Here is a 57,671-nt window from a genome sequence, read left to right on the forward strand (position 1 = left end):
CTCAAATTTTTGCCACATTTGTGGGTTTTCCAATGGATCATAGCTAGCGTAACGTCCACGGGCATGCTCACCTGGTACCCAGTAGTAAGGGCAATGCCAATCTGCTTTAGAATAGTAGGCACCTGTTGCAATCCCTGCTTTTTGAAAGCTTTTCATAATAGCCTGAAATACATCAGCTTTTTCATTTAAATGAAACGGACACCGGTCAGATGTCATTTTAAACGTACTTTCTTTCGTATCATACATAGAAAATCCATCATGATGCTTGGTTGTAAAAAGCATGTAGCGAAATCCGGCTTTTTTACATTTTTCCGCCCATTCATCTGGACAAAAGAGTGTAGGGTTAAATTGCTCATTCAGCGCCCAATACTCTTTTCTTAGCGTAGCTAAATCTTCTCTCCATGGTTTTTTTCTGGCCCACTCATCCTCTTCTGACAACTGCCAACTTTCAACAATACCAGCTTGACTATATAGACCCCAATGAAAAATCACGCCGATTTTTTGATCTTCAAACCATGAGAGTTTTTCTTTAATCGTTTCTGATAGCCCTTCATAAGGCTCTTGTTCCGTCTGTTTATTTTCTTCAATATCTTGTCTCATCGTCATCCTCAACACCCATTATTTTCTATTAATTGCTTGTACCAAGCCCCACTTTTTTTCAACGTCCGTTTGCAGTCATTCTCAATATCTACTCGGTAAAAACCATAGCGATTGCGATAGCCATTGAGCCAACTCCAACAATCAACGAACGTCCACATATGATAGCCAAAGCATTGACTTCCTGCTTCGATTCCTTTGTGTAACTGCTCTAAGTGTTCTTTGACAAAGTCAATACGATAGTCATCTTTTATTTGTCCTTTTGCATCCGTAAAACGTTCTTCTTCCGCTACACCCATGCCATTTTCAGAAACATACCAAGGAATATTATGGTATTTTTCTTTCATCAGCATTGCCACATCATATAATGCTTCTGGATAAATTTCCCAGCCGCGATAGTCATTCATTCTGCGTTCTGGCCAAATATAGCCATTATAAAAATCACTACGATCTTTTGCTGGAAAACGGGGATCAACCGCTGCTTTAACGCGAAGGGGCTGGTAATAATTCATTCCAACAAAATCAACTGTATTCTCTGCGATCAATTCTCTATCATAACTTTCAACCATTGGCAGTAACTCATTTCTTTCAAATAAATCAATCAGTTTATCAGGAATAACCCCTAAAACTGCTGGATCTAAAAAACTATAAATATTAACATGATCTGCTCGTTCTTTTGCTTCTAGATCCTCAGGTGAATCACTTTTTGGATATGCTGGGGATATGTTTAAAATAATCCCAATTTTGCCATCTGGAATTCCCGCTTTTCGAAATTCTTTTACTGCATAAACATGGGCCATCAACGTATGGTAGCCTACCTGAACAGCCAATTTAAAATCATGTTTACAGGGATAATGGAAATTCGACAGATAGCCGCACTCGATATGGACAATTGGTTCATTGAACGTTGTCCATTTTTTTACTAAATCCCCAAATTGCTCAAAGGCTGTTTTGGCATAGAAGGCAAAATGATCCACCGATTCTCTGACTTCCCACCCACCTTTTTCCATCAACCACCAAGGCATATCAAAATGAAACAAGTTAATAATTGGTTCTACGCCGTTTTCAATCATTGCCGTAAAATACTTCCGGTAAAAAGTGACAGCCTCTTGATTAAGCGTTTTTCCATCTGGCAGTAGACGCGTCCACGCAATAGATGTGCGATAGGAATTCATTCCTATGTCTTTCATCAACAAAATATCTTCTTTATAACGGTGATAAACATCACTCGTTATGCTTGGGCCTTGTTCTGCATTAAATCGCTCTGGCTCTAATTCAAACCATTTGTCCCAAGTAGAGGCACTTTTTCCTCCCTCAAAAGCTCCCCCTTCTGTCTGAGGTGCGCTAGCTGCTGCGCCCCATAAAAAATTTTCAGGAAATGTCTTCACTACTCATCCTTCTTTCTAGTCTGTTTTCTCAACCTATCGTTTTAATTTCTCTTGTAGGACTTGCATAACTGGCTGTAATTTTGCTAATAGTTCATCACAGCTTAATTCTTGTGGCCGATCCGCCCAGACGGATAGATACGTACCGATCATTTGTTCTTTTAAAGCAGGGTTTACGATTTGGTCAGAAGCAAACAAGTTGGTTTCCCATTTGGCGACTTTCTCAGCTGTCGGATAGGTGTACCCAGCTGCCTCACCTAAAACAAAATAAAAATAGTTATCATTGAAATTCAAAACGTTATAGCCTTTTTCCAGCCATGTTTCAATCGACGCCATTTGTTTGTCCCAACGGGTCCAATAAGAAACCTCAACTTCAGTCGTTAAATCAACCAATGACGTTCGATCCAAGCGGTAAAAGCCATCGTTCCAAATCCGCGAGATTTTTCCTTTTTGCTTCATAAATGCCACCAAACGATTCACATAATCCACATAAACTTCTAAACCGCTTGCCTCTTCACCAAAGCGTTGTTTGGCGTTTTCCAATAATTGAGGATAATCTTCCACTCGACTAAAATCAATGAATTCATCCGCCCCAATATGAAAATAACGACTTTCTGAAAACAGTGCCGCATATTCATCATAGAGATCAAAGAGAAAGTTTATAGCCTGTTCATTCGTAATGTCCAATGCCCAAATATCTGGTTTCAGCTCTTGTTGTTCTGTCCGTTTCTTTAGGGCAAACTCTGGATAATGTTTCAGCACTTGATTCAAATGTCCCGGTGTATCTAAATCAGGGATTACGCTGATCTGCTTTTTTTTCGCAAGCTCGATTATTTCTCGTACCTCATCTTGCGTCAGATGTTTTTGCGAAACAATTTCTGGATATTTTCGGCTTTCAATTCTAAAGCCCATATCTTCGGAAAAATGCAATTGCAGCGTGTTGAATCCATACATGTCCATCAATTGAATAAGCGTAGCTATTTTTTCTTTCGGCCAGAACTTACGACCAATATCCAATAAGATACCTCGTTCATTTTGTTTATATTCGATCATTTTTCCACTTCTTTCTAAAAAAATCCACGAGTTTAAGGCTGGAACTCAATCGTTCACCTGAAAGTCTCGTGGATTTTTTTTAAGATCAATTCTGTTATCGATATTAATACGCGTTACTTACTGTTTACTCCAACGATCATACGCTTTTTGATGCACGTCAACATATTTTTTCACCCCAATTGAATCTAGTGTATCCAAATAGGTTTTCCAACTGGCATCTGTTAATTTTTCCTGACCCGTAATAAATTTTGCTTCCATTTGTTGCACATAAGAAAGTAAATCTGCTTGTAATGAAGAACCTAGTTCATCTTGCTCTTCTTTAGAAACATACAGTGTCGGCCAACCAATTTTTTCGTATGGCGCAATTTTCTCAGCTGTTTCTTTATTGACAAACTGCTGGAATGCGTCTGCTTCAACAGAATCATTTTTATCGCTTAAAATAATGACTGGCTCAGAAGATACTTTCGGTGTGACTGTTCCATAATCCGGCGTTATCTTAGAACGTTCTTCTTCAGCATTATCAGCTGTGATTCCTTCGTTACGTACACGAACCTCTTCACCTTTATTGTTTTTTGCCCAATGCCAATAGCCACCTTTTTCTTCATCTGGACCTGCATTAAAGTATCGACTTCCTTCATTACTGTAGAAATAATCTACCCAACGAATTGCTGCTTCAGGATGAGCAGTTTTTTTAGTAATAGCAAATGCACCTGTCGCAACACCATCTGTTGCTGAAACCACTGTTTCTGGTGATTCTGGTGAGCTTAATGGATAAAACATTGGATCATTGATTGCTTCTTCTTGTGTACGATTTGTTGTAAAGAAGCTGAACCAGTCTGTAAAGGCACCTAAACGGTCGTTGTTTCCTTTTGATTTCTTCTGATCATCTGATTGAGAGAATACTTCTTGATCCAATAATTTTTCAGAATACAATTTATTCATATACGCTAAGTAGGCACGATAATTCTCTGTGGCAGCGCCATAGCTGACCTTACCGTCCATCACTTGCTGTTCTTGTTGCAGCACGCCAAATGACCACATCATCCAAGGACGCAATGAATCAATTTTTGCTGAAGATAATGGAATTTCATCTTTCTTTCCATTACCGTTTGGATCTTCATCACGGAAACGAATGAGTAAATCATAAAATTCATCTGTTGTTTTAGGTAATTCTTTTACACCTAATTTGTCTAACCATTTTCCGTTATACCAAATTGGTCCGCTTGGAAAGACGGTTTGTTTCGCAAATTTTTCATCTTCCAGATTATATTTTCCAGATAACATAGGCAACGAGTAAATATGACCATCTGGCGTGGTAAGTGAATTTCTTAATTCTGGAAATTCATCTAAAATTTTCTTGATATTTGGTGCATATCCTTCATCGATATAGTTATCCAGTGGTAATAAGGTATTGTCGCCATACTGAATTTCCTGAACCTTGGATAAGCGAGAAGCAAATAGCACTTCCTGAATATCTCCAGAAGCAAATGCCAAGTTCAATTTTGTGGCTAAATCAGAATCTGGCGGCGTTGTATATTTCCAGAAAACGTTGGTCTTGTCTGAGTAATCATTCATCATCGCCATTTTTTCATAGGAAGTCGACCCGACATTCGGAGCAAACATACTTAGTTCTACTTTTTCTTCTACAATTGGAAATCCTTCCTTAGCAACTTTCACTTGAGCTCCTTTGGCCTCTTCACCTTTGTTGCCACAGGCTGCAATCGTCACTACAGATAAAATCAATCCACACACTAAAGCTACTTTTTTCATTAGACACATTCCCTCTTTTCTTATTTTTTAACCCTTCAATGAGCCAACCATAACACCCTTAACAAAATAGCGCTGTAAAAATGGATAGACAATAATAACCGGTAATGTTGAAACAATCATCACACCATATTTAATGATCGCTACTAATTGCTGTTTACGATAGAGAGCTTCCAGCGTACTCTGCTGTGCTTCTCCACTCGCCGCCTGATTGGACGACAAATCTTGTAAAATCAGCAGCTCTCTTAAGATCATTTGCAATGGATACTTACTTCGATCTGACAAATAAATCAATGCATCATAAAAACCATTCCAACGAGCTACCCCAACAAATAAAGCCATTACAGCAATAATTGGTGCAGACAGTGGTAATACGATCTGGAAAAAGATTCGGAAATCATTACAGCCGTCAACAATCGCCGCTTCCTCTAATTCGCGCGGGATATTCGATTGAAAAAATGAACGTGTCACAACGATATTATAAACCGAAGCCGCTGACGGAATAATCAACGCCCACATTGTATTGATCATTCCCAATGATTTTACCAATAAATAGGTAGGAATCATCCCTCCTGAAACAAACATTGTAATCATAATAAATTTAACAAAGAAATTTTTACCAAATAACTCCGGCCGACTCAATGCATAGGCACATGGCAACGTCACAATCAGATTAACTGCTACGCTAAGTAGCGTATAGATAATTGTATTTTTATACCCCATCCAAATATCCTGATTATTAAAAATCTTTTGGTAGCCTTCCAGAGTAAATCCTTTCGGCAACAGCCACATCTCTCCAGCATTTACCGCCGCAGGATCACTGATAGATACGCTTATGATGTAGATGAGTGGATACAAAACAATCAATGTCGCAATAATAACAAATGTATAGTTAAAAATAACAAAAATTCGATCTCCCATCCCCATTTTAATCGTTTTTGTATTCATTTATGCCCTCTCCTTTCTCACTTCATGAAAATGATCACTTACCACAATGAATGCTCAGTCAATCGTTTCGTGATACTATTGACCGTAACTAAAATCGTGGCATTGATCACTGAATTAAACACCCCGACGGCTGTCGCAAAACTGTATTGTCCGTTTAATAAACCTGCTCGATAAACGAACGTTGAAATCACGTCACTTGATGTCATATTCAAAGGATTTTGCATCAAAATAATTTTCTCAAATCCAACACTCAATAGATTTCCCATACTCATGATCAATAAAATGATAATTGTTGGTAGGATCGTTGGCAGATTGATATGCCACGCACGTTGGATGCGTGAAGCACCATCAATCGTTGCTGCCTCATGCAACTGTGTGTCCACTCCAGCTAATGCCGCCATATAAATAACTGAACTCCACCCTGTCGTTTGCCAAACATTACTTAATACATACATCGTTTTAAACCACTTGGGATCTTCCATAAAATGAACTCCTTTAATCCCAAAAAACTCCAGAAAATGAGTCAATATCCCTGTTGAAGGTGATAAAAAAGCAAACATCATCCCGACAATCACCACGACAGAAATAAAATTTGGTGCGTATGTTACTGTTTGGGCAAACTTTTTACCAAAACCATCTTTCATCTCATTTAACGATAAAGCTAGGAGAATCGGTAAAGGGAATCCCACAATTAAACTATAAATACTAATTCCCAACGTATTTTTAATTAAATCCCAAAAGAAATACGATTGAAAAAACTGTTCAAAATACTTCCAGCCAACCCAAGGACTTCCTAAAATCCCCAGCGACGGTTGAAAATCTTTCCAGGCAATAATAATACCGTACATAGGTCCGTAACAAAAAATAAGAAAAAATAAAAATGCTGGTAGTAAAAAAACATATAACTGCCAACTATTTTTTATATGCATCCATGATATTTTTTTCTTATTATTCTTCCCACCAGAACGTTTAACAGCCTCCATAAAACCTCCCCCTTATAAAATAATTTTCAACAAACATGACTGGAATAGAGCGAAATAACTTTTCACAAACCACTTAAATTAGTAGTCAAAGCTTTCAAACTTAAAAATTGATTTACAACAATTTTATAGCGCTTACAATTTGTTTTATTTTGAATTTCCCTCTAAAAAATAAAACAGTCCTAATTTGAAATGCTAGCTTTTTTACCAATCAATATTTATCTGTGACCACAGTGTAAAACATTTTTTGATTCTCGAAAATATGTAACTTTTTTCCTTTCTACTATCGAAAGAAGCTGTAATGATAGCGTTTTCCATTAGTTTAAAAATGAGTATGTACTTTTCTCTATCTCTCTTCAAAAAAAATTCTAGTCACAATCCAAGAAATATTCTCGTTCATCTGGATTGCACTAGAACAATTTTCTATTTTAATGAATAAAATCTGTTTTGATCATTACCGTTTGTTCAATCAACCATTGGCCATCTTGATAAACAAATGTTTGATTTGCAGTGGCCACATGATCTCGATATTGTTTCTTATCAGATCCTTTATTTATTGTTTTAATTTTCGTTTCTACCAGCATATGGTCTTCCTTCAATTTAAGCATTTCAAAGGATTGCAGTGTATTTTCTACATCAAATTCTTCAAAAAAAACGTTCATTTCCTTTGCTGTATCTTCTCTCGCTTGTGGTATCAACGTCTGAACATATCCCGTAACATCTTTTTCGTTGGCAAAACGCAAGTTTTCCTCCAGCACCTGTTGAGCTTCTTTGGCTTCGTCACTAGTTTGAACAGGTACTTGATCTTCACTTTTTGCTTTTACAATGTCGTCCGACTGATTGCTAAAGATAATGATCATCGACAATAGTGCTATAAACGACGTTAAAAATAAGACATATTTTCTTTTCAATTGGATACCTCCCAACGATTATTTTTTTTTTCAAAAATCTTTCTAAATTGACCTGGTGGAACCCCTACTTCTTCTCTAAATTTTCGAGTAAAATTCGCAATATCATGATAACCGACATCTACAATAATATCCTTAACAGGTTTTGAGGTTTCCAGCAACTCTTGTTTTACCCGCTCAATCCTTAAAGCTTGCACATACTTACTAAAGGATACATTTGCTTCATTTTTTACCATAATACTCATTTTTGATAAGGACACGCCAAACTTGATGGCCATCTCTTCTAAAGAAAAACTTGGTCGGGTAAAGTTATCATGAATCATTTGAACAATTTCCTGATCTATTTCTTTCTCATGCGCTTTTAACTCTTCAGCGAAGGTACGGCTTAATTCTAAAGCTAAATACTTCATTTCTACTTCAATTTTTGATAAATCAATCGCTGCATTTCGATAAGAAAACGAATTGAGGATCGTTGGTTCCTCCCGCATCAACAATAATTGCTGCAGTACATAATGATAATAGGATTGTCTCAAAAAAATAGAAATAGGCATCCCCTGCTCATTGGCGACAATATCTCGAATAATTTGCTCAATGGCATGAGAATTGCCAACTTTAATTGCTTGCTTCAGGGTCATGATCATTTGTTCAGGATAGGCAAACACTGCTGTTTTCAAATCACTCGTCTTTTGTGCCTGATTGCTTCTTTCTTTTTGAGCCATAACAGATATATAAGAAAAATGAAGCTTATCAATCGTAGAGACTGTCTCACTAAACGTTAGCATCAGTTCGCTATTCAGCTCTTTCGTTAAATAATGCGAAAATTCATTTTTCATCTTAGCTAGCGTTTCATTCGAAATAGCTTGGTCTTCCAGTTGGAAAATAAATAAAAACTGATTCAAATAGGTCATCTCAATACATTCGACCTGATAGTTTTTTTTCACAAGAGGAAATAAATTGATCAACAATGACTTCATTTGAATATCCGTTTCTGCTTCTTTAGAAAAATCTGCGCAAACAAGCCCCAATAAATAAGATTCATCAAAAGTAAATTGTTTCCCAATCATCTTAACTTCTCTTTCAATAGAATATAAATCTGTAAAATCACCTTTTAAAATATGTTTCCAAAATGTTTCATCTCGTATATGCTGGATTTCTTTTTTTGTCGAGTCAACCATCATTGACTGCTGAAAGAGAAAATCTCCCACCTCATCAAAATGAACATCATGAATATCTGCGTTACTATATTCTGCAACGTATTGATACAATCTATTCAAACGATACACAGGCTCATACTGACGATAGCCATAGTATACAATGATACCAAAACCTATCAGTAATAAAATAAGTAAACTTCCAAAAACAATCAGAAGTACCTTTTCGATTTCATGACTCAGCACAGATTCAGATACCAATGAATAAATGGTTAAATCGACACCTGATAAGACTTTCGACTGAATAAAATAATTATCCATATCTCCTTTTTTCACACCTGGACTAGCCAATGTCGAAGAGACTTCTTCTTGATTTAAATACAATAAATAATTTTGATACTCTTTTTGAAAAGGGGTAACAATGCGATCCATTAATTTAGCTGTTGGAATCGCATAAACGATTTTACCGATTTTTGCTCCATTGAAAATAAACGGCACAAAATAGTAGAGCGTTTTCGGCTCTTCCTTCGCAAAAGAAATTAGTTTTGGCGCTTCTGATACTAGCTGTTGCTTGAATAATTGTTCATCGATTTGCTCTTCTTTATGACGCTGGCTAATCAGTGTGTCTATGTCCAAAGTCCCCACATTTGTATACATTTTCTCATTATCATTATAAGAAACATAAATATCCTCTACAATGTCCGAAAAAAAGACATACCTTTGCAACTCACGCTCGAAAGCCATCGCTTCAATCGGATTCATCGTAACCCGTTTCCCAACACTCGAATTGATCGACATATCCAGCGTGATATTATTCAACTTTTTAAAATGCTCTTCCAAACCTAAAAAAATCTGCGTTAATCCTTCACTATTTGTTGCTTCAATTTTCTCCTTTGTCTTTGAAACGATTAACCACGTTAAAATGACTGATAATATTAGGAAAGGTATTGAAAAAACAATAATATAAGAAATCAGAAATCGCCAATTTAATTTTTTATAAAACAATTGCATCCATGCTCTCATATCCATCCCCCTAATTACTGCTTTCATTTTCTGCATCAGTTACACAACAGCTCAATGTATAACTAGATTTCAGTTTGAAACCGCTTGCTTTTCTAAACGCAGCATTGATTGATAACTAAACCAAACAGTCGGTAAAAGAAATAAAGGTACTGGAACAAGGGTAAACACAGGGAACATGGTTGAAATAAAGCCAACAACGATCAAGCCAAGAAAAATCGCAATCGAGCTAGGAATACTACATAACATTAGAAAAAATGCTTGTTTAAAATAAGACGTCAATGGCATTTCATAACGAACGTAGCACGGTAAAACATAAATCAGCGTTGTGATGACAACCATCGTAAACAAGAATAAGACCACATGAAAAAAGCGATTCTGTATAAAAATAAGGCTGATACGCCAATCAATATATAAAATCAATGAAATAAAGAATGAAATGAAACCTAATACATTTGCCGCTTTAAAATGTTTTTGTCCTGCCTTTAAAAAGTCTTGCCACTTGATAGATGAAACATCGTCCAACTCTTTAAATCCCCTAAATAAAAGATTAATGACTGTAGCAGTACTGGGAAAAATCCCTGTAATGATTCCAAATCGGAAAACACTAACAAACCAAAATAACTGCAATTTAACAATGAATAAAACAATTTCACCTAACCGAATACTTCCTTTTGTCAAATTTCCCATAAAATTCCCCCATTTTTTTAGTTGTACTGGATTTCTTAAGAAAAAGGAATAGCTCTTTTCGTTATTTAGTAGAAAATCTCCAATGCAGCTTAAGTAACCGCTATCAATTTTATTTTCCCAAAGATTTTCAGTATTAGAAAATAACAAAAAAACAAATAATACATAGTATATTTTGAATAATAACATATAACTTAACTGATTGAAACTATGTATATTATTCAATAATGTGTATTTTTTTATGTTGATTGTCTTGTACTTTTGTTTTTTAATGATACGCTTAATGAGGCAATAAAGATGACCTTTTTAGTGAATAATTGATTCGCCGCTTATTTCTTTTTGCACAGAAAAAATTTTTTTCATCAGAAAGAGTTATACCCAATGATCTGATTTTTTTAGAATAACAGAAAAAGGATTGAGACACACAGAAAATCACATCCTTTAAATTCCTAAATGATCGTTTTATCAACATTAATGACTTTAATATTTCTATTCGCTTTTCTCTTTTCGCCTTGATTTTCACTGTCGTTTTTTTATACTTAGTGTATAGAATGCACATAAAAAAGCTGAGTAAGTCCTGATTCAGAACATCACTCAACTTTATGACAATTTAATCCTTGATCCCTTTTTGTTTGGCTGGAATCGAACGGAAATGATCTTGAAATCAGCACCTTACAACCTGACTGGCATCCTGTTGCAAGTAAAGGTCTTACATATTTGTACAATGAACATTACTTCTCTAAAAAATGTGTAATTGTTTCTACTATTTTTTTAGATTGAGTGTGGTGTAGGTAGTGTCCACCCTCTAAAATCTTTATCTCAGACTTATGACTATCTTTTATCATGACTTCATGAATCAAAACCCATTGATCATCCGGCTCAATACTTTCAGAGGCTAAAAAGTATAAAACTGGTAGCTGAACCGGATAGGTTATATTAGCTACTTTATCAAAGTTTGCTTGCATTACTTCTCCTTCATTCAATGTCGCTTTATTCCCAATATTCTTTAAGGAAATATATTTAAACTGGTCTAAGTCTTCTTTCGATAACTTAGGGGCATTTAAAATGGTCGGGTCGACGTCAGCGATTAGACGATAGATACCTGATTGACTCAATAACTTAATTGCTCCACCTTGATTATCATCCGCTCCACCTTGGTCAGGCAAGCTACTATCAATCCCAATAAAGCTTTTCACTTCATTCGGATACTCATTAATATAAGCAAGTGAATAGATTCCAGAAATCGAATGTCCTACTAAATGATACGAGCGAATATTCAACTGCTCCAACGCTTGATGAATCTCACTCGTTAAATTCTCAATTGATCGTACCTTATCTGTATCATCACTTAACCCATAACCGAAGGGTTCCACCACGACGACCCTATATTCTTTTGATAACTCATTCACTAGTGGTTGAAAATCAAGGACAGGAGAACTTGTTAGATAACCAGGTAACAATACCATTGTCTCTTCACCTTTCCCCGTTACTTGAACACGCAGAGATTTGTTATCTACTTTCACTTCTTGACCATAAGGAATAATTTTTTTAGCTTCTTTTTTTAGTTGGAATTTATTGTTTGCATAAATTCCGATAAAAACCATAAGCACAACTACTAACAAACTTCCCACTAAAATACCTAAAATTTTAACTACTTTTTTCATATCCATTCCTCAAATCTGTCAATTTTTCAAAAAATTGCTTGTTTCTTTTACGATTGTTTCCATTTGCGTATGGTGTAAATAATGGGCACCTGGCAATTGAATCAAGGCTCCTTTATCTAAACCTCTCACTTGATCTTGATGCATCTCAAGCCAATTTTTTTGATTTTTATCATTATCTGCAACAAATAATAAGACCGGCATCGCTTTTGGATATGTTAGGCCACGAGAATCAGCGAAGCTATTATTTAATTCTTGAAGCTCATCTTTCATCGCCGGACTACTCATGTTCTTCATCGTCAATAACTTAATCTGTTCAAAATCAGGGTTATCTGGACTCACTCCTAAACCCGTTTCTGGACTCACTTTGATCAACGCTCGGAAAACGCCTGCTGTTTTTAAGAAGTCAAAAACTGTCATATCAATACCAGGCCAAGGCTGTTCTGGTGTGCTGGAATCAATTCCCACAAAGCCTTCCATTTCATTTGGATAAACTTGGGCATAATTCACCGCATAAAGCCCTGCAATCGAGTGTCCCATCAATGTGTATTTAGAAATGTTCAGTTCTTTGGCTACTTGATGGATTTCTTCCACAATATTTTCAACGCTACGACGACGATTGGTTTGGCTACTTAATCCATAGCCAAATGGCTCAATCGTGACTACACGATACTCTTTTTTCAACTCATCGATCATCGGTTTAAAATCTAAATAAGGACTAGCTGTTCCTTGCCCCGGTAAAAGTAAAATAGTTTTCTTTCCTTGACCTTCATCTACAATGTTCATCTCACCATCAAAAATTTTTAACTTCTCACCATATGACTCAATTCGTTTTGCTTCACTTTTCAAACTTATCTGGTGAATCGTAAAGGTGATCAATAAGAACACAATTAGGATGGTGATAATACCTAAGATTACTTTGCCTAATCCTTGTAATAGTCTGACGCCTAGCGATTTAGTTTTTAGTTGTTTCGTCATTTAGTTCTGCCACCTTTATCATAATTTGTTGGTCAAGTTTCTCTAAAAACGCATCACTTATAATTGGCATTCCAGTATTCTCAAGCATTATTTTGGCAGCCATTAATTTTTCAAAAAAAGTCTCTACTGTATTTGGAAACAACGCTTGAATAAACCACGTACTTAAAATCAAGATCGCTAATTCAGCCATTTGCTTCGGTTGATCAACTGTAACTGATCCATCACTATTTCCTTCAATCAGACAGGTTTCCACTAATGGTGCCATGATTTCATTCGTCGTCCGAATATACATTGAAAAGAATTTAGGATTATCTAACAAGGTAAAACTAAGGATACGAGACTGACTGGCCTCACTATTGAACATGCCTTCAAATAACAGAGCCTGAATTTTCTCTAATCCATTTAAATTATCTTTTTCCATAATTGTTGTTAAGGTAGTTTCATTGGGAATAAATCGTCTAACAACGGCGTCTATAATCTCATCTTTAGATGCATAGTGGTGATAAATGGCTCCTTTGGTTAAACCATCTAAACCTTTGACGATATCCGAAATAGATGTTTTTTCATAGCCTTTTTCGATAAATAGTTGTGTTGAAACATCTAGAATTAATGATTTAGCTTCCTCTGCTGTATATTTTTTTGGCATTGTAATCTCTCCTCCCTCGAAAACATTCAATTGGTATGTTTTTATCATACGCTATTTTTGAGGAATGTCAAATCATATTGATTTTACGCTCTGATTCCGCTAAGTTTTATATTATATATAAATTCTGAAAACACATTAAATTGCCGTCATTATGCCCCTATTCGGCATTTAACTAATATAATAACTTAGAACAAAAAATAGAAGACTAAAAATCCTAAAGAGGATTTTCAGTCTTCTATTTTTGATTACAGGGAGAGATAATCTTATTTATTTGTTTATTTAGTCACTCAATTTTTACCATGTAATAAGAGATTCAAAAATATTATATTTGTACCACGCCTCCAGTTTTCTCGTCAATTACAAATAAATTTTAATTCTTCAACGATACAATTAACATCCTCGAAATCCAAGGAATACCATAAGCGTTATGCTTCAACTCTCTATTTTTGGACAGACTTGCTAGTATATTTAAAGAGTTCAATCTCTTTTTAGTTTTACCAGGTCCAGATTGCATTTGAATTGAAAAATGAAAAACTTAAATTTCTTTTTCATTTTTTTTAAATAAATAATCTATTGTCACATCTTCTAACTCTTTAACGGCTCCTGAAAGATAATCTTAAAAAAAAAATTTAAAGTGACTTATTTATTTGTTAGCTTATTCATTACCAATTAAATTACATAACATGTATGCAGAAATTATTATAGATTAAATAAAAAATGCTAATTTATAATTGTTTTGGTGGATAAGAAAAAATTAGTAATTTCTGCTTTAGAAAGTTATTCAACTTCTCTTGATGTAATACTCTGATTAAATTACTACGGAGGAATGATAGTTCATAAGATTTTTATTTCAATACTCAAAATCAAAAATCTTTTCGAAAAATTTAAATAGAATTGTTCGATAATTCAAAGGCTTGTATCCTCTTTAAACCATTTTTTATTTCTCAAAACTATATTTTCGATAAACTAAGAACATTAAAAAAGCATAGGTCAAAGACAACCCCATAATAAAAAGCCAAACCACTGAAAATGAATAATTGACAATTAATCCACCTATAATACTTGTTCCCAAAATATTTCCAAAAGCACCAATCAATAGTAGAAAAGAATTCATTCGTCCTTCATACTCTTTGCCTGCAAGCATAGATACAACAACACTAATATTTGTTTGAACAACAATTTCACCTATCGTCAAAAAGAATATAAACAAAATCATTCCAACTAGATTTGAAAAAAGTAATAGACACAAAAAGCTAGTCAAATAGAAGAAACTACCAATTATGATCAGCATAATTGGATTAATACTTTTAGTAATCCGTAAAATCATTGGGGTGATTAACAACACCATCGAAGCGTTTATTAACATCATAGTTCCATAGACTTTTGGCCCATTGGTAAACCATGTATTGAATTGCAACGGTACACTAAATGAAACTTGTATATAAATCATAAAGTTTAAAATTGAAAAGACAATCGCTTTTATCGCTAAATGATTTTGACTCCATAGCTCAGCCAATGAAAACTTAACTTTTTTATCTTGCTGTTTAGGATAAGTAAGCCGCTCTTCTCTATATTTTAGTTGAATACAAACCGTGGCTATTAGATTAAGCACTGCGACCAATAAAAAATACAAGGCAAGATATTGATCAAACCAAAGTCCATTTAAAAAAGGACCAATCGCAACTCCTAAATTTAAAAATAGATAGAGCAAAGAAAAACCACTTTTCTTCGTGTTTAAGTTACCATTGGAATTTTCTAAAATAAACACATTGTAGATTGGATTTGTGAACCCAAAAATACCACTGATTATAATCAACAAATAAACAACTACAAATGATCCTAAAAACAAGGCACACAAAAAAGAACAAATAACTAATAAATATTGACTAAATAAAAATAACGTTCTCTTTGAAAACTTATCACTCAAATATCCACCTAAAAAGATACAAACTAGGTTTACCAATAAAGCAATTGATACAAAAGAGGCAGCTTCTATGTCTGTTTTATTGAGCTTTAACGTTATATAATTAGTTAGTAACGGATAAACAAATATTATCAAACTCGAAACAAATCTTGCTAAACATATAATATAAACATTTGGAGGCAATCCTTTATATACAGATAAATATTTTTTTATAATCATTCTTCTACCACCATTAAATCAAAAAAACGATGGTATACAGTCAATAGTTTTTCTCGTAACAAATCATAGTTTACATCTTCAATAATGGCAAATCCTGATCTAGTCATCGTATCCTTAACATCTAATAAACGGTCTCCAATTGACCTTTGAACTTCAAAGGTAATAATCCCTTCAATGTCTTTAAAATCCTTTAACGTCGCAAGAGCAACTATTTCTCCTGCTTTTTGTGGTAGGCAAATCATGCCGGTAAAGATATCTTTTGACTGTTTTGGAGAAACAAATTTTTGTAATTCAACATCAATCATTGCTTCAAACATATCTACATTAAATGTATTCTTGATAATCGGGGGCATAACATCTGCACCGCCAATCCGGGCACCTATTTCACCAAAATACACTTCCCCATCTTTTGTAACAAAATATTCTCCATGGGTAACTGTATTATTTATTCCTAACGCGGAAATTACTTTTTCATTTAGTTCACTTATTTTTCTAGTGGCAGTATTTTTTTCACTCTCTGCTTTTGAAAATACAATGCTAGCAGGAGGTCTACCTTTCGTTGCAATATCCATGCAGTTATATAAATATTTACTTACAGAAGAAAATACGACTTGTCCATTTTGAACAACACAATCACAATGATATTCTTCTCCATCTATAAAACTCTCTAATAGAATTCTATTATCCGAGATTGCTAATAATAATTCATTTTCTATTGCTAAATTAGAAAAATACTCTGAAATGTCCTTATTTGACAAAAGTTTTTGAGTATTCAATGTAGCAAATCCATTTAGTGGTTTCGCTACGATTGGAAAACCGACTTTCTTAGCAAACAATATTGCTTCATTTTCAGATACAGCAATTGCATTCTTACTTGTGTTTAGTTCTCTTTGGTGAAGCATTTCATTCATTATCCATTTATCTCTTACCGCTAATGCTTGATTTTTTTGAATACCTGGTATTCCAAACTTACTTCTCAAATCACCGCCAATTTCAATCAAATTTTCCTTTGGAGCATACAATGCAACAATCTCGTACTTACTTTTAAAATCAGCGATAATATCAGACAAATTTTCAAAATCAAGTATATCCTTTACTTTTACACAACTATCAAAATAGTTTGCTACTTGATCATTAAATTCTTCTACGCTGGAAATTAGTAATTTGTTATAGTTATAATCATTTAGCTTTTGGACCCATCTCGTTCCGTTTTTATCACTGATTGGAATATCACTCAGATAAACAATCGCTTGCTCCATTTATTCTCACCTCAATAAACTAAATTTTTTGGTTAACATTCTGATCTGTTCATCCTCACCATACAATGCAACAACGACCGGCTCTAAGTCCTTCAATTCATTGGTAGAGATTTCTGTTTTATACTCAGAAAATTGATTGTTTAAACGTTGTCCTTTACTTGTAAACACGACAGATTCAATATCGTCTAGCTCATTGACTGTTTCAGTAAGTGTCAACAGTGCTGTTGGATTAGATTTTAGAACAACTAAGCTATTCCTTATACCTGCATGCTTGTTACAATTTAAATCAATTATTTTTTCTGAATCGATCATATCTTCAGTAATATTTGCTAATGCGGCTGATACAATAGCAATCACATTAGCTTGTTCTCCAAAAGGAAGATTTTTATTAATTATTATTGCTGTTCGCTTCATTGATTATTCTCCTTTGCTTTAAAAATTATCCAAGGCATAGAAATTCCTTCTCTAAGAGTTGCATGAATTTTCAAATTAAAATGCTCGGCACATAAAGAGTTTGTGATACATGCTATAAAACTTTGCTCTTGATTATTCTTAATAAGTTTTTCACATGCTTCCTCATTTGAATCCACATACGTTAACTTTGCGACCGATGAACTACTTGGAATATCAGCTACTAAGTTTTTAGTCGCTCTATGTAAAAATAACTCGCTACATTCTTTTATTTTCTTAGAATTACTTGCAAAGACTAAGCTTGGTATTTTTTCTACAAAACTTTTATATACTTCTAAATCATTATCCATAATAAATTTATTAATGTCTGGATATGCTCCCGGAATCAAAACCTTTTGAATCGAGTTTTTCTTTAACGATTCAATTGCTCGTTCAAAGCTTGAAAATCCTTTTAATTCATCATCTGTACTTAATTCTTTAGCGATATGCATGCTGCATGTTAATTGACTCAATTCATTTCCCAACGTCCCTAAAATCATTGTTCATCACTTCTCCTTTTTTTCACAGAAAATTCTGTCTATTCACATTAAATTATTATTTTTAACTCAATATACCAATTTAAATTTAATAAGTCAACAAATTTCTGCTTTTATCAAGATAAGTATAGCTTTACTTGACTAAGCGATTTTAATCAAAGGTGAAGCTTGTTTAAAACTTTATGAATAAATCGTTCACTTTTTTTATCTGTTCGCCTTGATTCTCGCTGTCGATTTATTTATACTTAGTGTATAGAATGGAAATAAAAAAGCTGAGTAAGTCCTGATTCAGAACATCACTCAACTTTATGACAATTTAATCCTTGGCACCTTTTTGTTTGGCTGGAACCGAACGGAAATGGTCTTGAAAACAGCAACGACTGTCCGCACAAGTATGCCAATAGTAAATGAATCACTAGCTTTTTTGTCGTGTCTCTTTTTTAGCTACAACTAGAAAGGATTGCTAGGTCTCTTTAAGGTACTATTGACTTATTCAGGTATTGGACATTGCGCCAATGCCTTTTTTATTTCTATTCTAGGTCTGATTTTTATTGACGGTGGTGATAATAAAACGTAACGATGTACAAGTTAAAAAATAGAAAAATAAAAAACGGCACCTTACAACCTGACTGGAATCATGTTGCAAGGCCCCGAATAAACAGCAACGACTGCTTATCCGAGTTGCCGATAGCGCGTACCGAAGTACTCGCATGTTTTATTGTACTTAATTTTGATTGATTTTACTAGTCTCTTTGCTGGATTCTTTCATCTTTTTGGCGATTTCATGTGTTCTTTGACGAACTATTGCACACGATGAGGCACAGATAGGTCTGATCGTTTTTTATTTTCCTGTTGGTTTTTCAAAAAAATAGGAATGGATGTGTAGTGATGAGTAAAGAACAGAATTTGAAGGCGGTACCTTATCAGGATATTTTGGATGTGCGGAGTGAGTTGATCAAGCTTCGATCTTGGCAAAAGTCGTTGGTTTATTTGGATGAATTTTTTGATGGGAAGGTTACGAGGAATAAGAAGGATATGCAGATGCGGTATTATTCTTGTCAGCAGTTGTATCAGATTTTTTCTGGAGATTTTGAGGAGGTTTTGAAGGAGAGTGAGGAAATTGTGGCGAGGATGGTTCAGCGAGGGAAGATTAAGTAAGTATACAGAAAGTTTGTTGCAGTAAAAAAGCTAAAATCTGGATTTTTTTGTGATTTTAGCTTTTATTATTCTTTACTAATCCATACATGTCAAAAAAATATCAAAATATTTATATAAAATATTCTACAAAACTAACTATCTTAAAAAATTCATCTCAGAATTCATGTATTTTTTTATATCATCACTTTCACTAATTAGAGAAATCATCACTATTTGAGCTTTTTTTATTTTTTCAAGATGAGCAATCATACTATTAATTCTATAGGGTTGATTGAGTATTTCTGTATTAAAGTAACAATAATAATAAGCATTATAACTATCTAATACATCCAAGTATGTTTCTAATATCTTTTTTAGTTGTTGATTATATACTTGATCAGAAAATAAAAATGAAACTTGATTGCTTTTGCTTTTTAATTCTGATTTGTATTTTAAGTATTCCACTCGAACCAACTCATATTCTTTTTTATCATCCGCTTCTGAAAATCTTATCTTATCTACAAATAAAGAATGATTGACTACTTGTACAAATTGATTATTAATTAATTCGTTTAATGCTTTATATCCTTTTAGTGAATTTCCTGCTCCAGACCTATAGTAATCCTTAAAATCAGTATCTAAATTTAAAGAATCTATATAAGAAAAATTTAACTCTATAATTGCATTAAATAAGTCATTAATGATCAATCTTCTATCAAATAAACTTTGCTTATTACTTAGCTCTATCGACTTATTTGTTTGTTTAATCGCCTTATAAGAAAAAAATAAAGCGATACTTGATATAATAATGCTAATAATATCGGATAGAGAAATGTGAAGATCAAGATAATTTTGAATCATTTTTATTATCCTTTCAGTTATTTTTATAAATTTACCAAAATAATACTAATTATCATATGCGATATTACTTGAAAAAAGTTCTTTTAAATCTGCAACTAAGACATGAGTATTCTTCAAATAATCTTGAAAGAGTGTTTTTTCTTCACAAGGAGTATAAAATATCTCTCCATATTCTGAAATACGTACATCATAACATTCTGTTTTATCATTGAAAATGTCATATCTCTTACTAATATATTTTAGCCCAATATCATTCATTATATCCATTTCTTGCTTATATAATTCTCCAGAATTTAGTACACTAAACAACATCATGGGGTTATTATAAAAATGTTTTATCAAAATGTCTTTTAAAGATGTTTCTTTAAAATTATATTCTATGTTTCCACGATAAATTTGCACTACTTCATAATCTTTATGATTTATGATAATTTCATACGTAGGTTCTATTCCATACACTAGACATTCCAAGATACTTTCAGGGTTTGTTATGGAGACAACAATCGTGTAGTTGTCGTATTTCTCTTCTAATTCATTAAAAATACAAGTAAAATGTTGTTTCCAAATTTTGTTACCATAAAAAACATTCTTTGCATTGTACAACACTTCTTTTAGTTTTGCTAAATGCTTAGAGTTGGCATAATCATAAAAGAAAACATAGTTTGTATCGTTTAATCCTATTATGTCTTGTATTAATTTATTTACTGTATATAATTGGTCTTTAGCAAAAGCTCCTCCACAAACATGGTTCTCCATCTTCCAATCAGAATGCAACATATTCAAAAGTTTCTCTGGATAACCGATCTCAGATGTATCACAATATGATCGGTTGATCACTTCACCTAATATTGCTTGTTCTATTTCTCCTTGTAATTCTTCTCCATCATAATTTTTTTCAATTTCTAATAATTCTTCATATAAATTTCCATAATCTATTAAGTCATGTTTACTCTGCTTTTTACAAAATTCTATATAATTACTAATTGGTACTTTTTGGAAAGCTAGATATATCCCTTTTGGATGGATAACCTGATTATTTGTACCTTGATAATTTAGATTTAATAAAATATATTCCTTAATACCCACTTGTTCTAAAAGATAACTTATTATTGATAGTTCATCATATATACAACGTTTAGCCCCATAGAGGAAAATATGTTGAATTCTAGATATTTTTCTTTGAATAGGATTAGGAACTGATTTTATCTTTCTTTTAGCTATTGGTATAAAATGATTATTGACTTCGATCTCATAACCTTCAACTAGTAAATCAGTCTCTAATACAAATTGAGAAAAAGGAACCAATAATTCATCCCAAGTTGTAGAAATTAAAATAACTCTAATTTCGCTTTGCTTAATATATAGATTTCTTTTTAATAAAGCTGAATATTTAAAAATTTCGTGTAACGCTTGTCGTGCAGCCTGATTACTTCTTTTTATTTCAATAATCACGTAGTTCCCTTGCTTATCTTTAGCTAGTAAATCTACATATCCTTTTGTCCCATCATTATTGGGTAATAAGTATTCTTTACCAATTAAACTTAGTTCATCCGATAAAAAGTTTAAATTTTCTGCTAAATAATCCCGAATTTTGGACTCCATTTCCAAACCTCCTCCATAGGTTGAATAAAACTTTCTATACAAAAATAGTATTGAAATTTGATCATTCATTTCAATACTATTTTTATTTTATAAGTTTCCAACATATCCTCTACCTGACACAGCTCTATTCAAGATAAATTGGAAAATCGTTTCCGTTTTATTTTGAAAGAGCTGTTTATCATATGAATCGGGTAACTCTTTATCAAGCACTGTCTCAATTTTATTTTTTACTCGTTGTTTTGGCTGTTCATCTTTAAACCAGTCAACACTCAAAATTTTTCCGTTTTCTTTCATCAATGAATAATACAATTGGGTTGCTGCTGATTTTACTTGTTTTTCTTCTTCTTTTGTTAGTTTTTCTTTCAAAAGTAAATCATATAAAACCAATTCTTCTTCGGAAAGATGTTCTGTTGATGCACGTGCGTCTTCTTTTTTCAAATCTTTTACAAATTTCTTTAACTCTTCAAAATAATTCTCATTTGCTGTAGCACCAGCGTTATATCCTTGAACTAATTTTTCGTACCTTTGAGCAAAAGAAACTCTTGTTTCATTTTTATTTAGCATTGCTTCTAATTTTTGTTCGATAAAATTTCTCAATTCTACCAATTCAATATTTACATATTCTGACTTTTGAATTTTTGCAATCATTGTTTCTACGTCTAACTCTGAAAGTGAGATTGTTTTATTATCATAATCAACATCTGAATCTTCTTTGATATAAAATAAATTCTCCGAATCGACACTCACATCCAGTAACTCTTCTACTTTCACTTGAGCATCTTCAATTCGTTCATTTTGAATCAAATTCCCCATCAGTTTTGACATGTATTGAACTAGCTTAAAGATACGATTATCCCAATCATATTGGAAAATTTCAGGACAAGAAGCATCATAAATATTCTTTAATAAATTCGTATAAATAATAAATTGTGCTTTTTGCTCATCTGTTGCTAGAACAACATTAACTGCAGATTTTATCTTACAAGTTTTTGAAAATACATCTTCAGTACTTACTATTTCCATTAAATCAATATTTAAGGATGTACAAAAATGAATAATTTCTTCCTGAGTTAAGACAAGCATCTCAACCAGCTCATCTACTTGTTTTACTGGCAAGTCTAATTCAGCCTCATGATGAGAACCGCCGTAGTCTTTCAGGGCTTTTTTCATATAATGGAAAATATTCACATGATCTACAATCAAGCCATTGATCTTAATCCCACGTTTATCATCTGAATAAACACGATTCGCACGGGCAATGGCTTGCATTAATGTGTGGCTCTTCATTGGTTTATCTAAATAAAGCGTTGAAACCGAAGGCGCATCAAAGCCAGTTAGCCACATAGCGGTTACAAAAACTAGCTGTAAAGGATGATCCGGATCTTTGAATTGCTCTTCAATATCACGACCTTCGTCATCAACTTGATGATATCTTTTTCTATGTTGCGTAATATCTAAGCCAAACCGCTCGAATTTTTCTTCTTCTCCGCTTTCCTCGCTTACCACAACAGCCATTTCGACACTCTTCATAAATGTTTTCTCTTTTAATAAAGCTTCTTTCTCTTCCTGAGAATGTGTTTGTTGCAACACAGAATTAATGGCTCGTATTCTTTTTTTCCAATGCTCTTGCACTTTGTTATACATCATAACTGTCGCATATTTATCGACTGAAATAACCATCCCTTTTCCTAAAAAACCTCTTTTTGGAAAGTGTTTAACGATGTATTGAGCAACTTCGTCTAACCGGTCGTCTCGTTTCATTACGTTTAAAGAACTACGGTATTTATTCTCTAATTTCTTTCGTTCTTCGTCTGTCAATTCTTCCTTATCAATGATATCCAAAAATTCATCATTTAATAGATCATTATTTAAATTAACTGTAGGGACTTTTTTTGTATAGAATAAAGGAACTGTTGCACCGTCATTAATGGAATCATTAAATGTATACTCACTCACTGGATTTCCAAAATAATCATAGGTTAATTGTTTACTACCTAACAGTGGTGTTCCTGTAAAAGCAATATATTGCGCATTAGGTATGCCCTTACGCATGTTTTCAGCTAAATTTTTATATTGAGTTCGATGGGCTTCATCTACAATCACAATAATATCTTTTCGTTCAGAAAGCAGAGGAAAATCTTTGTATTTATCGTATCTAAATTTTTGTATTGTAGTGAAAATCATCGAGATATTACTTTTAAGTAATTCTCTAAGTTGCAACCCACTTTTTGGTTTAACCATATTTGTATCTTCAACTACACCTGTTCGCACAAAATTTTTGATTAACTGCGAATCTAAATCATTGCGATCTGTCACAAGTAAAAAGGTATAGTTTCCTGCAAATTTCCGTCTTATTTTCCGAACATACATCACCATGGAAAAGCTTTTGCCACTACCTTGTGTATGCCAAAATACCCCTAATTTTCCATTTCTAGCTTCTCTATTCTCAAAAGCTTCAATCGCATGATTGACACCTAAAAACTGATGATTTTTCGCAACGATTTTCGTATCTTTATTTAGATACAAAATAAAGTTTTCAATATAATCTAAAAGTTTCGCTTTTGGCATAAGTCCTTTAAGTAAATATTGAATGGATAGCTCTTCATCATGAATTTTCGTTCGATCAATCACCTCTTTTTCATCCTCAATTTTAAGCCATTCAAAATAATGAGAGAAGGTCGAATTATAGCTGCCAGCCTTCGTAATATGTCCATTTGAAATAATACATAATTGATTGAAGAAAAATAATTGTGGAATATCCTTTTTCTGATCCATCAGATTTTTTGAATACCCTAATTGGACATTTTCACTTGGTTTCTTTAACTCAATCCAAACTAAAGGAAGTCCATTGATATACACGATAATATCCGGTCGACGGTACCCAATCTCACCAGCAATCCAAACTTGTCGAGCGGCAATAAAAGAATTATTTTCAGGATGCTCAAAATCAATTAGCTTTAATGTTTCAATCTGTTCTTCATCATTGAGAGAAAATCTTATATTGAACCCATTAATTAAAGATTGATAATATTCATAATTTTTATCTTTTAATAACCTAGAATTTAAAGAATCATCCTTGATAATGGCTTGTACTTCCCCAACAATGAGTGCATCTGGAATTGAAGGATTTAGTTTACGAGCGTACTCTAAAAGAACATCAGGTAAAACGACTTGTTTTTTTGCCTGTCGATGTGTTCCATCCTTAAGAGAAGAATTTGTTTTTGTGTAAGCATTCAAAAGTGAATAACCTAAATCTTCAAATTCTTCCATAATACGCAATTCCAGATCATCTTCCGTGATAAAATCAACCATTTTTTAGACCTCCTTTAGTTCAAATTTCGTTTTTCTTACTCTAATTCAATTTCTCCAGAAAGAAGTTTTGGTAGTAGAGTGTCTCTAAGTTCTTTTAAAGTTTCGTTTTCAGATTTTCTTTGATTAATCATATTAAACAATGGAATAGTTTTTTCACTATAACAAAGCATCATATCCATATTTGGCAAAGCTAGTTTTAAAGTTGCAATTGCTTGCTTATCTCCTCTTGGCATTTTCGTTCCTTTAGATGTAAGAGTCATGAATTCAAAAAAATCATCTCTTTGAAGAAATGAGTATAAAAACTCTGGTAAGCAAATAGCCCTCTTCGCACGAAAATTCAACACATCATTTGAATAACCACCTTTACCAACAGCTTTCCAAATCTTTTTAAAGTAAGGTCGAATATTGGAAATCAATACATCATCATTTCTATAACACTTAACAGATTTCACAGTCGGAAGTTTTGTTGCTTGCATTTTACCCAATTTACCTGCCAATAAATTTTCAGTACTTGCATAATTATCTAAGGATAAATCTTCAACTAATATTTTATCTTTTATATTTTCTATAATATTTCCCAATTCAACAAGTTGAAACTCTTCTGGAATTTCACCTAATTCACTTTCAACCATTTTTCCACCGCTTGATTTGTATGGATTTCCATTTTTATCTGGAAATTCAAAATCAATGAACCAATGGTTGAAAAGAGTTGTTACGGTTTCTTCTAAAGTGTTTATAATTTGATTGTTGAGGTCGATTTTTGAATCAAATGAAGTAAGCAACTTTGTAACTTTTTTTTGAATATTTATACTCGGAATTTCAATTTGTAAAGAACTAAATGTATCTCTAGTTATAGTATCAAAAACAGACCCATGAGTATTTGATTTCACGTACATAACATTCTGTTTTAACCAATAATATAAGTAATCATTAGTAATATATTTAGAAATTCCCTTTAATCCGTAACAAGATTGATTAAACGCCATTTTTTTATTTATTTGTGCAACTAGACCAACTGTTCCACGAGCTGAAATAACTAAATCTCCTTTATTCATTACATTGGTAGAACTTTTCTTCAAACCCATATCAGTAATAGTTTCACAAGTCTTATTTATCCATCTTGACGTAGTAAAATCCTTGACAGATATCCATGGAATATCTCCATTCCAGTATTCTTTAACTGTTCTCTTAGGCGTACCACCACCGATTATTTCGATAACCTCATTTAATTTATATCTCATACCCTATGCCTCCTAGGGCATTGCAAATTTCCTTTTCCAATTCATTTGATTTTCGGAACTGTTCTGATAATTGCTTTGTTAACCTTTCCATCTTCTCTTCAAAGGGTTCTTCATCTACTTCTATCTCTTCCACACCAACATATAATCCTGGGGATAAGCTCCAATCTTTTGATTCAATACTATTTTCTCCATGAACTGGAACAACACTACATAATCCTGCTGTATCTTGATACATTCCCTCTGGAAAGCGTTCGTTAACCCAATCTAGTTGTTTTTGCCAATATTCCTTTTGGTCATCATTTAAGTCAATATTTGCTTGATACCAGTTATTTATTTCTTCATATTCTTGGGCATTGCCTTCATACAACCTTGTAATCAAAGCAAGGTTTTTAATATGTGCTTCATCAAATCTACGGTGTGCACGATCTACCTGTGTATATAATTCTTTTTTATCTGCATTAATAAACAAAATTTCTTTATGTTTTTTTGATTTATCAAAGAACCATAGAGTTGCTGGTAAAGTGACAGTATTAAACATATTTGAAGGTAACACAACAATTTGTGAGAGGTGACCACTTTCTAATAAACGTTTGCGAATTTCTTTTTGTCCACCATCTCCTGCTGTGGAAGCTCCATTTGGCATAACTAATGCCGCTTTACCATTTTTTTCAATGCAGTGGCAAATTGATTAATCCATAAGTAATTGGCATTGGGGACTTTCTCAATTTCATCATTTTTACTAGAATTTCTTGGAATACCATATTCATTAAATCTTTTTTGATTACATACGCGCTCGTATTCAACACCTCTTACATTAAACGGAGGATTGGCAAAAACATAATCAAACTTCTCATAGCTAATGTGGGGGTCTTCGTAAAATGAATTGGCTTGAGTAATATCTCCATTCATGTTATGAAGCAATAAGTTTAATTGTGCTAATTTTACAGTTGCCGGTTCTTTTTCAACGCCATGGGCTCTTAAAGCATTTGGGCCATAGCCATGTTTTTTCGCATAAAGAGCCGATTGAACAAACATTCCTCCTGAGCCACATGCAGGATCTAATATTCTACCTTTTTTTGGTTGAACAACTTCTACCATATACTGAACTACTGATGCTGGAGTATAAAAGACACCTCCACCTTGTCCTTCTGCCATGGCAAATTTTCCCAGAAAGAACTCATAGATTTCTCCAAAAATATCAACTGAGCCCTCTGTTGGAATATCTTTGAAATTCTTCAGCAAATTTTTTAAATTTGTTGCTGGTATTTCTTTGTATTTTTCTTTGGGTAATGCTCCTTCTACAGAAGATGCGTATCTTTCCATTTCATTCATTGCATTTACAATTGCTGGCGCAATAACATCTTCTTTTTCTGGAAGATTTAATAAATAATCATACCTTGCGTCATCTGGTACATAAATTCCTGCTAATTCAAGGGCAATCTCACTTTTATTTGCTGAAATACGTGTACTTTTTTGTCTTTTTTCAAATTCTTCTTCAATAGCTTTTTCAAATTTTTTATATTTAGCGTCAGCAAAACGCAAAAAAATTAGCCCTAAAATGGGTTCAGCATAATCATGGGCACTTAAATTAGAGTTGGCACGCATATCAATCGCCGTCGTCCAAAGATCGTCTTTCAGTTTTTTTAATTCTTTATCATTCAATTTTAGTTGCCCCTTTATCTATAAAAATATGTTTAATTATTTATATACGTAGTCAAGTAAATTATATATTAAACCGATGTAAAAGTATACTTTTCAGTGTATTTCATGCCACCTTTTACCTGTTTCAGCGTAATTTATTCTGTATATCTGAATGAATAAAAAAGCCATTCTCAACATTTTAAAGAATGACTTATTCCTATATCAAATTAATTCAATATCATCAAGCAGATTCACATTAAATATTTACAGAAGTGAGCTTATTTCTTTATCAATAACTCATAAGGTTTTACTTCCAGTGCAAGAGCAATTTTTTCAATATTATCAATCGAAACATTACGTTTTCCTCGTTCAATGTCAGAAATATAGGTACGATGTAGTTTACAAGCGTAGGCAAGTCCCTCTTGGGATAATTTTTTATCTTGCCGAATTTCTTTAACATTATTTGCAAAAATAATTTTTAATGAAGTCATAATACTCGTTCCCTTTCTTTTATTGACTATGTTATATCTACATGATATAATTTTTGTATACTTTAAGTCTACAGATTATAAGTTACATTTCTTTTAACATTTAAATAAAAAATGCTTTAATATTTAGCGCCAACTAAATATTAAAGTAAGGATGGATAGCGTACACTATCAACCAAAAAAACTTTTTCCTAATTAACGAATAGGTTTATTTACAATGTTTTTCTGTTGTAGCAAACCTTAAACATACATAGGTAAAAAGCGGTGTTGGAGTGTATCCAATGCCGCTTTTTATTTGCTTATTGAAAGATATTAGATAAATTTAGAATTAAAGTAATTAAAAAGTGGCCCTTCAAAGTTTAGCGCCAACCAAACGATGAAGACTTGTATGAACAGCGTACACTAGACATACAAGTTGCCACAAATACTGATGCACAGCATCAGCAACTCTTATTTTACCTAAATATAATTGAATTATCTACTACTTTCTTTATTTATAGGTAAAAAAGTAAAATCGAAAAGGGAGGAATTATTATGAACGAAGAAAATGTAAAGATTATGATGACACCAAACAAGCAACCCATCAAACAAGTCTCCTACCAAGACATGCATGCTATGAAAGATACCCTCGAACAACTTGAATCATGGACAGATATTTTAATGGTAGTAGATAAACACTTTGCCAACAGAAAACTACCACTAGACAAGAAAAAAATTGCCAGAGATTACTACTCTTTATCTCAAATTTTTGGTTCATTTATGGATGATTTTTCAACCTGTATTGATCAATTAGAAACGCAACTTGACAAATTAATGAAAAAAGAAAAGGTCAAAATCACTCAATGATTTCAATTGTTTTATGAGTTCTTCGAATATTGACAGACATACCTAATAAACGAAGCCAACAACTATGCTAAAAGTACATAGTAACTGTTGTCTTCGTTTATTTTATTTGTTTCACACAATTAAGTAAGATAATCCTTCGTTCTATCCATATCGCTCCTTATTGAGCCTTCCAACACTGTTTTAACCCAACGCCTTAATAGTCAGCTTACAAATTCCAACTTTAATCAATAGCTCTTTTCAACTCATCAATCTCTAATGGTGAAAGAACCGTTGAAAGATTTGCGTGACCTGCAAGCCTTTTCTTTGATTCCAAAGGTAATTGTTGCATGATACTTAATAAATTACGACTGCCAAAATAACTTTTTTCAATTTTTGCATTTTCTATCAATAAAAAGAACAGCTTAATCAATAAATCTTTTTTCTCACTATTTTTTTGTTCTTTAAGACTATCAGGAAGTGAATGAACGTTTACCTTCCCTTTATAATCAGAAATGTTTTCTTCAAATACCCGTAAAACCTTTTCTCCTTTAGATAATACAGTGCTGTCTTCCTCTAAATAATAAAGAATGTCTCTTCCAAAATCACCTTCCTTATCATGCAGCATTATTTCTCGAAGCCACTTCTCTTCATACTCAAACTCAAATTCACTTTGAAAAATAAGAGAGAGCATCCAAGAAAAATTGATTTTATTCCAATTTATCTCCATTTCTTCATCACTAGGGTTTATCTTAGATAGAGCAAGCAAGAACAGATTATTTTGATTCACATTATTCACATAGCCTTTTTTCAGTAATTCTTGACCTATAAATTTAAATTTGTCTAAATCCCCTTGCTTGAATCCGCTTATTGAAAAAGAATATCCTTGGAAAGTATTGATCGTAACCTTTTCTAAATCTATTGAATTATCAACTGTTGTCAAAGCTCCCAGCGTAAATTCTCTAAATTGATTGAAATTAACTTTAGCTACAATCTCTTTAATTACACCACGTTTAGACTTGTCCTTTTTGTTTATTAATATCAGTATATCCAAATACCTTCCTAACTCAGTATTAATAAAATCATCACGTTCAATTAATTCAGGTCTCTCTTTATTTGTATACACATAGTTATAACTAAGCTTATTAACCTCGACTTGAAATAGCTTTTCAAAAGCTTTATGTTCAAATTCCTTTTTAGAAATCAACTCTTGGAAGAACAATTTTTCTTCCCAACTAAAACTATCTGAATTGAATTTTTCTAAAAATATATTTAAAGCCTTCTCTTTTAAATCAGAGTTATAATCATCCGTTAAAATTTTGAGAAAAAGTCTATCAAACTTTGGATATAGAAGTGACCCCTTATCAATGATTATCTTCTCTATTTTTTGCGAAACTACATCATTTTTTTTCAATACATTTAACAAATAATTAGAAGTTTCTTTATTGTTTTTTTCAGAATAAAAGTCTTCTCTCTGTGAAAATGACTCATCTTGACTACCTAATAAAATCTCCAAGATGGATTCTTCATTTTCTTTAAGAATCTGGCTACTGTCTATAAATGAACGAGGATGAACAATACTAACAGGTCCTGATTCAATCGCATTTTCATAAACTTCAAGAGCATCCTCTCCTATTTCTGTTTTATGATTTCTTGCAAATTCATTTAGCTCAGTTCCAAAAATAGTATCAGTAAAATCAATTTTAGCTATTAACTTGTTAACAATAGGATTAGGCAATTTCTTTTCATTATCAATATTAACTAGCATTCGTTGAAATAGACGCGTTTCTAATAAGGGTTCGGGGAAATTCTCTAAAATAAACATATCTTCGTACAATAATTTCTCGTCTAGAAGGGAATTATAGATAATTTTTATTAACCCATCCATTGAAACAATTTCATTAAATGACCAATAGAGATATATTCCTTCTTCTTTTAGTGACTCGATAATTGGCATAATCAATTCACTTCTAAGATTAATTTTAAGACTTTGTTCACCGTAAAAAATATTTCTATGATGTGAGTTTTCTTGTTGAAATTGCTCACTTAACCAATATCCCATCAAATCTGAATCTTCAGAAAAAGATGTATTAACTAACGATTGGTTTTGTGCCAGATGTCTTCTTACTTCATTCATATCTTCTTTTGAGATATTATCTGAGGTCGGAAGTTGTTTATATACTTCAAAAAGATCTTGGCAGTAAATATTTAGTTTTTCATCCTTAAAAATTCCAATAATTATTTTGAGTTGTTCATTGTTTATATCATTACAATTTTTACTAACCATATTCCAAAAACTACTGATATTACTAATTTTCTTCAATATAATCTGACTACGTAATGTAATTTTTAAAATCTTTTTTTGTAAATCAATATCATCAGTTTTAAAAATATCGGATAAATATCGTTCATCTTCTGAATATTTTTCAAGTGTTTTCTGATAAATTTCATTATCGGTTGATATACTATGAAGTATCGCCCAGTCCTCACTAGACTTAGACACTTCTAATTTTTTCTGAACGGTACTTACCATTTTCTCTACTTCTTTTGGCAAATCATCATAATCATCACCATACCAAAAAATGGTTGTACGATTATTTTTTTGATAGGTTTGATTATAAAGATTTCTAAACTCTTGAGATTCATTCGGCTCTGCTTTCATCATAGCAAAATTTTTAGATGTTGCTGGTAGTAAGGATAAAATCTCTTCTTCTTCCATACTACTTCCAAGAAATAAGACAATAGGTTGTTTTGTTTCAAACCATGTTCTTAAATTCTGAAATTCCTGTGTCTCTTTTAAATATTGCCGAGAATAATCCAAGGATGAATTAACAAAATAATGCCCTTCTCCTTCTGTTGTTCCATGCAAATGCAAAACATCGCCTGATGTTAGTCTGCTGCTCCAAGTGGTGAATTCATGTAGATTATTTATAGATTTAAATGCATCTTTTTGCCTGATACGTTTCAAATGTTTCTCAATTTCGAAATCATAATTTGATGTTATAAAGATTGGATCTAATTTTATCAATTCAACCAACACACTATTTTCTAAATAATCTGGTACGATCTCTTTAAAAAAATATTTTTCAAAATTAAGTTTTACATCGTCAAACTCTTCTCCTAAAATACCATGCAACAAAGTATGTAATAAATCAATCTTTCTTTTGGGGCCATTATTCGATTTCAAGATTTCATCAAATTGCAAGAGCAATTTATTTGATACTTCTATCTTTTCTTTCGCAACATGATGTATATTGAATTGCCAAAAATGAATTAATTTTTCAATGTAACCATTCCAATTTGGATAGCCTTGCGAAAGTGAAATACCTGCTCCTATAAAAACAACTAGATTAAAGTTTTTTACTGCTCCTGCTAATGAATCAACTAACTCATTAAATTCGTTTTCTGTATAATAGTTGCTCATAATAATCTCCCGTCTTACTGCAAAAATTTAGTTATTGGCACCTTCTTACCTGATTACTAAATATTATTTACCTATTTTCTTCAATAACTCTGACACTTTTTTTGCAGTACACATAATTATCTTTATTATATCAAACTTTCTATTTATCAGCATATATTCACCAAAAGAAAATTTACAAAATCATCGAGATAGAAAAATATTTATTCTAAAAATGCCTATTGATGCTAGTATTGGTTCTACTTTTATTTCAGATATCAAAAAAGGCTAGGGATGCTTATATGATAGCGTTCCTATCTTCTATTTTGTTATTAGCCAACAGACCCTTACATATTAAATTTGAGATAACAACCTAAATCAAACAAGGAGAATACTACTATTACTACAAAATATTTAATGCAAATGACTACTTTAGACTACAAAATAGGCTGGTCAAAATCTGGTCAGAAAAAGAGTGGTGCTCCGTATTTCAGAGTTCTTACTCTCTCTATTGTCTGACAATGATAATTTACTTCTTCTAAACTATCTCAAACATGATATACTTAACTAAATGATTTCAGTAATAATAAGGTTGGTGATTAACTCTTGTTTTTCTTTTTCGATTTTAAAAATAATGATGTTCCTAGTTTTGATAAAATGATGATACCGACTCTAATTGCTCTACAAGAGCTTGGTGGAACAGCAAAACTAAAGGCTTTAGACACAAAAGCAGTTGAAATTATGAATCTTCCTAAAGAGATAGCAGAAATTCCACATAATAATGATTCAAATAGGACTGAAGTTTCCTATAGACTTGCATGGGCAAGAACATATTTAAAGAAATATGGTCTTATTGAAAATACCACTCGAGGCACATGGTCTTTTACGGACTCCTTCAATGGGGATATAAAAAGTATAGACTCTGAATCAATAATTAAAGCTGTCCGAGAAAAAACAACTGATCGTTATCTTCTATCTAATATTGAGTCTGCCCGAGCATTTGAAAATCTCGTTTATGGAGTAATAGAAGAACGTGCAAAATCACAAAAAAAGAGATACAGTTTTTCCAATCCTGATAATTTTGATTCTGAGTTTGACATAAATTTACCGGATGGAATAGATAACATAAAAGGTCTTACATATGGAATTATAAAATATGCAAGTCCTAAAAATCAAAACATGCAACAACTTATAGTAAAAAATATAAACAGAGCCGATACATTAGGAACTGGCTATACAATACTCCTAATTATCAATTTCCAATTATCAGAAAAACAAAAAAAATTTATTTCTGAAGATGTAAAACCTTTGCTAAAAAATAACTTGATTATATGGGATAATACTGATTTATTTGAAAAAGCAAATCCTGAATCTAACTATACAAAATATATACTCTCACCAAAACGAGCTCTTATAGAAGATACACTGACTTCTACTCAATCTCAAAAAGAAAAAGACAAGAACAAGTCTAATCATATTGAACACGTGCGACAAGCTTATAAAAATAATGACCTCGTTCTTTTTTTAGGTGCCGGTGTTTCTATTGATTCTGGTATCCCTCTTTGGTCTGAGTTGATTAAGAAATTACTTATCCAGATGATAATTAAACGTTCTGATAATAAAGAGTTAACTTCAGAAGAAATTGATATGCTAAGTGACCTTGCTTATAATAATAAAGAGGATTCTCCACTTACTCAAATGAGGTATATACGTTCTGCATTTGAAGATGATGAGTATTATGAACTGGTGCATGATGTTTTATATTCAAAGCCACTTTCAAAAAATAATAAAATCCTAGATGCAATAATTAAAATAGCTGCACCACAATACTCAAATGCTGGACTAAAAAGTATAATAACCTATAATTTTGATGACTTAATTGAACAAAAATTCGAAGAAAAGGAATTTGAACACAATTCAATTTACCAAGAAGAAAACATGATTGCTATAGATAAATTAAATATATACCATGTCCATGGCTTTTTGCCATCTAATTGGTCAAAAGAGGAAAACGATGCTAATTTAATATTCTCTGAAGAAGATTATCATCGTGTTTATAGAGATTCTTTTTCGTGGTCTAACTTAACACAAATAAATGCCTTTAGAGATAACACCTGCCTCTTTATTGGCTGTTCACTAACCGACCCTAATTTAAGAAGATTGTTAGACGTTTCTACGAGAAATAAGGAAAGTGCCAGACATTATGCAATATTACGAAAAAATAGAGTCGAAACTACTGATACCAAACACGAAAAATTGTTAAAAATATACCAAAATATTGATGACAATATAAGAGAAGCTTATTTTCGTGAGCTAGGTATAAATATTATTTGGGTAGACTCATTTGAAGAAATACCAGATATAATTTTAAAACTGAAAAAATAGACTACTACAAAAATGAACCCTAGTTATCTCACTAAGGTTCATTTTTATTCTTACTATCTCTTTACTCAGTTTATATCTTTTTATTTAGTTATTTTCCCTCGTCTCCCTTTATGTTTCTTTATATCTGCTATGAAACTAATACCAATTAAAGCTTATATAAAGACTTGTAGAAAACCTATTCCTCTTTTGTCTTTTTTATAAGTTATTCATTGTAATAACACTAGAAGAACTGTTCCCTTCATCTCGTGATACTAAGGCAGAATACTCCCTTTTTTTCTCTAGATTTTTTACTTTTATTTTTTGTAAGAGTAAACTATGTTCCAGTTTTTTCTGTCTCCTCACCCACATACTCACCGTCATCTGTTAGGTTTGCTAAAAATCAAATACTACCTGAGTTTGGTAAGTTGAAGTTAATTGATATCTCTGTCCCATATTGCCAGAAAGTCTTAAGCAAATGGCACGCAAAGTATAAGATGTGGGACTCTATTCGAAAACAGACTGGACAGATTTTAGCCTATGGCGTTTCTATGGAATACATCGATAGCAACTCTATGAGAAAAACAATCCGTCCTAAACATAAAGAGTATGAGGAAAAACGAAAGTTCTATACTAAAGATGAACTGAATACCCTATTAGATGCATTCAAGAACTTTGGAAACACTAAGCAGTATGCTTTTTTCAGATTACTAGCATATACTGGGATGAGAAAAAGCGAAGTTCTTGCATTACAGTGGAAAGATATTGATATGTTTAATAAGGAACTACATGTTAACAAAACAGTTGCGATTGATGAACATAAGAATATCATAATCCAAACACCTAAAACCAAAGCCTCAAGAAGAACGATTTCTCTTGATAAAGGCACTTTAGCAATCTTAAACGATTGGAAGATGCAACAGAGAATGGACTGTCTCAAACTAGGTTATAATACAAGTTCAGAAGAACAACATGTTTTTACAACTCTAAAAAACACTCTTTACATTCCAAATACTGTGAATGATTGGTTAAGGTATATTTTGAAAAAGTATACCTTAACTCGCATCACGCCACATGGGTTCAGACATACACATGCTAGTTTGCTATTAGAAGCTGGAGAATCTGTCAAGGTGGTTCAACAACGATTAGGGCATGAAAATAGTAAAGTGACATTAGACATCTATGCACATATTACGAACAATGCACCTAAGAAAACTGGTCAAGAATTTGCTGATATGATGAATAGTAAGTAAAAAAGCTGGTCAAAAGCTGGTCGTTTCTAATTTCAAGGTAAAAGAAAAAAGCTAGAATCCTTATATATCAAGGGTTCTAGCTCATATAACAGGTTTATCCAACACTGCCTTCCATCTCATAAGAAATCAATCTATTAAGTTCAACCGCATACTCCATCGGTAATTCCTTCGTAAACGGCTCCACAAATCCCATAACGATCATCTCAGTCGCCTCAACTTCAGTCAATCCACGACTCATCAGGTAATAAAGCTGCTCTTCCGAAATTTTCGAAACCTTCGCTTCATGCTCCAACGCCACTTGACTGTTATGAATCTCATTAAACGGAATCGTATCTGATTTCGATTTATCATCCATAATAATCGTATCACACTCAATATGTGAAATCGAGCCAGCACTATCTTTCCCAAACGTTACTTGACCACGGTAGTTCACTTCGCCACCGTCTTTGGCAATTGATTTAGAAACGATCGAACTTGACGTGTTTGGCGCATTATGAATCATTTTCGCACCTGTATCTTGGATTTGGTTTTCCCCAGCAAATGCAATTGAAAGCATTGTGCCACGAGCACCTTTTCCATCAAGATAAACACTTGGGTATTTCATCGTTGTTTTGGCACCTAAGTTACCATCGATCCACTCAACTGTGGCACCTTCGTAAGCTTTGGCACGTTTTGTTACCAAATTATAAACGTTGTCCGACCAGTTTTGGATCGTTGTATAACGTGTATACGCATCTTTATGAGTAAAGATCTCAACGATCGCTGCGTGTAAGCTATTGCTTGTATACGTAGGTGCTGTACAGCCTTCTACGTAGTGAACACTTGCGCCTTCATCCACGATAATTAGCGTACGTTCAAATTGTCCTGTATTTTCCGCATTGATTCGGAAGTAGGTTTGTAATGGTACATCTACACGAACCCCTTTTGGTACATAGATAAACGTTCCACCAGACCAAACCGCTGAGTTTAGTGCTGCTAATTTGTTATCTGTTGGTGGGACTAATTTTGCGAAGTATTTTTTGAATATATCTGGGTATTCTTTCAACGCTGAATCGGTATCTGTAAAGATGATTCCTAATTTTTGGAATTCTTCTTTCATATTGTGGTAAACCACTTCTGATTCATATTGCGCTGAAGCTCCAGCTAGATACGCACGTTCGGCTTCTGGAATCCCGATTCTTTCAAAGGTTTCTTTGATTTTATCTGGTACATCATCCCAGTCACGAGCAGGTTTGTCGCTGGCTCTTTGGAAATATTTGATTTTTTCAAAATCGATATCAGATAAATCTGGTCCCCATTCTTGCATAGCCATTTTGTTGAATTGTTCCAATGATTTCAAGCGGAACTCTAACATCCATTCTGGTTCTTCTTTTTTACGTGAAATTTCTCTAACAACTTCCTCTGTTAGTCCATTTCCCGTACTGAAAATTGGTTTCACATCATCATGAAAACCAAATTGATATTCTTCTAACTCAGGTACAGTACTCAAATTATCTCACGTCCCTTTCTTAGGTTGAGAATCAGGCGTTTAGGTTCGAGCTGTTGGACTAAAATAAGCACAATCCGCTTTTTGGATTTTGATTATTTTGGGAAACAGCCGAGAACCTGCTTGACTTCTCACTGATTAATTTAGGTTGAGAATCAGGTGTTTTGATTTGAGCAACTGGACCTAACAGCTTTAAATCCGCTTTTTGGATTAAAAGATGATAGGGAAGTTGCCGAAAATCAGCCTGACTTCTCACCGTTTCAATTTATTCTTATTCTTCGCAGTGTAATTGTCCTGCTGTTCCTTGTCCGTCATTTTCAACTGCTTGTTCTAACGCTTTCCAAGCTAATGTTGCGCATTTGATCCGTGCTGGGAATTTTGCTACACCGCTAAGCATCGCTGCATCACCTAATTTTTCTTCTTCTGGTACATCATTTCCTTGTACCAACTGAGAAAAATCTTCAGCTAACTGTTCTGCTTCAGTCAACGTCTTCCCAATCACCGCATCTGTCATCATACTCGCACTTGCCGTACTGATCGAACAACCACTTCCGCTAAACGCAATATCTTTAATGACATCGTCTTGAATAGCGACTTGCAATTCGATCACATCGCCACAAGTCGGGTTGTTCATTTCGATTTTCTTGCTTGATTCTGCTAACGTCCCATGATGATGAGGATGACTTGAATGATCTAAAATCACTTGACGGTATAAATTATCTAATTTAGATAGAGCCATGTTGGAAAAACTCCTTTGTCGCTAAAATTGCTTCGATCAATCGATCCGCATCTGCTTTGGTATTATAAAGATAGAAGCTTGCACGAGCTGTCGCCGAAACGTCTAAATATTTCAGTAATGGCTGCGCACAATGATGTCCTGCACGAACCGCCACGCCTTCCATATCCAACGCCGTCGCTGTATCATGTGGGTGTAAGCCATCTAAATTAAACGCCAAAACACCTGTATGATGAGCTGGATCTTGTGGTCCGTAAACCGTCAAACCTTCAATTGCCAATAGTTTTGGTAACACATAAGCCACTAATTCCGCTTCATGTTGATGAATGTCTTCTAACCCAATCTCTGTTAGAAAATCGATTGCCGCACCTAGAGCGATCGCTCCAGCAATATTTGGTGTTCCTGCCTCAAATTTCCATGGCAGTTCTTTCCACGTACTATCATATAAATTCACGAAATCGATCATTTCACCACCATATTCCATGGGTTCCATTTGATCTAGCAATTCACGTTTTCCATATAATACACCAATTCCAGTCGGACCACACATTTTATGCCCACTGAATGCGTAAAAATCAGCATCGATTGCTTGAACATCCACTGGCATATGCGGGACCGCTTGGGCACCGTCGACAACTAAGACAGCACCGTGACTATGAGCTAACTTGGCCAACTCTGCCACTGGATTGATCACGCCTAAAACATTTGATACATGAGCGATAGAAACGATCTTGGTTTTATCCGTGATTTGTTGTTTTGCACTTTCCATATCTAAAAAGCCGTCTGCTGTGATTTCGATATATTTTAACGTTGCGCCTTTGCGTTCAGCTAATTGTTGCCAAGGAATGATATTAGAATGATGTTCCATGTAGGAAATCACAATTTCATCCCCTGCTTCAACCGCTAAATCACCATAGCTTTTTGCGACCCAGTTTAAACTCGTCGTTGTGCCTCGGGTAAAGAGCGTTTCTGCTGTTTCTTTGGCATTGATAAAGGCTCTGACTTTTTCACGAGCAGCCTCATAATCTTTGGTTGCGCGTTCTGCTAAGGTATGCACACCGCGGTGGACATTAGCGTTGTCATGTTCGTAATAATAAGTCAGTTTATCTAAAACTGCTGTAGGCTTTTGAGTTGTTGCTGCATTATCCAGATAAACAAGCGGCTCGTCATTGACTTCTTGAAACAAGATGGGAAATTGCTGACGAATCTTATCTGCGTTTATCATGCATTCAACTTCCCTTCAATTACGTCTACAAATTCTTTTTGCACTTCTTTAACAGGAATCGCTGTGATTACTGAGCCTAAGAAGCCACGGATAACTAAACGTTCCGCATCATCTTTACGCAGACCTCGGCTCATCAAATAGTACATTTCTTCTGGATCAACACGACCAACACTGGCTGCATGTCCTGCGGTTACTTCATTTTCATCGATCAATAGAATTGGGTTTGCATCGCCACGGGCTTTATCAGAAAGCATTAAGACACGGCTTTCTTGTTGGGCATCTGCCCCTTTTGCCCCTTTTAGGATGTGACCAATTCCGTTGAATGTTAGAGTACCACGTTCACGGATAACTCCATGTTGTAAAATATGGCCTACAGAGTGAGAGGCTTTATTGGTTACACGAGTATCGATACCTTGTGTTTGTTTGCCCGCACTGATTGCCACGACTTTGACTTCTGAGTGTGAGCCTTCGCCTACTAAATCTGAATCAAAATCAGCAACCACATCACCGTCATTCATCACGCCAAGAGCCCAATCAATAGAAGCATCACGCATGATATGTCCACGACGATTCATATACGTTGAAACATTTTCGCCTAATTGATCGACAGCTGAATATTTCACTTTAGAACCAGCTTTCGCAATGACTTCAACGACGATATTCGCTGAAATTTTGACTTTTTGATCGCCAATTGTTTGGAATCGTTCTAGATAGCTGAATTCACTATGTTCATCCGCTACGATCAATACATGTTTGAAGAACGATTCTTCACTCGCTGAATCTTGAATGAAGATTGCTTCGATCGGTTCTTCGACGACAACATTTTTTGGTACATACAAGAATACTCCGCTATTCATAAAAGCTGTATGGAACGCTGTTAATTTATCTTCATCCATTTCAACCGCTTTGTTCATATAATATTCTTTGACTAAATCGCCATGTTCTTGCAAGGCTGTAAACATGTCAGTGAAAATCACCCCTTGATCAGCTAATTTCGCTGAAAGCTGTTCAAATGCTGTGATCGATCCTTGTTGCACGATCACCGGATTGTCTTTCATTGCGTCAAAGCTTGGGATATTCATCGTTTCAGGTGCATACTCTTCAGTATTCACGTTAAACAAAGGCCAACGATGAAATTTCACTCGTTCGATCTTTGGTAATTCTAGGTTTTCAGCTTTTTCTAAAGCCGCTACACGTAAGTCCGTCATCCAAGTAGGTTCTTCGTTACGGGCTGAAAAAGCGTTGATGTCGTCAAGATAATTCGCTGTTGTTATTTCCTTCATTTATCTTGTCCTCCTTATGCTTCTTCTTTGTATTCGATACCTAATTCTTGGCTGATGCCAGCATAGCCTTCTGCTTCCAAACGTTTTGCAAGTTCAGCACCGCCAGTTTTCACCACACGGCCTTCCATCATGATATGCACCACATCTGGTGTGATGTAGTTCAATAGACGTTGGTAGTGCGTGATGATCAATGCACCAAAGTTTTCACCGCGCATTTCGTTTACGCCTTTTGACACAACTTTTAAGGCATCGATATCTAGACCAGAATCGATTTCATCTAAAATCGCAAATGTTGGTTCTAACATCAATAATTGTAGGATTTCGTTACGTTTCTTTTCTCCACCAGAGAAGCCTTCGTTTAAGTAGCGTTCAGCCATTTCTTCCGGCATATTTAAAAGATCCATTTTTTTATCTAATTTTTTGATAAATTCCATCACCGAAATTTTGTCATCTTCGTCACGTTTAGCGTTGATCGCCGCACGCATGAATTCAGCATTTGTGATTCCTGGAATTTCACTTGGATATTGCATGGCAAGGAATAAACCTAAACGAGCACGTTCGTCCACTTCAAGTTCTAACACATTTTCTCCGTCAAACAAGATTTCGCCTTCTGTGACTTCGTAATTAGGATTTCCCATGATCGCAGCAGATAAGGTTGATTTCCCTGTTCCATTTGGCCCCATGATTGCATGGATTTCACCTGTTTTCATGGTCAGGTCAACCCCTTTTAAAATCTTTTTATCTTCGATTGATACGTGTAAATTTTTAATTTCTAAAACGGACATGTACAATTCCCTCCAACTTAAAATAGTTATTATCGTTCTCATTCATTTTATCCTAATTGAGAATGATAAGCAATCTCTTTGCTAGAATAATTCTTGTTTGATCTAGGTTTTATTTGTGAAAAACTGGACTTAATTAGAATCTTTCTAACCTTGTTATTGTTATTGATCTATCAAAAGCTACAATTTTCTATTAAGATGTTCAATTACCAACCACCAGAAAAGCCACCACTAGAAGAATCACTACTTGAACTATCATGATTAGAATCTGAGTTACTACTCAATGATATACTGCCTAAATCAATATACGAAATGATCCTTAACCGCTTAATATATTTATAGTTTGATAAATCGATACCTGGAAGTGTCGTGATAAAAAGCATATCATGGATATCTTTACTTGCTTCTTCATAAGACAAAGTAGCAATATTTTTGATTTTCTTCTTTGCTTTTTTATAGGATTTGGGAATCCGTTCTGATATTTTTCGTGTCACTTTATCTGAGAAATCTAATGCTAGTGTATTTTCATTTAATAGCAAAAAATAAGTCGTAAACATAATTAACAACGGTTCTTGTTTAGGCTTTTTAAGCGTTTGTGTCTTAAGAAATGCTTGAACAAGACTTTTGGCTTTAAAAAAATTCTTACGTGCCAACACGAAACTATCTAGTACTTGGTGCATCTGCTTATCATTTTCCATCATGTGACTTTTTAGTTGCTCGTTTACTTGTTCTAAATGCGTTTGATCAACTAAAATATCCTTAGTTTTCAAATAATAATATGACCAAAAAGGGCGGCAAGTTCGATACACATTTCATAATAGATTTGTCTATTTTTTTGTGGTATTTGTTCTAGTTTTCCTTTACCAATCTTTCTTACAAGTTCGATTATAACGTCTTCAAACAAGCATTGAGCTCTTTTCTTTTGCACTCGTTCATACCTATTAAAATGGGCAAAAAATATTGGAATTAAATAACTCCCGTCTATTTTCTCAAAAATTGATACTTTTTTTGTTTCACTCACGATAAAAATTTTTTTATTCCGAACTGGAGTCATAAGTGCACTTTTTTTAGCATCTCTTCTTATCAAATAAACTGATCCTGCATACAGCACAACGAATAGTAGGTTCAAAATAATCATGTAAAATTTCCATTTTAAAAACAACGCAACATAATCAAATAGCTCTCTCTTTGGCTCTTAATAAGAATTGATCCGTTCATTTAATTCTGATCAGATTTTTGCTGATATTTTGGAGAGTCTGATGGACTAAAATGATTATTACTTAACACTAAGTGTTCAAATAATAACCTTAACATCATAAAAAAATAAACTTTTTAAAAAAAATACATTGCAATCAAAAACACATTGTATTATAATTATATTCACATCAAACTATAAGGAGTGTTGGAAATGAAAAAATTTACAAAATTATTGGGGCTATGTTTCTTGGTTCAGTTGGGATTCTTTTGCAATGAGACACTTGTTGATGCGGCCTATGACCCAAATTATACGGACTTTGTACCTGATCCCAAAGCTAACCAAGAAGCTATTGAGATTTTAAAAGAAAATGGAGCATTGGATTCGTGTCCTGTCCCGATAGAATATCTAACTACAGAGGAACCACCTCAATCTCAATTTGACTCTAAAATGAAGATAAGAGCAGCTACAAGTCAATATTATATTGCTCAGACAGGATCAATCAAAGACAATCAAGGAAGAAAAAGAACTGCTTTTCGCAGTCATGCTTTAGCACCTTCTGGATTCACTTGGCATGAGAACGGTATTGGTTCTTTGTATGTAACTGGTAACATGAATGCCTTTAGTTTCAGACCGAATTACGTTTCAGATTATGGCACAAGTTTTTGGTATAATGGCTACTACTATCGACTATTCAGATTATACAGTACAGATTGGGGAAGCAGCAGTAATGTGTGGCTTTCTGCGTGGAATACCAATAGCCTTGTTTATAATGGCGGAAACTAGATTATAACAAACCAGGAACATAAAAATGAAAAAAGAGGTTAGGATATAACTCGTAGAGTTATATCCTAACCTTAAAGAATTCGAATAAACGGTGGAAGCAAAAGTAACTCCTTCGGAAATAAACGCTTCTGGTCCAACCTCTTTTTCATTTTTGAATTTATTTAACTGGTGTAATAGAACCGTTCCATTTTTCTAAAATCCAATCTTGTATTTCTTTACTTTGTAATGCAGCTACTAATTTTTTTATACTTTCCTTATTTTTATCATCTTCACGTACAGCGACAATATTTACAAAAGGAGAATTTTCTTTTTCTAATAACACTGCATCTTTTTTAGGTTCTAAGCCCGCTTGATAAGCAAAGTTTGCATTGATAGCTACTAAATCTCCTTCGTTATTTTGATACGTTGTCGCAAGTAATTCTGGGTTAATATCATGAACAAATTTTAAATTTTTAGGATTTTCTTCAATATCATCAAAAGTTGCTGTTGCTAAATTCACACCACTTTTAACTTTAACTAATCCTGCATCTTGTAAAATCGTAATGATTCTCCCCCAATCAGATTTCGAATTAGAAGTAATAATTGTTGCTCCTTCTTTTAACTCTTTAACATCTTTAACTTTTTTAGAGTATAAACCCATTAGCTCAATGTGAATATTTCCAGCATTTGCAAAGTTATAACCATTATCTTTTACTTGCTCATCAAAATATTGGATATGTTGAAAGTAGTTCGCGTCTAATTCACCTTCAGCTAAAGACTTATTTGGTAAAATATAATCACTAAATTTAACAATCTCTAAGTCAATGCCTTCTTTTTTCAATATTGGTTTAACTTGCTCTAAAATTTCTGCATGGGGCGTTGGGGAAGCACCAACTTTTAATACTGTATCATCTTTTTTTGTATCTGCATCTTTTTTAGTCGAACCACCACATGCTGCTAAGCCAAGTGTCAAAGTAATAACTGCTAAAAATCCAATTAGTTTCTTTTTCATAAAAACGTCCTCCATCTCTTTTTATCTTTTATCTGTTCTTTTGGCAAAGAAATCTCCTAACCCCTGAAAAATAAATACAATGATTAAAATAATAAGTGTTGCAACTAAAGTAACTGTGAGATTGCCTAACTGATAGCCTTCTTGCCATGCCAAACCACCTAAACCACCAGCACCAATTGCGCCTGCCATCGCCGTATAACCAATCATCGAAACACTAGTTACAGTCAATCCAGAAATTAATGCAGGAATGCTTTCAGGAATTAAAACTTTAAAAATCACTTGCCCATAATTTGCCCCCATAGCTTCAGCCGCCTCTAAAACACCAGCATCTACTTCACGAAATGCAATTTCTACCAAACGTGCATAAAAAGGTGCCGCTGATAGAACTAATGCAGGGATGGCAGCAGTCGCGCCAAGCATTGTGCCAACTATCATTTTTGTAAACGGAATAATTAATACCATCAAAATCATAAATGGTGTAGAACGAAATATATTACTGACTAGCGAAATCACTGTATATAAAACTTTAGCATAGGTTGCTTCTTTCCTACGAGTAGTATATAGCAATAATCCTAACAATAATCCAATGACTAAAACAAATAACATCGAGATCAAAGTCATATACAATGTATCAAAAAATGCTTTTTGCATCGTTTCGACATTGATTTTTTCAAAATTGAAATATGTTTCTGAAAAACTTTTATCCATGAGTGACGACCTCCACTCCTAACTGTCTTTTTTTAAAGAATTCTAATGCTTTTTCAATTTCAATAGGATCCCCAAGTAAAATCACAGTAAGTGTTCCAAACGAGCCTTCTTTTGTTTGTTTGACATCTCCATGTAAAATTGAAATATCAATATCAAATTCACGAATAGCTTGAGAAATGACTGGTTCATTTGTACTTTCATTATCAAAATGTAATCCGACGATTTGACCGTTTGGATTTTCTTTGATCAATTCTTGTAATAATTCTTCTGTATCTTCTTTTGGTTCTAATTCTTGTTGAACAAAACGTTTTGTAACAGCTTGTTTTGGGTGTTTAAAGACTTCTAACACATCGCCTTCTTCCACGATTTGACCAAGTTCCATTACAGCTACTTTATTACAAATTTTGCGGATCACGTGCATCTCATGAGTGATCAATACGATTGTCAAGTTCAACGTTTTATTGATTTCTAATAGAAGATCTAATACTTCATCTGTCGTTTGTGGATCTAGTGCACTTGTGGCTTCATCACACAGAAGAATCTCAGGATTGTTTGCCAAAGCTCTGGCAATTCCCACTCGTTGCTTTTGACCACCAGATAACTGACTTGGATAAGCATCGCCACGTCCTTCTAGACCAACTAACTTTAAAAGCTCTTGCGCACGTTCTTTTCTAACATTTTTTGGAACGTTTGCTAATTCTAATGGTAGCATGATATTTTCTAGAATGGTTCTTGACCATAAAAGATTGAAATGTTGAAAAATCATGCCGATTTTTTTACGAAATTGACGTAGCTCTCGGTTTGCCATCTGTGCAACATTTTGGCCTTGGATGATGACTTCACCTTGTGTTGGTAATTCCAAACCGTTTAATAAACGAACTAACGTACTTTTACCAGCACCAGAATAGCCAACGATTCCATAAATATCTCCTTGATCGACCGTTAGTGATACATCATCAACTGCTGTTACTTGTCCGCTTTTACCAGAAAATTGCTTTTGTACATGTTGTAATTCGATTAGAGGCATTTTTTCCCCTCCGCTTTCTTTGGTTTTGCTTCTTTTTTATTATACTACAGGATAGGTGTTATAGTGAGTAACATCTCGTAGTTCAATGCTTTTTGTCTGTTCAATACATGGTTTGAAATTTGTGTTGAACATGCAAAAAGCTTCCGTCCCCGTCATTAATTGACAAAAGGACGAAAGCTTGTCTTTCGTGTTACCACCTTGTTTTACCATTATTTCACAATAATAGCCTTATACAGTACTTGAATTCGCATACTGTCGTGCTATAACGGGCACTCCCGTAATAAGTTCACATCTGCTTACTTATTCCGCTCAAAGACCATCTTCCATCTCAATCATGTTGCCCATTTTCAGCGAACAGGGCTCTCTTCAAACATTTTCAACATGTACTCTTCTTTTCAAAGCTTTTACTTTTATTGATGAAATTATAGCAATATCCAAATAGCTTGTCAATTATTTTTATGCTTGATCCAATTCTTTCTCATCAACACCTGTCAAAATAGCGATCCAAGCATTTGTTTGATCTGCATCATCTAATACGCTAGTATCTTGTTCAACTGCTTCATTGATTGCTGCAATCGTTCCGCTGATTGGTGTACTGAATTCACTTACAGCTTTTTCAGCTTCCAATTCGATCAGCGAATCCCCTTTTTTTAACGTTTGACCAACTTTAGGCATTGTCGCAAACGTAATATTTCCTAGATCTTCTTGTGCTTCATTTGTCAAACCAATTTTATAACCTTCACCTGTTTTTAAAAGCCATAAACTATCGATTATTTTCAATTCTTCAGCCATTATTTAATAGCTCCTTCATAATCAGATTCTTTAAATCCGTTTGCTAAAAATTGATCTCCTTTAACAAAAATCGGACGTTTGATCAACATACCGTCAGTCGCTAATAATTCACTTGCTTCTTTGATCGAAAAGTCATTGACTTTATCTTTCAAACCTTGTTCTCTATAACGAATACCGCTTGTATTGAAGAAACGGCGAACGGGTAAATCACTTTGCTCCATCCAGCTTGCTAATTGTTTTGCAGTTGGAGGATTTTCGATCATATCGATTGTTTCGTATTTTACCTGTTTAGCATCTAACCAAGCTTTTGCTTTCTTACACGTTGAACATTTTGGATACCAGAAAAATGTGTACATTTTAACGCCTTCTTTCATTTAATAGTCTTCGATTGTCGCCTCTTTTTGATATTTCATAGACATGATCAATCCTACACCTAGCATATTTCCTAAAATCGAGGAACCACCTTGACTGATAAACGGTAATGGTATACCTGTTAGCGGTAATAGTCCAATATTCGCTCCAATGTTTTCAAATACATGGAACAAAATCATCATGATGATTCCAGTTGCAATATAGGCATAGAATTCATTATTTGTATCAAAACAAACGCGAATCATACGGTAAATCAAAATAAAGTATAGCAAAATAATAAAGCATCCGCCAATGAAACCAAAGTTCTCACCAACAACGGTGAAAATCATATCTGATTCTCTAACCGGCACATACACATCACTGACATTAAATCCTTTTCCAAGCAAACCACCAGAACCAATTGCTGTGATTGCCAAAGCTGGTTGGAAAGAACGATCCGGATCATGATGAAATGGATTCATCCATAAATCGATACGGTCAAACTGATAGGGTTTAAATCCAACTGAATAGAGAAATTCACGTCCGGTAGTTGTTGTCACTAGATAAATTGTTCCAGCTCCAACTAAAATTGCCACCAAAAACGCTGGCAGAATTATCTTCCAAGAAATCCCTGACATTAGAAACACGCCGCCAAATATTGCCAAAAAGACTAACATCGTTCCAAAATCGTCCTGTAGTAAAATCAGTATGATAACTGGCATTGTAACTAGCAACATTTTCCCGATCAGCCAAAAATCAGATTTTATCGTTCGATGAACATTCTTCACATTATGCATAGTCACCACATATGCTAACATCAAGATAAACGCTACTTTCATCAATTCTGAAGGCTGAAAAGTCGTTCCGCCAATACTGATCCAGTTTTTAGAACCTGTTTGTGATTCTAGAAAAGGATCATAAAATTTTAAAAGCAATCCCATCATGATCAAACCAATCACATAAAATACAGGTGTTAGCCGCCAAAGGAGCTTAGAACTAAAATGCATGACGATCACTATACTGACCCCACCGACTAAGTACCACAATCCTTGTTTCATCAACATATTGCCGATTTGTGGTCGGTTTGGATCATTACTCAACGCTACATATAATGACAATATCCCAATGATCGAAAGAAGGAATACAGGCAATATCACACCATAATCAATTCTATTGTCTAAATTACGCATTAATTTATTTTTATTCATTTTTCATCCCTTTTCCTTAAATCATACGCTTTTTATTATAACTTTCTATAGGGAGAAAAGAAAGTATAGTATTGATGATTTTTGAAATATTTTAGGGAATGGTTAATCTGTATTTTTCAAGTAACCATTATCAAAACTATTTATCAACTAAAAATTAAAAAAGATTTTTAGTTGATAAGATCATCTTTTTTTAGTTGTAAATAGATTATGGATCATACATTCTGTATAACTAGTAAATTGCATGTTGTGTAAATATTTCTTTTAAAAGTTTATTTCTAAAGATAACTTATTGGTTATTACTTAACAATGACCTTGTTTAAATTTATATGACTTACTTCTTTATTGTTAAGTATCTCCTCTTTACAGGTGATGTTATCCTTTGTATTCAGCTTCTTAATTTTTGTAAGACTTGCTTTTTTTTACTAATAAATCACAATTCCCCATCTACCACATAACAAAGACAAACGTAACTTTTTTCCTATCTCTGAAACATTATCTTATCCAGCTAAATCCATAAAAAATTTTTCTTGAAATCGATTCTAAACTTATTCATTTTTAATACGCATTTTATTGCCAAGTGGGTCTTAAACCTTGATTGTGTCTAATATTTTTATATCAAAATCAGTTACCGATTCAGCCTCAACGATATTTTATTATCCCCTTACATTATTAGTGATTTCTGTCATATCATACTAATTCAACTTTTGAGAAAGGGTTATATCATCTTAATCATAGCTCACTGCAAAGCATATATTTCTCTACTATCATTCAACAAAAGAAGTTGCATCTATTACAAAAATATAGTCGTTTTTAGAAACTATGGTAGCACCATCATTTCTGTAAAACCCATGTTGTAGGAAGATTTTAAGCTTACGATAATTATTCCATAACTGAATATCATAATTTGGTTCGTAATCACCAACATCGTCTGCTGTTACATGAACTAACTCTTCAGTTGTTACTCTATTGTCATCATTTATCTGCATTTTTACTAAAGATAATTTCCCAAAAAACTCATCATCTCTAATTAATAGAAAAATCTTAGCTTCATTTCCGGTACCAGATACAAGTATTTGAGGTCTGGCCATTTCTAATTTTTTAGTCCCTACACCTCCTAATTCAAAATCAGTTGTCCGAATATTAGTATCATAAATATCCCAATCGTTCCCGTTATTCCTTAAAATATTATATTGAACAGAACCATTTATCCTCCAATAAGAAATAATATAAGGTAGATTATTATCATCTACTGTCATAGAAGTTTGATTAATTAATGAACTATTTTGTGGTATTTTAATAATAACTTCTGCATTTTGCTTTTTAATTGGCATTTCGTACTCAACACCTTTAGATGTCATGAATTTTTCTCCTGTATTATCTATTGAAACAGCATAAGACATATCATGATTTGTTTTGACGTCAGTTGTTTCACGCCAAACCCAAGAAATATGTAAACAGCCTAACTGATCCACTACAGCCTGCCAATATGCAGAATCTGCTCCTTCACCTGAAATTAAATTATTATGAAGCCGACTCCATGTACCAGTTTGACTATTATATTTATTCAATACAGTATTTCCACTTCCAGATCCGCCATTTCTATATAAAAAGAACATATTCCCATCAGGCTGAACTAAAAATTCAGGATAAGTAACTCTGTTTTCTAGAGAACCTAACATTTCTTGCTGTATCATTTTTGTACTATTAGCCTCTTGCGACTTTGCATAAAATAAACTTCCAGCATGATTACTCCAAGCCATATGAATATAGCCCTTACCATCAACTGCTATAGAAATTATATTATGAGCATCATTAATAGTTCCTTTAAGCGTAGTCCACCGATAATACCAATCTCCATCATCCACACAACTAGCTAGAACGATTGTACCAGTATAATCATAAAAAGCAGCATATTGATATTTTTTTCCCGTATTGTCAACATGTGTGAATAAAGAGCTTTTTCTAAAAGACGTAGCATTTACCGAATTACCAGAAAAACCAGCAGTCAATTGTGAGTACTTAAAATTCTGGCTATGATTAAATTTTACATTTAAAGGATCTGAAAAATCAATTATTTCTGTGTCCGTCGAAATAATCTGCGGATCTGCCCAGCTCCCTACATACGTTTTATCTGTATCTTTTCCGTATCGTACTACTCTATCAGCTTCTCCTATATCTAATGTATTTTTGATGTAATAAGTATTTCCTCGTCTCACCATCAGAGTACTTTTTCCATCACCATTCCAGTCTCCTACATAAACTTCATCTGTCGCTTTTCCATAAATGACTACTTTGTCTGCTTCTCCTGGACTTAATGTATTTTTAATGTAATAGGTATTTCCTCTTCGTACCATTAAAGTGCTTTTTCCATCACCATTCCAATCTCCTACATAAACTTCATCTGTATCCTTTCCATAAATGACTACTTTGTCCGCTTCTCCTGGACTCAACGAATTTTTAATGTAATAAGTATTTCCTCGTCTCACCATCAGAGTACTTTTTCCATCACCATTCCAATCTCCTACATAAACTTCATCTGTATCCTTTCCATAAATGACTACTTTGTCCGCTTCTCCTGGACTTAATGTGTTTTTAATGTAGTATGTATTTCCTCTTCGTACCATTAAAGTATTTTTCTGTTCACCAGTCCAGTCTCCTACATAGACTTCATCTTCAGTTTTTCCATAAGTAACTACTTTATCTGCTTCTCCTGGGCTTAATGTATTTTTGATGTGATATGTATTTTTTCGCCTTACCATCAATGAACTAGGAGAAGTTTGTAATATATCATTATTTTTCGCTGTAAGTACTCCGTTTTCAAATTTTTGTATAAAAAATCCATCTTCAATCATTTGTTCTTCAATTGGTTTCCCTAACACTTCTAAACCACCACTAGCATTAAATGTATTTAGAATTGGAATTTTCACACTAAAAGTCCCTTCTTCTGAAGTAAAAACTGTCCCTTTTTCAAATTGCTGGTAACCTACATCCCTATCTGTGCCAATCGCTGGGCTCAAAGTTGCTCCCAAATTAGATTTCGCTACATAATTATTTATATTATTTATCATAAACTCAGTTGCTTCTTTAATTTCAATCGGTTTATTGATACTTGAAAAGTCATTTTCATTTGCTACTCGTAAATGATCTAACAGATTTTTATTACTTCCTGAGGTCAATATTTCAGCACGAACAACGCTGCTATTGATTAGTAAAAAACAACACGTAACTCCTAAAAATAAAAGATAATTTAATAAATTTCCACACTTTTCTTTTTTCATAATTAATTCTCCTTTAGGCATAGTAATAAACATATTAATTGTGTTATAACAAGTATAACATTTAATGTTGCATATTTTTTTAGTATTGTCTACAGTTTCAAACGATCAAAATATCATTATCAAAACAGTTTGTCATCAAGACAACAGAACAACATCAAACATATACTCTCACGCCTTAGAAGAATCGAAAAAAGCAGCAAGTGATAAGTTCAGTTCTTTACTAAATAAAAAGGACTAACCGTTATTTTATATTTTTTTACTTATTTCGTGTCCACGAACGTGCCCACAAACAATTTGATCATCCTTACAAAAAAATAAAAACCCTTATAAATAAAGGGTTAGACTTATGCCAGCTGTAGGAATCGAACCTACGACCTACGCGTTACGAGTGCGTTGCTCTACCGACTGAGCTAAGCTGGCAATACAACAAAAATTATAAAACTAAACCTACCTTTTGTAAAGTCAAAAACAGTTGTTTTTTTTAATAAAAATTAGTTTTCTGAAATTTTTCTTCATTTATGGTATAATAGAGAAAGAAGTTAAGAAAGGAAGTTTTTTAATGTCTAATTTCGGTAACTTTAATCGTCCTGTTGAACCTTCTGCTGAAGGAGATTTATTCACTGTTGATACTCAGGTCACTTTCTTGATGCATGGTCAAACACAAACTGGGATTATCACGAAACAATTAAATAATTCCGCAGTTGTGGAAATTGATGAAAACTCTACTAACACTGATTTAATGGTCAAAAGTAATGGTGTCATTGTCATCAATTACAAAAAACTAGAAAAAGTATAGATTCTTCCATCCATTATTATTGGATGGATTTTTTATTTATAAAAATAGGTTACAAACAAAAAAACTCACTTTTTCTCATGAATAGATATTAATAAATGGAGATAGCAGCGTTTACTCATTTTCTCTGGAGTAAGTGCTGCTATCTAATTCTCTATTTTAAATTATTACTTATTTTGTTCCAAACAAACGATCACCAGCGTCGCCTAGACCTGGAACGATATAGCCATTTTTATCTAGATATTCATCTAATGCTGCAGTATAAATATCGATATCTGGATGCGCTTCTTGTAAAGCCTTCACACCTTCTGGGGCTGCAACTAAACAAACAAATTTAATATTGCTTCCACCACGAGCTTTTAATGCATCGATCGCCATAATCGCTGATCCACCTGTTGCTAACATCGGATCAACAACAAATAATTGACGAGCATCGATGTCTTCTGGCATTTTTACAAAGTATTCAACTGGTTCTAATGTATCATGATCACGGTATAAACCGATATGTCCAACTTTAGCTGCTGGAATCAATTCCAAAATACCATCTACCATTCCAATACCTGCACGTAAAATCGGCACAATTGCGACCTTTTTACCAGATAATGTTTTTTGTGTTGTTTTGCAGATCGGTGTCTCGATAACAACATCTTCTAAAGGCATGTCTCTTGAAACTTCATATGCCATAAGCATTGCAATCTCATTAACGACTTCACGAAAAACCTTTGTTCCACAATCCTTATCTCTTATGATTGTTAATTTGTGTTGGATCAGTGGATGATCAATAACTTGGAATTTTCCCATGCTCATTCTCCTTCAATAATTTATTCCTTCCTATTGTAAAACAAAATCGAGCGATTGACTAGTCAATCACTCGAAACTTTTATTTATAAAGCGGATATTTTTTTGTCAGCTCACTAACAGAGGCGCGAACTTCAGAAAGAGTTGTCTCATTTTCATGATCATTTAGGACTTTGACGATCAATTTAGCCACTTCCACACAATCATTCTCTTTGAATCCTCTAGTTGTGATTGCAGGTGTTCCGATACGAATACCACTTGTCTTAAACGGACTAAGTTGTTCAAACGGAATTGAATTTTTATTAGCAGTGATATTTACACTGTCTAAAATCGCTTCAGCTTCTTTTCCGTTCAATCCAAAGCCACTGACATCGATCAACAGTAAATGGTTATCCGTTGATCCACTTACTAAACGAGCTTCTGGTGTTTGATTGAACACTTTCGTCATTGCTTTAGCATTTTCGATCACTTGTTCACTGTATTCTTTAAAACTAATATCTAATGCTTCTTTAAAGGCAACGGCTTTCCCTGCGATCACGTGTTCTAATGGTCCACCCTGAATACCAGGGAATATATTGCTATTGATTTTTTTCGCTAGCGCTTCATCATTTGTTAAAATAAGTCCGCCACGAGGGCCACGTAATGTTTTGTGGGTTGTTGAGGTCGTGATATCTGCATATGGCACTGGATTTGGATGCAAACCAGCTGCTACAAGACCTGCAATATGCGCCATGTCTACCATTAGTTTTGCGCCAACTTCATCTGCAATTTCACGGAATTTTTCAAAGTCGATCGTTCGAGAATACGCACTGGCACCTGCTACGATCAATTTTGGTTGATGTTCACGCGCTAAAATACGAACGACATTATAGTCAATCACTTCTGTCGTTGGATCAACGCCGTAACTTACAAAATGATAGGTTTTCCCACTAAAGTTCACTGGTGACCCATGAGTTAAATGTCCTCCCGCAGACAAATCCATCCCTAAAACAGTATCACCTGGTTCGATCAACGAAAGATAAGCTGCTGTATTCGCTTGTGAGCCTGAATGCGGCTGAACATTTGCAAATTTAGCTCCAAATAATTCTTTGGCACGATCGATTGCAAGATCTTCAACGATATCGATAAACTCGCAACCACCATAATAACGTTTGCCAGGATATCCTTCCGCATACTTATTTGTAAGAATACTACCTTGCGCTGCCATCACACCTTTAGAAACAACGTTCTCTGATGCAATCAGCTCCAAGTTATTTTCTTGACGGTCATTTTCTTTTGCAATTGCATCCCATAAATCAGGATCAAATGTTTTATAATCCATTAAACAAGCCTCCATTTCATTTGTTTGTACCGATTGTATCATACTTAAATGCTCTCTACTCAAAAATCGAATCAATTTTCAAACTTTTTTGATTTGCTGCTTTTTTCAGTCGATTCATGTAAGCGATCCCTAAATCAGATTCTGGGAAAGCTTGCGCAAAAATCACATCAATAGGTTGTTCATCTAAACTTCGAAGGCCCGCAAATAACAATTTAGTTGCTTGCTCAACTGAATGTTCACCAAAAGAAAAAACTGCCTCTACTTCATTTGAAAACATGTCGATCACTTGCTCGTCTGCAAACAAACCGATCCGTTGATTTTTATTTTTAGCCCATTCAATAGCCTGTCTAAATACCTGTTGATCTCCCTCTATGATCCAAACAGGAACTTCTGGGGAATAATGTTTATATTTCATTCCAGGTGCTTTAGGGGCTTCTTTTTCGCTAATTAAGTGCTGATCGACCCTTACCTTCCCGACAACTTGTTCCAGTTGTTCTTGAGTAACGGCACCTGGTCTTAAAATCACTGGAATTCCATCTGCCGCCGTTAAATCTAAAACTGTTGATTCTACGCCGATTTGAGTTGGACCATCATCTAGAATACCCGCGATTTTTCCATGCAGATCATGATATACATGTTTCGCTGTTGTTGGACTGGGCTTTCCAGAAGTATTTGCGCTGGGTCCTACTAAGGGCAGCTTAGCTGTTTTGATCAATTCCAACGTCTTCTCATTATTAGGCATCCGAAAAGCGACCGTTCTCAAACCGCCAGTCACGGTATTGGAAAATGCATTTGCATTCACATTAAAAATCAGTGTCAAAGGACCTGGCCAAAAGGTATCCACTAACTTTTCGGTCTTTTCAGGAATATCCGTCACATAATCTTTGACCATCTCAAAATCACTTACATGGACAATCAGCGGATTATCACTAGGTCGCCCTTTCACTGCATAAACTTTTTTTACGGCATGTTCATCCAATGCATTTGCGCCAAGTCCGTAAACCGTTTCCGTTGGAAAAGCGATCAGTTCTCCCTTACGGATCAGCTCTGCCGCTTGGGTGATTTTATCCGCTGTATATTGTTTTGTCTCCAATTTCCTATGCCTCCTTCTTTTTAGAAGAAACGATCACCATTCGATCATTTCCCGCTAAGTCTTTGGCAACTTGTACTTGTTTTTGTGGAAATGTTTGCTGAAAAAGTTTTTTGACAGCTTCACCTTGTTGAAAACCGATCTCTAAATAAATTTTCCCATTTGGATTTAGCAGTTCTTTCGCTTCTTCAGCTAATCGCTGATAAATCGCTAATCCTTCATTTTCTGCAAATAATGCTGTTTTCGGCTCAAAAGTCCGCACACTTTCATCCATCAAATTCCATTCAGTATTACTGATATAAGGAGGATTAGAAATCAAGATATCGATTTTTTGCCCCTTCATTGGCTTCAGAACATCTCCATAAATAAAACGAACATCTGCCTTTAAATGATCCGCGTTTTTTTCGGCAACTTGTAATGCTTCCTCCGAAATATCAATTGCTGTTACTTGCCAGTTTGGTCGGTCTAATTTTAGGCTAATCGCAATTGCACCCGTTCCAGTTCCCACATCAACAACAGTCAACGATTCCGTTGAATTTTCTTTCAAGCAAAGATCGACTAATTCTTCCGTTTCAGGTCTAGGAATCAGCGTGTGTTCATTGACCTGAAAACGATGACCATAAAAATCGCTATAACCTAATAAATAGTGGGGTGGATAATTTTGAACAAGTCTTCTTAGATCATCATTGATTTGTTGCTCGTCTTCTGATGATATTTCTTCTTTCAGATGAAGTAGCCAATCCGTTTTGCTCCAGCCTTTTCTCTCTAAAAAAACAAAGAGGATACTATAGCCTTCTTTCCCTTGTTTATCTAAAAAAGAAGAAGCCCGTTCAAGGACTTCAAAATAACGGTTACCCATTTTGCATCTCTTCTAATTTTGATGTTTGATCGTATAAGACTAATGCATCCACGATTTCATCTAATTTTCCAGCTAAAATTTGATCTAGCTTTTGAATCGTTAAACCAATACGGTGGTCCGTCACACGGTTTTGCGGGAAGTTATAGGTACGGATTCGCTCAGAACGATCTCCTGTACCAACAGCTGATTTGCGATTCGCATCATATTCGCTCTGCGCTTCTTGCTGCATTTGATCGTATACTCTGGCGCGTAAAATTTTCATCGCCTTTTCACGGTTTTTGATTTGAGAACGTTCATCTTGCATTGCCACTGCAATCCCCGTTGGAATATGCGTCAAACGAACAGCAGACGCTGTCTTATTGACGTGTTGACCACCAGCACCACTTGCATGGTAAATATCCGTACGAATGTCTTTATCTGCAAGGTCTAATTCTACTTCTTCCGCTTCTGGCAAAACCACAACAGTTGCTGTTGATGTATGGATACGTCCTTGAGATTCCGTTGAAGGAACACGTTGAACTCGGTGCGCACCGCTCTCATATTTTAATTTAGAGAAGACATTGTCTCCTGAGATCATCATGATCACTTCTTTGTAGCCGCCTATCCCAGTGATGTTTGCTTCCATCACATCTGTTTTCCAACCTTGGGATTCTGCATATTTTTGGTACATTCCAAACAGATCACCAGCGAATAAAGCCGCTTCGTCACCGCCAG

Annotated in this window: 48 protein-coding genes, 1 tRNA gene, 1 pseudogene and 1 other annotated feature (2 of these 51 only partly in view); of the genes and pseudogenes, 6 read left to right on the forward strand and 44 right to left on the reverse strand. The window is 34.0% G+C overall.

What is annotated here, in order from left to right:
- The 16 genes from IGI43_RS03050 to IGI43_RS03125 form a co-directional block, all read right to left on the reverse strand.
- Positions 1–600 carry the 5' portion of an alpha-L-fucosidase gene (locus IGI43_RS03050; protein ID WP_438756364.1) on the reverse strand. 720 nt of this gene lie to the left of the window's left edge, so only the first 600 of its 1,320 coding nucleotides appear in the window; it begins with the start codon at positions 598–600; its stop codon lies off the left edge, out of view.
- An 8-nt stretch (positions 601–608) separates the two neighbouring features.
- Complete coding sequence (locus tag IGI43_RS03055; protein ID WP_438756365.1) at positions 609–1,985, reverse strand: glycoside hydrolase family 1 protein; 1,377 nt, start codon at positions 1,983–1,985, stop codon at positions 609–611.
- A gap of 33 nt (positions 1,986–2,018) precedes the next feature.
- Positions 2,019–3,035, reverse strand: a complete 1,017-nt coding sequence (locus tag IGI43_RS03060) for a family 20 glycosylhydrolase (protein ID WP_438756366.1) — start codon at positions 3,033–3,035, stop codon at positions 2,019–2,021.
- Between the two features lie 117 nt (positions 3,036–3,152).
- Complete coding sequence (locus IGI43_RS03065) at positions 3,153–4,805, reverse strand: extracellular solute-binding protein (RefSeq protein ID WP_438756367.1); 1,653 nt, start codon at positions 4,803–4,805, stop codon at positions 3,153–3,155.
- Positions 4,806–4,832: 27 nt separating this feature from the next.
- Positions 4,833–5,750 (reverse strand): carbohydrate ABC transporter permease, encoded by a 918-nt coding sequence (locus IGI43_RS03070; RefSeq protein ID WP_438756368.1) that lies wholly within the window; start codon positions 5,748–5,750, stop codon positions 4,833–4,835.
- A 38-nt stretch (positions 5,751–5,788) separates the two neighbouring features.
- Positions 5,789–6,679: an ABC transporter permease gene (locus IGI43_RS03075; RefSeq protein ID WP_438758804.1), complete on the reverse strand. Its 891-nt coding sequence runs from the start codon at positions 6,677–6,679 to the stop codon at positions 5,789–5,791.
- A gap of 479 nt (positions 6,680–7,158) precedes the next feature.
- Positions 7,159–7,641: a hypothetical protein gene (locus IGI43_RS03080; protein WP_438756369.1), complete on the reverse strand. Its 483-nt coding sequence runs from the start codon at positions 7,639–7,641 to the stop codon at positions 7,159–7,161.
- A complete protein-coding gene (locus tag IGI43_RS03085) occupies positions 7,638–9,812 on the reverse strand; it encodes a helix-turn-helix domain-containing protein (RefSeq protein ID WP_438756370.1) in 2,175 nt (724 codons plus the stop codon). Before IGI43_RS03085 ends, IGI43_RS03080 begins: the two co-directional genes overlap by 4 nt.
- Positions 9,813–9,881: 69 nt before the next feature.
- The gene (locus IGI43_RS03090; RefSeq protein WP_438756371.1) at positions 9,882–10,499 is read right to left on the reverse strand and encodes a YesL family protein; all 618 of its coding nucleotides are present in this window, start codon (positions 10,497–10,499) and stop codon (positions 9,882–9,884) included.
- A gap of 728 nt (positions 10,500–11,227) precedes the next feature.
- Positions 11,228–12,160, reverse strand: a complete 933-nt coding sequence (locus tag IGI43_RS03095; RefSeq protein ID WP_438756372.1) for an alpha/beta fold hydrolase — start codon at positions 12,158–12,160, stop codon at positions 11,228–11,230.
- A gap of 18 nt (positions 12,161–12,178) precedes the next feature.
- The gene (locus tag IGI43_RS03100) at positions 12,179–13,135 is read right to left on the reverse strand and encodes an alpha/beta fold hydrolase (RefSeq protein WP_438756373.1); all 957 of its coding nucleotides are present in this window, start codon (positions 13,133–13,135) and stop codon (positions 12,179–12,181) included.
- Entirely contained in the window at positions 13,113–13,781 is a 669-nt protein-coding gene (locus IGI43_RS03105; protein WP_438756374.1) for a TetR/AcrR family transcriptional regulator, read from the reverse strand. The genes IGI43_RS03100 and IGI43_RS03105 overlap by 23 nt, the downstream gene beginning before the upstream one ends.
- 937 nt (positions 13,782–14,718) lie before the next feature.
- Positions 14,719–15,924, reverse strand: coding sequence for an MFS transporter (locus IGI43_RS03110; protein WP_438756375.1), 1,206 nt, complete (start codon positions 15,922–15,924; stop codon positions 14,719–14,721).
- A complete protein-coding gene (locus IGI43_RS03115; protein WP_438756376.1) occupies positions 15,921–17,183 on the reverse strand; it encodes an ATP-grasp domain-containing protein in 1,263 nt (420 codons plus the stop codon). The genes IGI43_RS03110 and IGI43_RS03115 overlap by 4 nt, the downstream gene beginning before the upstream one ends.
- Positions 17,184–17,189: 6 nt before the next feature.
- A complete protein-coding gene (locus IGI43_RS03120; RefSeq protein WP_438756377.1) occupies positions 17,190–17,597 on the reverse strand; it encodes a DUF2000 family protein in 408 nt (135 codons plus the stop codon).
- A complete protein-coding gene (locus IGI43_RS03125) occupies positions 17,594–18,133 on the reverse strand; it encodes a prephenate dehydratase domain-containing protein (protein WP_438756378.1) in 540 nt (179 codons plus the stop codon). Before IGI43_RS03125 ends, IGI43_RS03120 begins: the two co-directional genes overlap by 4 nt.
- A gap of 885 nt (positions 18,134–19,018) precedes the next feature.
- Between IGI43_RS03125 and IGI43_RS03130 the strand changes: the two genes are divergently transcribed.
- Complete coding sequence (locus IGI43_RS03130) at positions 19,019–19,288, forward strand: hypothetical protein (protein WP_438756379.1); 270 nt, start codon at positions 19,019–19,021, stop codon at positions 19,286–19,288.
- 135 nt (positions 19,289–19,423) lie between these two features.
- Here the strand turns inward: IGI43_RS03130 and IGI43_RS03135 are convergent, their stop codons facing one another.
- From IGI43_RS03135 to IGI43_RS03165, 7 genes are all read right to left on the reverse strand, one after another.
- Positions 19,424–20,128 (reverse strand): hypothetical protein, encoded by a 705-nt coding sequence (locus tag IGI43_RS03135; RefSeq protein ID WP_438756380.1) that lies wholly within the window; start codon positions 20,126–20,128, stop codon positions 19,424–19,426.
- 45 nt (positions 20,129–20,173) lie between these two features.
- Entirely contained in the window at positions 20,174–21,730 is a 1,557-nt protein-coding gene (locus tag IGI43_RS03140; protein ID WP_438756381.1) for an endonuclease NucS domain-containing protein, read from the reverse strand.
- 87 nt (positions 21,731–21,817) lie between these two features.
- Positions 21,818–25,042 carry a type I restriction endonuclease subunit R gene (locus IGI43_RS03145; RefSeq protein WP_438756382.1) on the reverse strand — a complete coding sequence of 1,075 codons (3,225 nt, stop codon included), beginning with the start codon at positions 25,040–25,042 and terminating at the stop codon, positions 21,818–21,820.
- A gap of 35 nt (positions 25,043–25,077) precedes the next feature.
- Positions 25,078–26,283 carry a restriction endonuclease subunit S gene (locus IGI43_RS03150; RefSeq protein WP_438756383.1) on the reverse strand — a complete coding sequence of 402 codons (1,206 nt, stop codon included), beginning with the start codon at positions 26,281–26,283 and terminating at the stop codon, positions 25,078–25,080.
- Positions 26,273–26,926 carry an N-6 DNA methylase gene (locus tag IGI43_RS03155; RefSeq protein WP_438756384.1) on the reverse strand — a complete coding sequence of 218 codons (654 nt, stop codon included), beginning with the start codon at positions 26,924–26,926 and terminating at the stop codon, positions 26,273–26,275. Before IGI43_RS03155 ends, IGI43_RS03150 begins: the two co-directional genes overlap by 11 nt.
- Positions 26,927–26,928: 2 nt before the next feature.
- On the reverse strand, positions 26,929–27,945 hold the full coding sequence (locus tag IGI43_RS03160; protein ID WP_438756385.1) for an N-6 DNA methylase: 1,017 nt from the start codon (positions 27,943–27,945) through the stop codon (positions 26,929–26,931).
- Positions 27,946–28,202: 257 nt separating this feature from the next.
- The gene (locus IGI43_RS03165; protein WP_438756386.1) at positions 28,203–28,415 is read right to left on the reverse strand and encodes a helix-turn-helix domain-containing protein; all 213 of its coding nucleotides are present in this window, start codon (positions 28,413–28,415) and stop codon (positions 28,203–28,205) included.
- 531 nt (positions 28,416–28,946) lie between these two features.
- Here IGI43_RS03165 and IGI43_RS03170 point away from each other — a divergent pair.
- Positions 28,947–29,258: a hypothetical protein gene (locus IGI43_RS03170; RefSeq protein ID WP_438756387.1), complete on the forward strand. Its 312-nt coding sequence runs from the start codon at positions 28,947–28,949 to the stop codon at positions 29,256–29,258.
- A 220-nt stretch (positions 29,259–29,478) separates the two neighbouring features.
- Here IGI43_RS03170 and IGI43_RS03175 read toward each other — a convergent pair whose 3' ends face one another.
- The gene (locus IGI43_RS03175) at positions 29,479–32,658 is read right to left on the reverse strand and encodes an SIR2 family protein (protein ID WP_438756388.1); all 3,180 of its coding nucleotides are present in this window, start codon (positions 32,656–32,658) and stop codon (positions 29,479–29,481) included.
- A 582-nt stretch (positions 32,659–33,240) separates the two neighbouring features.
- Here IGI43_RS03175 and IGI43_RS03180 point away from each other — a divergent pair.
- Both IGI43_RS03180 and IGI43_RS03185 read left to right on the forward strand, forming a co-directional pair.
- Positions 33,241–35,019, forward strand: a complete 1,779-nt coding sequence (locus IGI43_RS03180) for an SIR2 family protein (RefSeq protein WP_438756389.1) — start codon at positions 33,241–33,243, stop codon at positions 35,017–35,019.
- Between the two features lie 359 nt (positions 35,020–35,378).
- A pseudogene (locus tag IGI43_RS03185) lies at positions 35,379–36,248 on the forward strand (tyrosine-type recombinase/integrase); the annotation flags it as partial.
- A gap of 94 nt (positions 36,249–36,342) precedes the next feature.
- Here the strand turns inward: IGI43_RS03185 and sufB are convergent.
- The 7 genes from sufB to IGI43_RS03220 all read right to left on the reverse strand — a co-directional run bounded on the left by sufB (position 36,343) and on the right by IGI43_RS03220 (position 42,898).
- On the reverse strand, positions 36,343–37,737 hold the full coding sequence (sufB, locus tag IGI43_RS03190; protein ID WP_010772886.1) for a Fe-S cluster assembly protein SufB: 1,395 nt from the start codon (positions 37,735–37,737) through the stop codon (positions 36,343–36,345).
- 268 nt (positions 37,738–38,005) lie between these two features.
- Positions 38,006–38,473: a Fe-S cluster assembly sulfur transfer protein SufU gene (gene sufU / locus IGI43_RS03195; RefSeq protein WP_438756390.1), complete on the reverse strand. Its 468-nt coding sequence runs from the start codon at positions 38,471–38,473 to the stop codon at positions 38,006–38,008.
- Entirely contained in the window at positions 38,460–39,695 is a 1,236-nt protein-coding gene (locus tag IGI43_RS03200) for a cysteine desulfurase (protein WP_438756391.1), read from the reverse strand. The genes sufU and IGI43_RS03200 overlap by 14 nt, the downstream gene beginning before the upstream one ends.
- Positions 39,692–40,978, reverse strand: coding sequence for a Fe-S cluster assembly protein SufD (gene sufD / locus IGI43_RS03205; protein WP_438756392.1), 1,287 nt, complete (start codon positions 40,976–40,978; stop codon positions 39,692–39,694). Before sufD ends, IGI43_RS03200 begins: the two co-directional genes overlap by 4 nt.
- Before the next feature lie 14 nt (positions 40,979–40,992).
- Positions 40,993–41,763 carry a Fe-S cluster assembly ATPase SufC gene (gene sufC / locus IGI43_RS03210; protein ID WP_438756393.1) on the reverse strand — a complete coding sequence of 257 codons (771 nt, stop codon included), beginning with the start codon at positions 41,761–41,763 and terminating at the stop codon, positions 40,993–40,995.
- 203 nt (positions 41,764–41,966) lie between these two features.
- A complete protein-coding gene (locus IGI43_RS03215; protein WP_438756394.1) occupies positions 41,967–42,530 on the reverse strand; it encodes a hypothetical protein in 564 nt (187 codons plus the stop codon).
- Entirely contained in the window at positions 42,527–42,898 is a 372-nt protein-coding gene (locus IGI43_RS03220; RefSeq protein WP_438756395.1) for a hypothetical protein, read from the reverse strand. The genes IGI43_RS03215 and IGI43_RS03220 overlap by 4 nt, the downstream gene beginning before the upstream one ends.
- 270 nt (positions 42,899–43,168) lie before the next feature.
- Here IGI43_RS03220 and IGI43_RS03225 point away from each other — a divergent pair, with 270 nt between their 5' ends.
- A complete protein-coding gene (locus IGI43_RS03225; RefSeq protein WP_438756396.1) occupies positions 43,169–43,741 on the forward strand; it encodes a hypothetical protein in 573 nt (190 codons plus the stop codon).
- Positions 43,742–43,898: 157 nt separating this feature from the next.
- Here the strand turns inward: IGI43_RS03225 and IGI43_RS03230 are convergent, their stop codons facing one another.
- From IGI43_RS03230 to IGI43_RS03265, 8 genes are all read right to left on the reverse strand, one after another.
- Entirely contained in the window at positions 43,899–44,732 is an 834-nt protein-coding gene (locus IGI43_RS03230) for a MetQ/NlpA family ABC transporter substrate-binding protein (protein ID WP_438756397.1), read from the reverse strand.
- A 21-nt stretch (positions 44,733–44,753) separates the two neighbouring features.
- Entirely contained in the window at positions 44,754–45,440 is a 687-nt protein-coding gene (locus tag IGI43_RS03235) for a methionine ABC transporter permease (protein WP_438756398.1), read from the reverse strand.
- The gene (locus IGI43_RS03240) at positions 45,433–46,467 is read right to left on the reverse strand and encodes a methionine ABC transporter ATP-binding protein (RefSeq protein WP_438756399.1); all 1,035 of its coding nucleotides are present in this window, start codon (positions 46,465–46,467) and stop codon (positions 45,433–45,435) included. Before IGI43_RS03240 ends, IGI43_RS03235 begins: the two co-directional genes overlap by 8 nt.
- Before the next feature lie 163 nt (positions 46,468–46,630).
- Positions 46,631–46,875 (reverse strand) — a binding site (T-box leader).
- 48 nt (positions 46,876–46,923) lie between these two features.
- Positions 46,924–47,259 carry a glycine cleavage system protein H gene (locus IGI43_RS03245; RefSeq protein WP_438756400.1) on the reverse strand — a complete coding sequence of 112 codons (336 nt, stop codon included), beginning with the start codon at positions 47,257–47,259 and terminating at the stop codon, positions 46,924–46,926.
- Entirely contained in the window at positions 47,259–47,615 is a 357-nt protein-coding gene (locus tag IGI43_RS03250; protein ID WP_069645553.1) for an arsenate reductase family protein, read from the reverse strand. The genes IGI43_RS03245 and IGI43_RS03250 overlap by 1 nt, the downstream gene beginning before the upstream one ends.
- 18 nt (positions 47,616–47,633) lie before the next feature.
- On the reverse strand, positions 47,634–48,818 hold the full coding sequence (locus tag IGI43_RS03255) for an FtsW/RodA/SpoVE family cell cycle protein (RefSeq protein WP_438756401.1): 1,185 nt from the start codon (positions 48,816–48,818) through the stop codon (positions 47,634–47,636).
- A 764-nt stretch (positions 48,819–49,582) separates the two neighbouring features.
- Complete coding sequence (locus IGI43_RS03260; protein WP_438756402.1) at positions 49,583–52,096, reverse strand: BNR-4 repeat-containing protein; 2,514 nt, start codon at positions 52,094–52,096, stop codon at positions 49,583–49,585.
- 347 nt (positions 52,097–52,443) lie between these two features.
- A tRNA-Thr gene (locus IGI43_RS03265) sits at positions 52,444–52,516 on the reverse strand.
- 139 nt (positions 52,517–52,655) lie between these two features.
- On the opposite strand from IGI43_RS03265, the gene IGI43_RS03270 reads away from it, so the two are divergent.
- Positions 52,656–52,892 (forward strand): hypothetical protein, encoded by a 237-nt coding sequence (locus IGI43_RS03270; protein WP_438756403.1) that lies wholly within the window; start codon positions 52,656–52,658, stop codon positions 52,890–52,892.
- Positions 52,893–53,060: 168 nt separating this feature from the next.
- Here the strand turns inward: IGI43_RS03270 and upp are convergent, their stop codons facing one another.
- The 5 genes from upp to prfA form a co-directional block, all read right to left on the reverse strand.
- Positions 53,061–53,690 (reverse strand): uracil phosphoribosyltransferase, encoded by a 630-nt coding sequence (upp, locus tag IGI43_RS03275; protein WP_438756404.1) that lies wholly within the window; start codon positions 53,688–53,690, stop codon positions 53,061–53,063.
- Positions 53,691–53,769: 79 nt separating this feature from the next.
- The gene (gene glyA / locus IGI43_RS03280; RefSeq protein WP_438756405.1) at positions 53,770–55,008 is read right to left on the reverse strand and encodes a serine hydroxymethyltransferase; all 1,239 of its coding nucleotides are present in this window, start codon (positions 55,006–55,008) and stop codon (positions 53,770–53,772) included.
- 55 nt (positions 55,009–55,063) lie between these two features.
- The gene (locus IGI43_RS03285; RefSeq protein WP_438756406.1) at positions 55,064–56,101 is read right to left on the reverse strand and encodes an L-threonylcarbamoyladenylate synthase; all 1,038 of its coding nucleotides are present in this window, start codon (positions 56,099–56,101) and stop codon (positions 55,064–55,066) included.
- A 4-nt stretch (positions 56,102–56,105) separates the two neighbouring features.
- Complete coding sequence (prmC, locus tag IGI43_RS03290) at positions 56,106–56,957, reverse strand: peptide chain release factor N(5)-glutamine methyltransferase (protein ID WP_438756407.1); 852 nt, start codon at positions 56,955–56,957, stop codon at positions 56,106–56,108.
- Positions 56,950–57,671, reverse strand: partial view of a peptide chain release factor 1 gene (gene prfA, locus IGI43_RS03295; RefSeq protein WP_208928023.1) — the 3' portion only. 352 nt of this gene lie beyond the right edge of the window; the window shows 722 of its 1,074 coding nt (coding positions 353–1,074); its start codon lies off the right edge, out of view; it ends in the stop codon at positions 56,950–56,952. The genes prmC and prfA overlap by 8 nt, the downstream gene beginning before the upstream one ends.

This window comes from Enterococcus sp. AZ126, assembly GCF_051714545.1.
Lineage (GTDB): Bacteria > Bacillota > Bacilli > Lactobacillales > Enterococcaceae > Enterococcus_L.

Coding starts and splice junctions, on each gene's coding strand:
- sufU (WP_438756390.1), bottom strand. CDS start 38,473: ATGGCTCTATCTAAATTAGATAATTTATACCGTCAAGTGATTTTAGAT.
- IGI43_RS03220 (WP_438756395.1), bottom strand. CDS start 42,898: ATGATTATTTTGAACCTACTATTCGTTGTGCTGTATGCAGGATCAGTT.
- IGI43_RS03140 (WP_438756381.1), bottom strand. CDS start 21,730: ATGGAGTCCAAAATTCGGGATTATTTAGCAGAAAATTTAAACTTTTTA.
- IGI43_RS03070 (WP_438756368.1), bottom strand. CDS start 5,750: ATGAATACAAAAACGATTAAAATGGGGATGGGAGATCGAATTTTTGTT.
- IGI43_RS03120 (WP_438756377.1), bottom strand. CDS start 17,597: ATGAAGCGAACAGCAATAATAATTAATAAAAATCTTCCTTTTGGAGAA.
- IGI43_RS03095 (WP_438756372.1), bottom strand. CDS start 12,160: ATGAAAAAAGTAGTTAAAATTTTAGGTATTTTAGTGGGAAGTTTGTTA.
- IGI43_RS03110 (WP_438756375.1), bottom strand. CDS start 15,924: ATGATTATAAAAAAATATTTATCTGTATATAAAGGATTGCCTCCAAAT.
- IGI43_RS03115 (WP_438756376.1), bottom strand. CDS start 17,183: ATGGAGCAAGCGATTGTTTATCTGAGTGATATTCCAATCAGTGATAAA.
- sufD (WP_438756392.1), bottom strand. CDS start 40,978: ATGAAGGAAATAACAACAGCGAATTATCTTGACGACATCAACGCTTTT.
- IGI43_RS03130 (WP_438756379.1), top strand. CDS start 19,019: ATGAGTAAAGAACAGAATTTGAAGGCGGTACCTTATCAGGATATTTTG.
- IGI43_RS03105 (WP_438756374.1), bottom strand. CDS start 13,781: ATGCCAAAAAAATATACAGCAGAGGAAGCTAAATCATTAATTCTAGAT.
- IGI43_RS03150 (WP_438756383.1), bottom strand. CDS start 26,283: ATGAGATATAAATTAAATGAGGTTATCGAAATAATCGGTGGTGGTACG.
- IGI43_RS03230 (WP_438756397.1), bottom strand. CDS start 44,732: ATGAAAAAGAAACTAATTGGATTTTTAGCAGTTATTACTTTGACACTT.
- sufC (WP_438756393.1), bottom strand. CDS start 41,763: ATGTCCGTTTTAGAAATTAAAAATTTACACGTATCAATCGAAGATAAA.
- IGI43_RS03245 (WP_438756400.1), bottom strand. CDS start 47,259: ATGGCTGAAGAATTGAAAATAATCGATAGTTTATGGCTTTTAAAAACA.
- IGI43_RS03240 (WP_438756399.1), bottom strand. CDS start 46,467: ATGCCTCTAATCGAATTACAACATGTACAAAAGCAATTTTCTGGTAAA.
- IGI43_RS03270 (WP_438756403.1), top strand. CDS start 52,656: ATGTCTAATTTCGGTAACTTTAATCGTCCTGTTGAACCTTCTGCTGAA.
- IGI43_RS03165 (WP_438756386.1), bottom strand. CDS start 28,415: ATGACTTCATTAAAAATTATTTTTGCAAATAATGTTAAAGAAATTCGG.
- IGI43_RS03225 (WP_438756396.1), top strand. CDS start 43,169: ATGAAAAAATTTACAAAATTATTGGGGCTATGTTTCTTGGTTCAGTTG.
- IGI43_RS03135 (WP_438756380.1), bottom strand. CDS start 20,128: ATGATTCAAAATTATCTTGATCTTCACATTTCTCTATCCGATATTATT.
- IGI43_RS03255 (WP_438756401.1), bottom strand. CDS start 48,818: ATGAATAAAAATAAATTAATGCGTAATTTAGACAATAGAATTGATTAT.
- IGI43_RS03065 (WP_438756367.1), bottom strand. CDS start 4,805: ATGAAAAAAGTAGCTTTAGTGTGTGGATTGATTTTATCTGTAGTGACG.
- IGI43_RS03145 (WP_438756382.1), bottom strand. CDS start 25,042: ATGGTTGATTTTATCACGGAAGATGATCTGGAATTGCGTATTATGGAA.
- prmC (WP_438756407.1), bottom strand. CDS start 56,957: ATGGGTAACCGTTATTTTGAAGTCCTTGAACGGGCTTCTTCTTTTTTA.
- IGI43_RS03200 (WP_438756391.1), bottom strand. CDS start 39,695: ATGATAAACGCAGATAAGATTCGTCAGCAATTTCCCATCTTGTTTCAA.
- upp (WP_438756404.1), bottom strand. CDS start 53,690: ATGGGAAAATTCCAAGTTATTGATCATCCACTGATCCAACACAAATTA.
- IGI43_RS03125 (WP_438756378.1), bottom strand. CDS start 18,133: ATGATTTTAGGGACGTTGGGAAATGAATTGAGTCAATTAACATGCAGC.
- IGI43_RS03260 (WP_438756402.1), bottom strand. CDS start 52,096: ATGAAAAAAGAAAAGTGTGGAAATTTATTAAATTATCTTTTATTTTTA.
- IGI43_RS03075 (WP_438758804.1), bottom strand. CDS start 6,679: ATGCATATAAAAAATAGTTGGCAGTTATATGTTTTTTTACTACCAGCA.
- IGI43_RS03250 (WP_069645553.1), bottom strand. CDS start 47,615: ATGTACACATTTTTCTGGTATCCAAAATGTTCAACGTGTAAGAAAGCA.
- IGI43_RS03085 (WP_438756370.1), bottom strand. CDS start 9,812: ATGAGAGCATGGATGCAATTGTTTTATAAAAAATTAAATTGGCGATTT.
- IGI43_RS03090 (WP_438756371.1), bottom strand. CDS start 10,499: ATGGGAAATTTGACAAAAGGAAGTATTCGGTTAGGTGAAATTGTTTTA.
- IGI43_RS03235 (WP_438756398.1), bottom strand. CDS start 45,440: ATGGATAAAAGTTTTTCAGAAACATATTTCAATTTTGAAAAAATCAAT.
- IGI43_RS03175 (WP_438756388.1), bottom strand. CDS start 32,658: ATGAGCAACTATTATACAGAAAACGAATTTAATGAGTTAGTTGATTCA.
- IGI43_RS03060 (WP_438756366.1), bottom strand. CDS start 3,035: ATGATCGAATATAAACAAAATGAACGAGGTATCTTATTGGATATTGGT.
- IGI43_RS03155 (WP_438756384.1), bottom strand. CDS start 26,926: ATGCCAAATGGAGCTTCCACAGCAGGAGATGGTGGACAAAAAGAAATT.
- IGI43_RS03100 (WP_438756373.1), bottom strand. CDS start 13,135: ATGACGAAACAACTAAAAACTAAATCGCTAGGCGTCAGACTATTACAA.
- glyA (WP_438756405.1), bottom strand. CDS start 55,008: ATGGATTATAAAACATTTGATCCTGATTTATGGGATGCAATTGCAAAA.
- IGI43_RS03170 (WP_438756387.1), top strand. CDS start 28,947: ATGAACGAAGAAAATGTAAAGATTATGATGACACCAAACAAGCAACCC.